Annotated in this window: 51 protein-coding genes; 48 read left to right on the forward strand and 3 right to left on the reverse strand. The window is 46.3% G+C overall.

Translation table 11 applies throughout. From position 1 onward, the window contains the following. The 11 genes from ACZOWY_RS10065 to ACZOWY_RS10115 form a co-directional block, all read left to right on the forward strand. A partial coding sequence (locus ACZOWY_RS10065) for a hypothetical protein (protein WP_484396845.1) occupies positions 1–332 on the forward strand: 332 nt, incomplete at its 5' end. A gap of 551 nt (positions 333–883) precedes the next feature. Then, the gene (locus ACZOWY_RS10070; RefSeq protein ID WP_484396849.1) at positions 884–1036 is read left to right on the forward strand and encodes a hypothetical protein; all 153 of its coding nucleotides are present in this window, start codon (positions 884–886) and stop codon (positions 1034–1036) included. Between the two features lie 18 nt (positions 1037–1054). Further along, positions 1055–1288, forward strand: a complete 234-nt coding sequence (locus ACZOWY_RS10075) for a hypothetical protein (RefSeq protein ID WP_484396853.1) — start codon at positions 1055–1057, stop codon at positions 1286–1288. A 139-nt stretch (positions 1289–1427) separates the two neighbouring features. After that, positions 1428–1835, forward strand: coding sequence for a single-stranded DNA-binding protein (locus ACZOWY_RS10080; RefSeq protein ID WP_484396858.1), 408 nt, complete (start codon positions 1428–1430; stop codon positions 1833–1835). A 3-nt stretch (positions 1836–1838) separates the two neighbouring features. Further along, a complete protein-coding gene (locus ACZOWY_RS10085; protein ID WP_484396863.1) occupies positions 1839–3224 on the forward strand; it encodes an AAA family ATPase in 1386 nt (461 codons plus the stop codon). Positions 3225–3559: 335 nt separating this feature from the next. Then, the gene (locus ACZOWY_RS10090; protein WP_484396868.1) at positions 3560–3976 is read left to right on the forward strand and encodes a hypothetical protein; all 417 of its coding nucleotides are present in this window, start codon (positions 3560–3562) and stop codon (positions 3974–3976) included. 83 nt (positions 3977–4059) lie between these two features. Next, positions 4060–4995, forward strand: coding sequence for a M48 family metalloprotease (locus ACZOWY_RS10095; RefSeq protein WP_484396873.1), 936 nt, complete (start codon positions 4060–4062; stop codon positions 4993–4995). Positions 4996–5090: 95 nt separating this feature from the next. Continuing rightward, positions 5091–5621: a metallophosphoesterase gene (locus ACZOWY_RS10100; RefSeq protein ID WP_484396878.1), complete on the forward strand. Its 531-nt coding sequence runs from the start codon at positions 5091–5093 to the stop codon at positions 5619–5621. A gap of 227 nt (positions 5622–5848) precedes the next feature. Further along, positions 5849–6250, forward strand: a complete 402-nt coding sequence (locus tag ACZOWY_RS10105; protein ID WP_484396883.1) for a (deoxy)nucleoside triphosphate pyrophosphohydrolase — start codon at positions 5849–5851, stop codon at positions 6248–6250. Positions 6251–6264: 14 nt separating this feature from the next. Further along, on the forward strand, positions 6265–7485 hold the full coding sequence (locus ACZOWY_RS10110) for a DUF2130 domain-containing protein (protein WP_484396888.1): 1221 nt from the start codon (positions 6265–6267) through the stop codon (positions 7483–7485). A 342-nt stretch (positions 7486–7827) separates the two neighbouring features. Then, the gene (locus ACZOWY_RS10115) at positions 7828–9237 is read left to right on the forward strand and encodes an anion permease (RefSeq protein WP_484396892.1); all 1410 of its coding nucleotides are present in this window, start codon (positions 7828–7830) and stop codon (positions 9235–9237) included. 373 nt (positions 9238–9610) lie between these two features. On the opposite strand, the gene ACZOWY_RS10120 is transcribed toward ACZOWY_RS10115, so the two are convergent. Then, entirely contained in the window at positions 9611–11080 is a 1470-nt protein-coding gene (locus tag ACZOWY_RS10120; RefSeq protein ID WP_484396897.1) for a sodium:solute symporter family protein, read from the reverse strand. A 40-nt stretch (positions 11081–11120) separates the two neighbouring features. Then, a complete protein-coding gene (locus tag ACZOWY_RS10125) occupies positions 11121–11933 on the reverse strand; it encodes a carbon-nitrogen hydrolase family protein (protein WP_484396901.1) in 813 nt (270 codons plus the stop codon). Positions 11934–12224: 291 nt separating this feature from the next. On the opposite strand from ACZOWY_RS10125, the gene ACZOWY_RS10130 reads away from it, so the two are divergent. From ACZOWY_RS10130 to ACZOWY_RS10300, 35 genes are all read left to right on the forward strand, one after another. Next, positions 12225–13913, forward strand: coding sequence for a histidine kinase (locus tag ACZOWY_RS10130; RefSeq protein ID WP_484396905.1), 1689 nt, complete (start codon positions 12225–12227; stop codon positions 13911–13913). Beyond that, positions 13910–14641, forward strand: a complete 732-nt coding sequence (locus ACZOWY_RS10135) for a LytR/AlgR family response regulator transcription factor (protein WP_484396910.1) — start codon at positions 13910–13912, stop codon at positions 14639–14641. The genes ACZOWY_RS10130 and ACZOWY_RS10135 overlap by 4 nt, the downstream gene beginning before the upstream one ends. Before the next feature lie 139 nt (positions 14642–14780). Beyond that, positions 14781–15083, forward strand: coding sequence for a hypothetical protein (locus tag ACZOWY_RS10140; RefSeq protein WP_484396914.1), 303 nt, complete (start codon positions 14781–14783; stop codon positions 15081–15083). Between the two features lie 193 nt (positions 15084–15276). Then, positions 15277–17907 (forward strand): cation-translocating P-type ATPase, encoded by a 2631-nt coding sequence (locus tag ACZOWY_RS10145; RefSeq protein ID WP_484396920.1) that lies wholly within the window; start codon positions 15277–15279, stop codon positions 17905–17907. Between the two features lie 170 nt (positions 17908–18077). Then, the gene (locus ACZOWY_RS10150; protein ID WP_484396925.1) at positions 18078–18497 is read left to right on the forward strand and encodes an SH3 domain-containing protein; all 420 of its coding nucleotides are present in this window, start codon (positions 18078–18080) and stop codon (positions 18495–18497) included. Between the two features lie 213 nt (positions 18498–18710). Beyond that, positions 18711–19451, forward strand: a complete 741-nt coding sequence (locus ACZOWY_RS10155) for an NAD-dependent protein deacylase (protein ID WP_484397078.1) — start codon at positions 18711–18713, stop codon at positions 19449–19451. A gap of 115 nt (positions 19452–19566) precedes the next feature. Then, positions 19567–20040, forward strand: a complete 474-nt coding sequence (locus tag ACZOWY_RS10160; RefSeq protein WP_484396930.1) for a nucleotidyltransferase domain-containing protein — start codon at positions 19567–19569, stop codon at positions 20038–20040. After that, positions 20040–20891: a PfkB family carbohydrate kinase gene (locus tag ACZOWY_RS10165; protein ID WP_484396936.1), complete on the forward strand. Its 852-nt coding sequence runs from the start codon at positions 20040–20042 to the stop codon at positions 20889–20891. Before ACZOWY_RS10160 ends, ACZOWY_RS10165 begins: the two co-directional genes overlap by 1 nt. 75 nt (positions 20892–20966) lie before the next feature. Beyond that, positions 20967–21560, forward strand: coding sequence for a nucleoside deaminase (locus tag ACZOWY_RS10170; RefSeq protein ID WP_484396942.1), 594 nt, complete (start codon positions 20967–20969; stop codon positions 21558–21560). Between the two features lie 82 nt (positions 21561–21642). Further along, positions 21643–22257 carry a hypothetical protein gene (locus tag ACZOWY_RS10175; RefSeq protein ID WP_484396947.1) on the forward strand — a complete coding sequence of 205 codons (615 nt, stop codon included), beginning with the start codon at positions 21643–21645 and terminating at the stop codon, positions 22255–22257. 119 nt (positions 22258–22376) lie between these two features. Continuing rightward, positions 22377–22724, forward strand: coding sequence for a DUF4234 domain-containing protein (locus tag ACZOWY_RS10180; RefSeq protein ID WP_484396952.1), 348 nt, complete (start codon positions 22377–22379; stop codon positions 22722–22724). A gap of 83 nt (positions 22725–22807) precedes the next feature. Beyond that, positions 22808–23224 carry a hypothetical protein gene (locus ACZOWY_RS10185; RefSeq protein WP_484396957.1) on the forward strand — a complete coding sequence of 139 codons (417 nt, stop codon included), beginning with the start codon at positions 22808–22810 and terminating at the stop codon, positions 23222–23224. Between the two features lie 17 nt (positions 23225–23241). Further along, positions 23242–25239 (forward strand): carboxylesterase family protein, encoded by a 1998-nt coding sequence (locus tag ACZOWY_RS10190; protein WP_484396962.1) that lies wholly within the window; start codon positions 23242–23244, stop codon positions 25237–25239. A 3-nt stretch (positions 25240–25242) separates the two neighbouring features. Then, positions 25243–25464: a hypothetical protein gene (locus ACZOWY_RS10195; RefSeq protein WP_484396965.1), complete on the forward strand. Its 222-nt coding sequence runs from the start codon at positions 25243–25245 to the stop codon at positions 25462–25464. Between the two features lie 187 nt (positions 25465–25651). Next, the gene (locus ACZOWY_RS10200) at positions 25652–25912 is read left to right on the forward strand and encodes a DUF4160 domain-containing protein (RefSeq protein WP_484396971.1); all 261 of its coding nucleotides are present in this window, start codon (positions 25652–25654) and stop codon (positions 25910–25912) included. A gap of 19 nt (positions 25913–25931) precedes the next feature. Further along, positions 25932–26219: a DUF2442 domain-containing protein gene (locus ACZOWY_RS10205; protein ID WP_484396976.1), complete on the forward strand. Its 288-nt coding sequence runs from the start codon at positions 25932–25934 to the stop codon at positions 26217–26219. A 120-nt stretch (positions 26220–26339) separates the two neighbouring features. Further along, the gene (locus tag ACZOWY_RS10210; RefSeq protein WP_484396981.1) at positions 26340–26990 is read left to right on the forward strand and encodes a CatA-like O-acetyltransferase, family 3; all 651 of its coding nucleotides are present in this window, start codon (positions 26340–26342) and stop codon (positions 26988–26990) included. A gap of 103 nt (positions 26991–27093) precedes the next feature. Further along, on the forward strand, positions 27094–27705 hold the full coding sequence (locus ACZOWY_RS10215) for a hypothetical protein (RefSeq protein ID WP_484396984.1): 612 nt from the start codon (positions 27094–27096) through the stop codon (positions 27703–27705). Positions 27706–27826: 121 nt separating this feature from the next. Then, positions 27827–28762: a hypothetical protein gene (locus tag ACZOWY_RS10220; RefSeq protein WP_484396989.1), complete on the forward strand. Its 936-nt coding sequence runs from the start codon at positions 27827–27829 to the stop codon at positions 28760–28762. A gap of 171 nt (positions 28763–28933) precedes the next feature. Next, positions 28934–29692: an HAD family hydrolase gene (locus ACZOWY_RS10225; protein WP_484396993.1), complete on the forward strand. Its 759-nt coding sequence runs from the start codon at positions 28934–28936 to the stop codon at positions 29690–29692. A 3-nt stretch (positions 29693–29695) separates the two neighbouring features. Next, positions 29696–30034 carry a hypothetical protein gene (locus ACZOWY_RS10230; RefSeq protein WP_484396998.1) on the forward strand — a complete coding sequence of 113 codons (339 nt, stop codon included), beginning with the start codon at positions 29696–29698 and terminating at the stop codon, positions 30032–30034. 36 nt (positions 30035–30070) lie between these two features. Beyond that, complete coding sequence (locus ACZOWY_RS10235; RefSeq protein WP_484397003.1) at positions 30071–30352, forward strand: DUF4143 domain-containing protein; 282 nt, start codon at positions 30071–30073, stop codon at positions 30350–30352. Positions 30353–30404: 52 nt separating this feature from the next. Next, positions 30405–30572, forward strand: coding sequence for a hypothetical protein (locus ACZOWY_RS10240; RefSeq protein ID WP_484397007.1), 168 nt, complete (start codon positions 30405–30407; stop codon positions 30570–30572). A 2-nt stretch (positions 30573–30574) separates the two neighbouring features. Further along, positions 30575–30706, forward strand: coding sequence for a hypothetical protein (locus ACZOWY_RS10245; RefSeq protein ID WP_484397010.1), 132 nt, complete (start codon positions 30575–30577; stop codon positions 30704–30706). Between the two features lie 333 nt (positions 30707–31039). Further along, positions 31040–32407: an MATE family efflux transporter gene (locus ACZOWY_RS10250; protein ID WP_484397015.1), complete on the forward strand. Its 1368-nt coding sequence runs from the start codon at positions 31040–31042 to the stop codon at positions 32405–32407. Between the two features lie 72 nt (positions 32408–32479). Next, positions 32480–33118: a TetR/AcrR family transcriptional regulator gene (locus ACZOWY_RS10255; protein WP_484397020.1), complete on the forward strand. Its 639-nt coding sequence runs from the start codon at positions 32480–32482 to the stop codon at positions 33116–33118. A gap of 375 nt (positions 33119–33493) precedes the next feature. Further along, complete coding sequence (locus ACZOWY_RS10260) at positions 33494–34486, forward strand: aldo/keto reductase (RefSeq protein WP_484397026.1); 993 nt, start codon at positions 33494–33496, stop codon at positions 34484–34486. A gap of 23 nt (positions 34487–34509) precedes the next feature. After that, positions 34510–34800 (forward strand): maltose acetyltransferase domain-containing protein, encoded by a 291-nt coding sequence (locus ACZOWY_RS10265; RefSeq protein ID WP_484397031.1) that lies wholly within the window; start codon positions 34510–34512, stop codon positions 34798–34800. Beyond that, positions 34785–35351 carry a flavodoxin gene (locus ACZOWY_RS10270; RefSeq protein WP_484397035.1) on the forward strand — a complete coding sequence of 189 codons (567 nt, stop codon included), beginning with the start codon at positions 34785–34787 and terminating at the stop codon, positions 35349–35351. The genes ACZOWY_RS10265 and ACZOWY_RS10270 overlap by 16 nt, the downstream gene beginning before the upstream one ends. Positions 35352–35626: 275 nt before the next feature. Continuing rightward, positions 35627–35899 (forward strand): type II toxin-antitoxin system Phd/YefM family antitoxin, encoded by a 273-nt coding sequence (locus ACZOWY_RS10275; protein WP_484397040.1) that lies wholly within the window; start codon positions 35627–35629, stop codon positions 35897–35899. Then, positions 35892–36143, forward strand: a complete 252-nt coding sequence (locus ACZOWY_RS10280; RefSeq protein ID WP_484397046.1) for a Txe/YoeB family addiction module toxin — start codon at positions 35892–35894, stop codon at positions 36141–36143. Before ACZOWY_RS10275 ends, ACZOWY_RS10280 begins: the two co-directional genes overlap by 8 nt. A 59-nt stretch (positions 36144–36202) precedes the next feature. Next, positions 36203–36988: a 5'-methylthioadenosine/adenosylhomocysteine nucleosidase gene (locus ACZOWY_RS10285; RefSeq protein ID WP_484397049.1), complete on the forward strand. Its 786-nt coding sequence runs from the start codon at positions 36203–36205 to the stop codon at positions 36986–36988. A gap of 504 nt (positions 36989–37492) precedes the next feature. Next, entirely contained in the window at positions 37493–37990 is a 498-nt protein-coding gene (locus tag ACZOWY_RS10290; RefSeq protein WP_484397054.1) for a zinc ribbon domain-containing protein, read from the forward strand. Positions 37991–38066: 76 nt separating this feature from the next. After that, positions 38067–38861: an MBL fold metallo-hydrolase gene (locus ACZOWY_RS10295; protein WP_484397058.1), complete on the forward strand. Its 795-nt coding sequence runs from the start codon at positions 38067–38069 to the stop codon at positions 38859–38861. A 102-nt stretch (positions 38862–38963) separates the two neighbouring features. After that, a complete protein-coding gene (locus ACZOWY_RS10300; RefSeq protein ID WP_484397062.1) occupies positions 38964–39362 on the forward strand; it encodes a NifB/NifX family molybdenum-iron cluster-binding protein in 399 nt (132 codons plus the stop codon). A gap of 443 nt (positions 39363–39805) precedes the next feature. Here ACZOWY_RS10300 and ACZOWY_RS10305 read toward each other — a convergent pair whose 3' ends face one another. After that, the gene (locus ACZOWY_RS10305; protein WP_484397066.1) at positions 39806–41086 is read right to left on the reverse strand and encodes an ADP-ribosyltransferase-containing protein; all 1281 of its coding nucleotides are present in this window, start codon (positions 41084–41086) and stop codon (positions 39806–39808) included. 294 nt (positions 41087–41380) lie between these two features. Here ACZOWY_RS10305 and ACZOWY_RS10310 point away from each other — a divergent pair, with 294 nt between their 5' ends. Beyond that, entirely contained in the window at positions 41381–42577 is a 1197-nt protein-coding gene (locus ACZOWY_RS10310; RefSeq protein WP_484397070.1) for an ATP-binding protein, read from the forward strand. Positions 42578–42987: 410 nt separating this feature from the next. Beyond that, entirely contained in the window at positions 42988–43350 is a 363-nt protein-coding gene (locus tag ACZOWY_RS10315) for a hypothetical protein (RefSeq protein ID WP_484397074.1), read from the forward strand. Positions 43351–43522 lie beyond the last annotated feature (172 nt).

The following is a 43522-nucleotide window of genomic DNA, read 5'->3' on the forward strand; positions in this document are numbered from 1 at the left end:
TTAATGAAACAAGCATACAATCTCCAGTGGATGGTTTTACTTTGGATAATTTTAAGCAGCATGTAACCATCGTAAATATGCATGATCCGTTATCTTTTACACGTTTGGATGGTATTAGATTGGATGAACCCGATGATAACGAACAGCATCAGAAGTTATTTATCCAAGCAAAAGAGTATTTGAAGAAATTGGTTGAAGGTTTAAATGAGTCAAACGGGCTAAATATAAGTTTCAGCATTAGGAACACATGCAAACAGAATTGCTGTTGTAAGGAAAATTATAAAATAATGAATGATAATGATTTTTATAAATTTTACGGTTTTGAAGAATAGGTTGATGTTTGTTAGCACGTGGTTCTTTTGAACGGATTAATTCTATTCGCTGACAATACAATTACTAGTAGTTCAGTTGTAGATCAAAAACAATTTGTAGTGATATGGTATTGACAAACTCTTAACTTTATATTATTATTAACCAAACAGAATAAACGCAACACAATTCAGCTTGACAGTTAAACTGATTACAATCATTATTATTATCCGAGGCTATCCGCAATCGGAGGTCTTTCCACAACGGAGGTGCGTTATGAAAAAAAGAATCTTGTAAAGCAAAGGTATAAGCGGTTTTATATCTTTGCTTTTTGTTTTCCTAAAAATTAGATTTTTGTAAACTTGTTCTATGTGTTTGAAGCACATATAAAGTCAATCGATTCATCAACAGACAAGATAGTTGCTTATTATCCGAGGCATAAAAAATGCCATTACCAGCAATCACGTTTGGAACACGGAAAAGAAGTAAAACAAAACGCTTCTGAAGCAATGTATCGCCAGGGTTGGTGAATGATTGCTGCAGAAGCGTTTTTGTTTTGAAAGGATGGGCGAAAATGGACATGGGAAAATATTTGAATGATGTATTGAAAGTAGTAAATGGCGATCTCGGGGAACTGGTAGAAATCGGATATCTGACCGAAGAAGAAGCAGGCAGTCCTGAAATAGTAAACTATTATTGCAACAGAAATAGATATAACAACAGATGAAGGGAGATAAGTAAAATAATGGTTAAAACTTTAATGAATAAAAACGGTGGTATGCAATTTGAAATTATATCACTTTTCCCGGAAAGTGTGGAGACGGCAAGCTTTGTTTTAAAAAAGAAAAAAGAAAGACATCAGAAAATTTATCAAGGAAAGTCTCAAATATATGAACCACATGATCCGTATTTTAAAGGAAAGCTTTCTAAGAGGAATGGGCGTTTGGATCCATACTGTATTCCTGATGAAGTTGCTTGATATCAAAAATTGTTTAACAAACACTTTTCTTGTACATTAATGGTCTTTTTGAATTGTGATTGCGAGAAAATTTGAAAATAATTTACCATAATTAATAATGACCCTTTACGGGAAATGATGAACAGGAGGCATAAGAGTTATGAATAGAATTATTTTAACTGGTCGTTTGACGAAGAATCCGGAAGTGCGCTATACCGCAAATCAAAAAGTGGTATGCTCCTTTATCCTGGCGGTGGATAGGCCGTTTGTAAATCAGCAGGGATTGCGCGAAACTGATTTTATCCCCGTAGTATTGTGGGGTAAAACTGCAGAACTGGTTGGAAACAGCTGTGCCAAAGGCCATCGGTTGTGCGTTGAGGGACGTGTTCAAGTCCGCACTTATGAGAATAAAGATAAAAGAACAGTATGGATTACAGAGGTAATTGGAGATCGTATCGAATTTCTCGAACGCAAGTCAGAAATTGCAGCTTCTTCAGAGGCTCAAATGCAGACTGCTATTTCCGATATGGGGAAAGAAGTACCTTTTGATGAAGAGGTTCCGTTTTAAAAAGTGAATATTGTTTCTTTACAGATTTTGGTTGTTAAGACTGAAAAGGAGATTCAAATGCACAACAAGTACTGTAATGCTAAATTAATAAAGAAAAAACTGGACAATTTTGTTATGGGTCAGGAACAGGGGACGCGGGCTATCGCAATGGCTTTTGCGCAACACTTTCTACGAATTGAGGCAAGTGAATATTACAGTGGTCGTAAGATTACAAAGGATAATGTTCTGTTGGTCGGGCCAACCGGTTGCGGAAAAACAGAAACGTTTCGCGTTTTAAAATCTATGGCAGAAGAGTTTGGCGTTCCTGTATGTCTGTTCAATGCGCTTGATTTTGCACCCACCGATTCCTGGAAAGGTTCAAAATGTTTAGCCTCAATTTTTACCGAGGTTTTCCGGCAAGCAGCTGAAGTATATTTTGAAAAGTTTGATACTGAAAAGGACGTGGAAAAGCAAAAAGAAAGTATTACCAAGATTGCTAACAACGCCATTATCGTGCTGGATGAGATTGACAAATTGAGGATTCGTGGGGAAGGGAATAACAGGCATTTTTTAACAGAGTATCAGTCGGTTTTGCTCAAAATGGTTGAAGGCAACACATATGAAGTAGATGACATTACTTTAAAAGATTTACGCAAGGAAACCGCAGAAAAAGATGACGGACAGAAGGACAATGAAGAGGATGTGGAAATCAATAGCAATGAGGTTGACACAACCAATATGATGTTCGTTTTTATGGGGGCATTTGACGGTATTGAAGAAATTACGCGAGGCCGGTTAGAAGAAGAGAGGCTAAACAAGGAAGAAAAAAACTTGCCCGCACGCACCATGTATCAGGATACGCAGTTGGGGTTCTTGACAGTTCCTCAGCTGGCAAAGAAGGAAGAGCCAGTGGAATACACATATGAGCAGCTCATCCCTACACAGGAAGATATCATTCAATTTGGGTTTATGCGTGAACTGGTTGGCAGAATTTCAGTCCGTACCGTATATAAACCGCTGAAAGAAGATGTGTTGTTTGATATTTTACTCCATTGCGAGACGTCAGCATACCGGGAGTACCAGCAACGCTTTGTCGTGAATGGTCATAAACTGCTTTGTAACCGTGATGCGCTGAAAGAAATTTCGCGAATTGCGGTAGAGCGTGGAACCGGGGCACGGGGACTACGGAACATTTTTAGTGAATTGTTGCAGGATACAATGTTTGAACTTTCAGGTGAACCGTGTCATCATTGTTTGTTGCGCGGAAAGGAGATGCGGGCACACAAGCCGCCGTTGTTGCATAAAGTGGACAGGTTCGCAAAGATACGTTTACGAATTGAGAGAGAAAGAAATAAAAAATTAGCTGAAATAGCAAGAATAAGGGCTGCAATAAGCGGCAGGAGGAAATGAAAAGAAAATTGTTTTAGTGAAGTTCTATTAATGGAAAATATTTTGTAACAGGAGATGACCATGAATAAATTAGGAAATCCTTTACCTGAAATTGAGTTACATGCAGATCAAAAACAAGGTTGCAAACGCCCGCGAGCCGGTAGGCGACGGAGCAAAGTTGCGCGACGGCACTGGACGATTTGGGCCAGCCGGGAAGAGATGGCTCATGTGAAAGAATATTTGTTTCGGAACAGACAGAACGATCCGGAATAGAAGAATAAGTTTAATAATGAAAAACCAAAAATATTACATTTAGTTCATCTTTACGTAAATGAAAAGATAGGAGGCATAGAAAAGTGGAATATAAATTTACTGAACTGGATTGCGAGAAAGCAAGAGATATCCGGATTATCACACACAAAAAATCTGCCGATGGTACAGCAGGTTTAAAACAGACAGTGTTTCTGGCCGGTAACGGATTATTTCGTTTTGACGGGCAGAGGAACGGTCATGAGCTAACATGGGTTCGGCTGCTTCCATCTATCAAGATTTGGGTGCTCTGTGCAATGATAAGCGACATGTTGAATTTAAACAGAGAAAGTGATGACAGGGAAACCGAATGGGAAATTTTGGCACATGATGATTACGGGAACCGGTTTGTGGCAAATGGGTTTTCAATTTCTAATGTGATTGCACCTAAATACGATCCTTCCAATTACCTTCGCGAAGCTACCGGTCTGCAGGAAATGTGGCTGCTGGATGGAAAAAGGTAAGGGCATCCAGTTATATTGAAAATGTTTCGGGAAATAACAATCAATAAAACACTCAAAAACCAAACGATAAGGAGAGCACTGTCATGTTAACTTTGATTAAAACATTATTTATTGTAGCGTTATGCTTTGTGAGCAATATGGCTTTGCTGTTGCTTTTTTGGGCAACGGCATGGTACTGTACGCCGGATTTTTTCTGGGATAGGGTTAAGGAAGCGCTGGTGATTCTTCAGGTTCCGTCTACCCCGGAAAATATAGTGATCAGCCTTTCGCTTTTTACCGTGATCGTTCCCTGTTTCTTTTATCGCACGGAACCGATGCAGGCGCTTACGTTTTGGATGATGGGAGCAAGAAAAGCAAAGGATAAGGATTTGATAAAAATTAAAGAAGCCATGCAGGTTGTTTGTCAACAGGAAGGTACGAGTATAGATAAATACAAATTATATGTACATAAAGATGAAAAGGCCCTGAATGCATGTGCCTTTGGGAGTAAGCGTATCATGGTGACGGCTCCCTTGCTTGCGTCTGTAAATACCAGACAGCTTGCAGGCATACTGGCTCATGAGGCGGGACACATTCGCCATGGAGACACAAGGATCTTGAGTTTTACTGCTTGCATGTCCTTTTTTGGCGAAATGTCTGTAAACATCCTCGGAGGTATCATGTATGTACTGTCATGGTTTACCTGGATTCCCATTTTGAACTTAGGAATAGCTGCATTCGATTTTGTGGAAAGTACTCTTATTATGCTGATAACTTATCTGGTCATTAAACCCGTTGATTTTATAGTGCTTTTCTTTTTCCGCCGGGATGAATACAACGCAGACCGTTATGCCTGTGAACTCGGGCTGAGTACTGAAATATATGAAGGTTTGTCAATAATCACTCGGGATGATTGGAAGTTAGGATTCTTTGACAGCCTTTGGTCTACCCATCCTGCTGCAAAGAAACGTTTAGCCCGCATTCAGAAATATATTGAAAATGAAAAGCTTATAACGATGCAAGATGACAAACGTGTTTAAGAGAATAATTTACGAAGTATTTGTGTTATAATTAATGAAATGGAAAACGACGAACTTGGCGTATAGTTGACAGAATATGATGAGGGTTATTGAATATGATCTACTTTACTTCTGATTTGCATTTTTATCATGAAAAAATCATTCATCACTGCAACAGACCGTTCCGGGATGCGCAGGAGATGAACGAAAAAATAATTAATAATTGGAATAACGTAGTGCTGCCTGACGATGAAGTGTATATTTTAGGCGACGTGACCATGAAAGGGCCGGAGCAGGCCTTTGCAGTGTTGTCCCGTTTATCCGGGAAAAAATATTTGGTGAAAGGCAACCACGATTATTTTGTGGATAATGTTGACTGGCAACAGTATTCTTGGGTGTTCCAATGGGTGAAAGACTACTACGAATTAGTTTGGCACAATCACAAATTTGTATTGTTCCATTACCCTATTGTAGAGTGGGCGGACTTTTATAAAGGCGCTATCCATCTGCACGGACATCAGCATAACCAAAAAGTTTATAACCATCAGCAGGTGCAGGCGAAACTGCGGTGCTATGATGTGGGCGTGGATGCCAACGATTTTACGCCAGTGAGCATAGAAAGAATAGCAGCATGTTTTGAGGGTTGAAAGATGGTTGCATAAAACGATAAGGGGCCGTACGGGCCATTTTAGAGGATGGAACAAATATGTAAAATTTCTATAACTGCCAAAAAAATCAAGTTATAGAAATTTTGTCGTTGAAAATCCCAAAATGAGTTGATATAATTAAGTCTTAAAAAACACAAGTGTGCTGAAATTGCTTGGAACAGGTATCGTTTAATCTTGCAATTAATAAATATTAAAAGTGTGATATAATGAACACAATACATGTTGTGGCCGCGGTAATCTGCGACTCATTTGATAAAAAACAAAAAATCTTTGCCACGGCAAAAGGCTACGGAGAATTTAAAGGCAAGTGGGAATTCCCCGGCGGTAAGGTGGAAACCGGTGAAACGCCGCAACAGGCTCTTGTAAGGGAAATTCAGGAAGAGCTGGCAACGAAGGTCCGGGTGGGCAATCTGATTACTACTGTTGAATACGATTACCCGGCGTTTCACTTATCCATGGACTGTTTCTGGTGCGAAGTGAAGCAGGGCGAACTGAAGCTGCTGGAGGCTGAAGATGCAAAGTGGCTGACAAAGGAGAAGCTTTACAGTGTGAAATGGCTGCCGGCGGATATGACATTGATTGCGGAAATAGAAAAGCAGATGAAATAGCAGGAGGAATTCAAATGGCAGAAATTACCTGTCCGAAATGTCATGCGACTTTTACTATCAGTGAAGAAGAATATAAATCGATTAGGGCACAGCTGCGCGACCAGGAATTCGTGGCGGCACTGCATGAACGGGAAAGAGATTTTGAGCAGCGTAAACAGGATGCAGTGAAAATTGCAGAAGCGTCAATTATTGCAAGAGCGCAGCGTAAAATTGCGGAAAAAGAAACAGAAATTACAAAACTGAAAGCCCAGATTAATTCAAAAGAAACAGAGCAAGAGCTGGCTATCAAAAATGCTGTTGCTGAAAAAGCCGATGAGCTCAATCAAAAAGTGATTGAAATCGAGCAGCTGAAAGGCCAGATAGACAGCAAAATCAAAGAAGCAGAACTGGCGCAAAACAATCTGAAAGCAAGCTATGAGCAGCAACTCAAATTCAAAGATGAGGAGATTGAGCGCTACAAAGATTTCAAGGCAAAGCAGTCCACGAAAATGATTGGCGAGAGCCTGGAAGTGTTCTGCAAAAATGAATTTGACAAAATGCGTCCCGTAGGATTCCAGAACGCAACTTTTGAGAAGGACAATAAAATTAGCGAAACGGGCAGCAAAGGCGATTTCATTTTCCGGGAAACCGAAGAAGGCGTGGAATTCATTTCCATTATGTTTGAAATGAAAAACGAGATGGACACCACTGCCGCCAAACATAAAAATGAGGACTTTTTCAAAGAACTGGACAAGGACCGCCGGGAAAAGAAATGTGAATACGCCGTTCTGGTGACGCTGTTGGAACCGGAAAACGACCTGTATAACAACGGCATCGTAGACGTATCATATAAATACGAAAAAATGTACGTGGTACGGCCCCAGTTCTTTATCCCCATCATCACCCTGCTGCGGAATGCGGCCCGCAATTCGCTGCAGTACCGGAAGGAACTGGTGGCGGCGCAGAACCAGAACATTGATATCACAAATTTTGAAACGAAGCTGAACAGCTTCAAGGATAAATTTGACCGTGACTGCAGGCTGGCGGATAAAAATTTCGAAGACGCCATCAGCGATATTGACAAAACCATTAAAAACCTGGAAAAAATAAAAAAAGAACTGCAATTGACTGTCAGCCATCTGAAGCTTGCCGACAATAAACTGCAGGACATCACAATTAAAAAACTGGTGCGCGGCAATCCTACCATGGCTGCCAAATTCGCGGAACTGAAAACGGAAAAAGCGGAAGAAGAATAGATATATTGCAGAAAAAGTTATTCATATGAATCATAAAGCTGTCGAAACAATTTTCGGCAGCTTTTTATCATTGTAAGAGGAAACCCGTTCCAGGCTTTTCCGGTACTTTTTTGATTATTCTTTGTATGCAAAATGAGTTTTTTGAAAATTAGGTAAAAAACCGTTAAAACTATACAAAAAATGACCGAAAATATAAAAATTGTACAATAAATATAAAATAGTCTTTGCTGATTATGAATTTACAGTTATAATAGGGGTAAAGGATTCAGAAGCGTACTCTTTGATATCGGCGCTCCGGAAATTTCCTTGCAAGTATTATGGAATAAAAGGAGGATCGTAATCATGTTGAAGTCAAATTTTCAAAAGGGTATGTTCACCGTGCTGGTGGGTATCCTGATCTGGTTCTGCCCGATGCCGGCAGGGTTGAAACCTGAAGCATGGCATATGTTTGCCATTTTTGTGGCGACCATCATCGGCTTTATCCTGCATCCCATTCCAATTGGCGGCGTTGCGCTGATTGCGGTAGGTCTTACCGGGTTCCTGAAAGTACTGAAACCTGGCGAGGCCCTGTCGGGCTTCGGTAATGCAACAATCTGGCTGATCGTCGGTGCGTACATGTTTGCCAAAGGCTTCATCAAAACAGGCCTGGGCCGCCGTATCGCATATGTCATCATGTCAAAGATCGCTACAAGCTCCCTGAAGCTTGGCTACTCCCTGGCAATCACCGACTTTATCGTTTCGCCGGCCACCCCGTCCAACACGGCCCGCGGCGGCGGCATCCTGTACCCGATCGTGCGTTCTCTCTGCACTGCGTTCCAGTCGGAACCGGACGACGGCACCCGGAAGAGGATCGGTAATTACCTGATGCTCTCCACCTTCGAATGCGACTGCATCACTTCCTCCCTGTTCCTGACCTCTGTGGCCCCGAACCTGCTGGTTGCCAAGCTGGCTAAAGACGTAACCGGCCTGGATATCACCTGGGGCACTTATGCATTGGCCACCATTCTCCCCGGCATTATCGCTTTGATCATCACCCCGTATCTGGTTTATAAACTGGCGACTCCGGAACTGACCCAGACGCCGGAAGCTCCGCAGCTGGCCAGAGACGAACTGGAAAAGATGGGTCCTATGAGCGGCGCGGAAACCACCGTGCTGATTGCGTTCATCGCAGCGCTTGTTATGTGGGCTACCACTTCCTTCACCGGTCTGAACGCGACCATGATCGCCCTGGTCTGCATCGGCTTCATGCTGGTGCGGGGCGCGCTGGAATGGAACGATATCATCACCGAAAAAGGCGCGTGGGATACCCTGGTCTGGATGGGCGGCCTGATGAGCCTGGCTACCGGCCTGGCCAAACTGGGCTTCATTAAATGGATGGCCGGCGGCATCGCGGGCAGCCTGAAAGGCATCGACCCCATGACCACACTGCTCATCCTGTGTCTCATCAACATGTATGTCCATTACGCTTTCGCGTCCCTGTCCGCACACGTCAGCGCGGTTTACGCCGCGTTCCTGGCCGTGGCAGTAGCTGCAGGCGCCCCGCCGATGCTTTCCGCTATCGCACTGGGCGTGGAAACCGGTATCATGGGCTGCTTAACCCATTATGCCACCGGTCCTTCCCCCATCTACTTCGGCTCCGGTTACATCACCCAGCCGGAATGGTGGAAAGTCGGCTTCATCTGCTCCATCCTGTTCCTGATCTGCTTCCTGGGCATCGGTTCCATGTGGTGGAAGGTTATCGGCCTCTGGTAAGAAGTACAGACAGAGTGTACTATCGTAACACAGGCAACATCCCGGTAACAATGAAAATAGTTCAGAAAGCGTAAAAGCTACAGAAAACGTTACATCATAAGAAGAGCGGCTCCGTCCCGGGGCCGCTTTTTATAGGAGATTGTGTCAATAGTTTTTCGCAGATTAAAATTTCCACTCGGTGGTCGGCAGTTACCCGACTTATAGGATTATTACTTTCATTAAAAAAGCATCTGCCATATTGCAGGCAGATGCTTTTTTGAATTTTTAATACCACTTTTTCAGGAGAACATAGGAAAGTACAACGGTAAATATGCTGATGCCCAGCCAGACCGTTAGCATCGGATTATGCCACAACATAGCAGATCACCCTCCTTTATTTCTGGGCCTGTGCTTCCGGCAGGTCGCTCTTCCAGAGGCTGCCCAGCACAAACATAACTACGAAGCTGACTAATACACCCCAGGCACCGGCAGCCATAACGCTGCGCTCAATGTGGGCGATGAGGTACAGGTAGAAGTAAACGCCTTCGCCGACGATAGCGCCGATGATGGCAGCTTTGGAGTTGGCGATCTTCGGCAGGAACAGGGCGAAAATCAGGGGAGCCAGGGTTGCCGCGGATACACCGGAGATACCGATCCAGACCATAACGCCCATGAACGGAGGCGGATTGAAGACCAGATACAGTGAAATCGCGCCGATAATGGCCGGCAGGATTTTTGTCATGCCGTAAGCAACTCGTTCCGCCTTTTCTTCTTCCATGTTAATGATTCCGTGTTTCACAAGGGTCTTCAGGAACAGGTCGTTACTGATGCAGGTGGTAATAACCAGAATCAGGCCGCAGGCAGTGGACATCAGCGCTGCGACGATGGCTACCGACAGGATGGTACTGATAACCGGGTGGAACAGTTTTACATATTCGATAACCGCGTTATCCGCAACCTTAAGGGACGGATTGATTGCCCGCATGTACAGGCCGCCGAACATAACCAGCAGGCAGCAGAAGGAAGCGAAGATCCAGGTCCAGATCATCTTGGACATGTCTTTCGGGTTCTTTAACGCCATGATCTTGTTCAGCAACTGTGGCTGGCCCGCAAAGGCGAACTCGATGAACATGACGCCGAAGATGGTGGCGTAGCTGTACATGTGCAGCGCGCCGGGATTGGTTACGGTAACGAAGTAAGGGTTCTGGGCCGCAAGGATGTCGGACACTTCCGTCAGGCCGCCCTTGAAGAGCATCAGGCCGGAAACGAATACGAACACGCCTGCGAAAATCATCAGGCACATCTGCCCGATACTGGTGTAAACGTCGGCGAAGAGGCCGCCTACGGTTACATATAACACGGTGATGATGGTGACGCCGATGATGGCCGTGGTGTAATCCAGGCCTTCAATCATTCCCGAAAGCAGCGAACCGCCTGCGGAGAACTGGCCGGCGATGTAGAATATCTGGATAATGAAAACAATGGAACACAAACCTCTCAGTATGTCGCTGTTGTAACGTTTTGCCAGCCAGTCCGCCATGGAGATGGACTTCAGTTCCACGTTACTGTTCCGGACACCTTTGGCCAGCAAGATGAAGCCAAGGGTGGAAGCACAGAAGATGGCAAGGAAGATCCACATGCCGGTGGAGCCCCAGGCATAACAGAAACCTACATAACCCATAAATGTCGCGGCGGAGAAAAACGAGGCCGCGAACGCAAGTCCCAGGGGAATCGGGCCCATGGATTCACCGGCTACCGCGAAATCGCTTAAGCCTTTGATCTTTTTGGCGCCCAGGAAGCCAACGTATATTACAAAGCACACATAGAGTGCCAGACCGCATATCATCCATGTATTCAGTGACATGGTATTTCCTCCTTTACTGCGTATTTTTTAGTGCTTTATGTCAAATCTTTTCCCATTCGGATTTTACCAGTGCCTTGTTCAGGTCGCGCAGGTACGGAACGGTGCGTCTTGCCTCGGCGCATTTATCGATGTCGATCTCCGCTACGAGGACTGCGTCTTCATCCCGGCCGGCTTCGCAGAGAACCTCTCCGTTCGGTGCCACGATGCGGGAATGGCCGCCCAGGAATACGGTGTTGTCGTCCACGCCGGCCCGGTTCACGGCGATTACATAGATGCCGTTTTCCAGCGCCCGGGCTTTGGACTGGATATCCCATACGTAGTAACGGGCGCGGCCGAAGGCTGCCGGATAAATGATTACGTTGGCGCCTTTCAAAACCATCAGGCGGGAGATATCGGGGAACCCGATTTCATAGCAGATCTGCATGCCGATATGCAGGTCGCCGTAACGGATGGGGGCGGGAACTTTGCTGCCGTTCTGGAAACGGAGCTCTTCGTTGTCCCAGAGATGTACTTTGTCGTAGGTGCCCATTACGCCGTCTTCATTTACGGTGAGGGCGGTGTCGGTGATGATGCCCTTGTTGGGAGTGGTTGCCAGAATGCATCCGGAAACCAGGATCTGGTATTTTTTAGCCTGGGCGATCATCCAATGGGTTGTACGGCCGTCCGGAATATCTTCTGCCAGTTCCACATCCTGTTTTGGTATCCAGTAAGCCGTATTAAACAACTCAGGGAAGATGACCCATTTCGCTCCTTTTTCTACTGCTTCTTTCAATAATGCTTCGGCTTTGGCAAGATTCGCGTCCACATTAGCAAGTTCACAGTTCATCTGGATTGCAGCTACTTTGATTTTCATACTATCGCCTCCTCGTTGCTTATAATAGTTTGTACGAACACCTTCCTGTAGGATCCGCTAAAACACTGTTTGGTGTTTTGTCAATTCTATATTAACATCTTTTAAGGTGTTTTTTTCAATTTGCCCCTTTTGTTGACAAATAAACAGGTTTTTGTGCGGTATATGGAATTAAAATACTTGCGTAAAAAACAGCCAGACGATATGATAGTTTTAAGAAAACGTTGTCCTTTGCCGATGTTTGCTGAGATCTTGGCATTCCGGCGTAGGTGTTCGACTTCCCGGTTAAAATAAGTGATTGTAAACGGTGATAGTATGGCCTGGTATGTTATACTGACAAATCTGTGCGCCCGGATCTTCGTGGTCCTGATTCTGTTTTCGATTTTGTGCCGCACGGCGATTCTCAGGGAAACCATTAACACACTGCACGAGAAGGTCCGGAGCAAGGTAAAGCTTGTGTTGTTCTTTTCCTTCTTCGGCGCGTTGGATTTCTTTTGTGGCACGCTGCTGCCGACTGTTGTGGTAAACAACCACAGCACCTACGTGATCTCCGCCGGACTGATCGGCGGGCCGGCAGCCGGTGTGGCAACGGCCTGTATCCTTTCTCTGTTTTCCGTCGCGCTGATTAAACCTCCCGTAGTGCTTTCCATCGTTCTGACGGTTGCGGAGGGCCTGATTGCAGGCATGTTATCCAAATGGCTGCAAAAACAGAATTATAATTTTGTTCACGCGGGGGCGATTGCGTACGCCTTAACTTCTATTTATATTGCGTTTTTGGCTGTGTTCCCTTCGGGCGTTCTTCCGGACCCTTTTACGCTGGAAGATCTGGTTTTTCCTCTCCTTTTCAGCGTAACCGTGGGCACGGGTTCCTTTATTGGCCTTTTGGAAGATTTTTACAACCAGCAGGAAAAATTCGAAGGTATCAGCGCGAAAATTGCGTTAAAAATCACGAACAGCGCCCTTTCCTTTTTACAGAACGGCCTGGATAAAAAAAGCGCCTCAGAGACCGTCGATATTATTATCAGGGATTCGGAAACCTTCGACTTTGTAGCCATTACCTCCATGGATGAAATTCTGGGCTTTACGTCGTACCGTACCGAAGCGCCGTTTGTAGATTTTTTAAAAAACGATTTCGCAAAGCTGTTTAAAAGTGATTTCACCATTCCTACTGAAAAACTGGATGTAATCCGGGCCTGTCTGACGGTGCCGCTCTATGACGATAAACGGAAATATGGTTATCTTTGCGCCGGCCATATTATGGAAAACAGGGTCTCGCCGATGGAAGAAACGCTGATCAACGGTATCGGGACCATGATTTCGACACAGTTGGCGTTCCATATCATCAAAGAAAAAGCGGATCTGCTGCAGCAGGCGGAAATCAAGGCGCTGCAGTCACAGATTAATCCGCATTTTCTGTTTAACGCCCTGAGCACGATCAGTTATTACTGCACGCAGCAGCCCCAGACTGCGAAAACGTTGATCAACGATCTGGCTAATTATTACCGCAAAAACCTGGCGGACGCGGATACCATGATCACCATCAGGGAAGAACTCCAGCACATCGGCGCGTATATCCATCTGGAACAGGCGCGTTTCAGGGAGCGCCTCCAGGTGGATTATGAACTGAACACGGAAAATTCGTTCATGCTGCCGGCGCTGATCCTGCAGCCCCTTGTGGAGAATGCCATCAAGCACGGTCTCTATCCGAAAATTTCCGGTGGAAAAATTACCATACGGATCGATGAGAAACCTTCCTATTTCCGTATCACTGTTATTGACGACGGTATGGGGATCGCCAGGGAAAAACTGGCAACCATACTGGATGATTCCGTGCCCAAGAAATCCATCGGTCTGTCCAATGTCAACAAACGACTGAACACATTATACGGCAGTAAAAACAGACTGCGTATAAGCAGCCGCGTAAATAAAGGAACCATAGTTTCCATGAGAATCCCGGTCCAGGAGGCGATCAGTACGCAATGATCAGAATAATAGTAGTAGATGATGAATTCCCGACCAGGCAGGAACTGGCATCCCTCCTTCTGAATATCAAGGATGTGGAAATCGTCGCGGAATGCTCTCTGGGGCAGGAAGCGCTGGATTTCCTGCAGAAGGATACGGCAGACCTGATTTATCTGGATATTGAGATGCCCCAGATTAACGGGATCGAGACAGCAAAAATCATTAAATCGACCATCAAGAGCCCGCCTGAAATCGTGTTCGCCACAGGGTTCGACCAGTTCGCGGTCACGGCGTTTGAGCTGAATGCCCTGGATTATATTCTTAAACCGTATACGCAGGAGCGGATTCTTGCATCAATTATGCGTTACCGGAATCTGAAACGGCAGCTTTCAGAGAAGAAATCTTCGTCGGAATACCTGAAGTTCCCCATCTGGCACAATGAAAAAATGATCCTGCTGAATGCGGAAACGGAAATCAGCCTGATCAAATCTGAACAGCAGCGCATTCTGGTATTTTCGGAGAAGGGTGTCTTTGAGATCAATACGCCGTTAAAAGAACTGGAACAAAAACTTAAGGGCCACGGATTTCTCCGTACCCATAAATGTTATATTGTGAATATCAACAAAGTCAGGGAAGTGGTTCCGTGGTTTAACGATACGTTCGTGCTGACGCTGGAAAACTGTTCCCAGAAAGATATTCCTGTTTCGCGACATTACATACAGGAATTCAAAAAATATGTAAATCTTTAACTCATACCATCGTAATTCGCTGTTTTGCTTGAAACATTTTTTCGTAAATGGTATTATTTAATTGTTGAAAAGAAATACTTTCCGACAGTTTATGATACCGACGGATCCGGACCGGACTTCGTCAGAAAAGAGGGATAACATGAAATACGTAGAAATTAAAGCCATCGAGATTAATTCCATGGATGATGACGTGCTGCAGGACAGCATCATCTTTGGCGTGGACGAAACGATTACAAAGCCGGAAGAAGTGCCTGCCGTATTACGTAAAATCCTCAAAAAAAACTACAACATTGCTTCGTTCGGCCAGGAAGTCAACAAAGATCCGATTCTGTTCGGCAAGGAAATGGACGAAATCGAAGAAAAATACCTGAACGAATACGGAATTTACACTCTTGACATCCAGGAAATCAAAGTCAACTGGGAAAACGGCATGACGATCTGAAAAGGGTAAACATTTTTGCGTTTTGAACGAGCAGCCATTCTTGCAGGTCTTTTCTGCCAGTCTGACTTTACTATAAGTTAATAATTTAATTCCTGTTTGTTCCGACAGCCGTAGATTTTTCTGCGGCTGTTTTGCTATAATTAAAAGAGAATTCCATTTGCATACTATACGTTACAGACAGGAGCGAAAAGAAATGAACAGGAAAGGTTTGACCACCGCGGAAGCCCTGGAGAGGGCGAAGAAGGGAAAGAACGTACTCACCCAGGGAAAGAAGAAAAGCCTGCTTTCGGTGATTGCGGAGCAGTTTGCGTCACCGCTGTTGCTTTTGCTGGTGGTTGCGTCGGTCATTTCCATCATGACCGGGGAAATCGTGGACGGCATCATTATCATCGTGGTGGTGCTGGCCAACGTGATCATCGGCACCGTGCAGGAACTTTCGGCGGAGAAATCCGTGGAGGCCCTGCGGCAGATCAATGCGTCCACGGCGGTGGTGATCCGGGACGGCGTGGAGACGGAGATCCCCGCGTCGGAACTGGTGGTGGACGATTACGTGATCCTGGAAGCGGGGCGCGTGGTGCCTGCGGACCTTGCCCTGGTGCAGACCAGTTCCCTGAAGGTGAATGAATCGGCCCTGACGGGCGAAAGCGTTGCGGTGGAGAAGGACTGCAGCGAAACCAGCGACGAGAAGACGCCCCTCGGCGACCGCAAGGACAAGGCCTTCATGTCCACCCTGGTGGAATACGGCCGCGGCGAGGGCGTGGTGGAAAAGATCGGCGACCATACCGAGATCGGCAAGATTTCCGGCATGCTGCACCAGATCGAGAAACAGGAGACGCCGCTGCAGAAGAATCTGGACAGCATCTCCAAGGTGCTGGGCATCGCGGGCGTGGTGCTGTGTATTGTGATGTTCGCCTGCCAGATTTTTATTTACCGCACCCCTGTCATTGAAACCCTGATGATTTCCATCGCCTTTGCCGTGGCGGTCATCCCGGAAGGGCTGGCCACCGTGGTCACGCTGGTGCTTACGGCGGGCATCCAGGAGATGAGCAAACGCAACGCCATCGTGAAGCAGATCCATGCGGTAGAAACGTTGGGCGCGGTGAATGTAATCTGTTCCGATAAGACGGGTACCCTGACCCAGAACCGGATGACGGTGGTGAAGTGGTATCTGGCGGGCGAGGCGATGGAACCGGAAGAACTGCCGGCGGACAGCAAAGTCTTTGCCCGACTGCTGGAAGGCTTTCTCGCCTGCAACGACGCGAAATATTCCGAAGAGACCGGCGAGGAGATCGGCGATCCCACGGAAACCGCGTTCATCAAGTACGCGAAAGATAAAAAGCTGGGCTATTACGATATCATGCGTGATATCACCCGCTTTGATGAGATTCCTTTTGATTCCGGCCGGAAGATGATGACCACCCTGGACCGGGTGGAACGGGATGGCGAAATTAAAAATATTTCCTACACGAAGGGCGCCATTGATTCCGTCATCGTCCGCTGCGACCGCATCCTGGACGAGGACGGCATACGGGAGATCACCAACGAGGACGTGGTCCTTGCCACCCAGGCGGCGGACATCATGAGTTCCGAAGCGCTCCGGGTGCTGGCCCTGGCCTACCGGGAAGGGGATAGCGTTCCTCAGGAAAAAGACATGATCTTCGTAGGGCTGGGCGCCATGATCGACCCGCCCAAGGAAGGCGTGAAGGAAACCGTGGACGAGTGTCATCACGCGGGCATCGACGTGGCCATGATCACGGGCGACCATAAGATCACGGCCTTTGCCATCGCCAAGGAGCTGGATATCGCCACGGATATTTCCCAGAGCATTTCCGGCGCGGAGATCGACGAGATGGATCCCGAAGAGTTTAAGAAGAACGTGCTGGATTACCGTGTGTTCGCCCGGGTATCGCCGGAGAACAAGGTGCAGATCGTGCAGGCGTTCCAGTCTCACGGCAAGATCTGCTCCATGACAGGTGACGGCGTCAATGACGCGCCTTCCCTGAAAGCGGCGGACATCGGCGTGGCCATGGGCATCGGCGGCACGGAAGTGGCCAAGGACGCGGCGGAGATGATCCTGGTGGACGACAATTTCATCACCATTAAGAACGCGGTGATGGAAGGCCGGAACCTGTTCAACAATATTAAGAAATCAGTCGTGTATCTGCTGCGGTCCAACTTCGGCGAAGTGGTACTGATGGCGTCGGCCATCTTTGCGGGCCTGTCTTCGCCCCTTTCCACGATTCAGATTTTGTGGGTGAACCTGCTGACGGATACGGCGCCCTCTCTGGCCCTGGGCATGGACGTGGGTTCGGACGCCGTCATGAATGAAAAGCCCAGGGATGTTAAGGCCGGCATCTTGAACCGGAGCGATTACCTGAACATCGTGATCCAGGGCCTGATCAGCGGCGGCGTGACCCTGCTGGCCTTCCTGCTTCCCGTGATCATGCAGTACGGGACGGGCAACATCCTGGCGAATCTGGAAGGAAACGAAGAGCTGTTGAAGCTGTGCCGGACGTATTGTTTCAGTACCCTGGCCATCAACGAGATGCTGATGGCGTACGTCTGCAAGACCAAGGGCAGTCTGGCCTTTGCCACGAAAGAATCCTGGAACAACAAGGCCCTCAATATCATCACGGCCGTGGGCATCCTGCTGCAGATCGGCATCCTGGTGGTTCCCCCCATGCGCGCCCTGCTGAAGCTGGCGCCTGTGGGAACGGTTGACATCGCGCTGATCCTCTTCATCGCGGTGACCGGCGTCCTGATCAACGCGGCGATTACCCTGGCGAAAGAGAGACTGGATATTAAGCGGGAGAGAAATCTGTAGGAGATTCGCATATCTGCCTGATATGAGAAAGCGGCCCGATATTAAGCGGGAAAGAAATCTGTAAGGGGATGGATTGCGGTCCGGAATATTCCGGAATGCGCGGGCCCCTGCCTGATTGAAAAGACAGCTCCGGACGGACCGGTTACGTAAGTTTTTTGGGGTGTGATTGTATGAAGAAAATGCTTTCCGTTCTGTTGGTATCCTGTATTTCTGTTTTGCTGATTGCGGGCTGCGGCAGTGACCCCGGCCCCAAAGGGGCGCCTCCGGAAAAATCCGGCGCGAAACAGACAGAAATCAAAACGAATGCCCCGTCGCCGGCGCAGACTCCCCGCGCAAATACCGGGGAGGCGCAGTCAGGCAGTACGTCGGATACATTTGTAAGTTATGAGGGAAAAGAAATCAGGGGCACCATCAGCGGAACGGACGCTGTGATCATGGGAAAACCGGGCGCGGACGCCAGGGCGATTGGCGTACTTAACAATAATGAACCGGTATATGTGACCGGCAAACAGGGAGAATGGTTCCAAATCCGCCGGATTGAAACGGTCCAGCGCGGCTGGGTGCATGGAAAGTTCCTGCGCCTGCAGTAGCCGCTTCCGGGGAAGAAAGTTCATCGTAGTTTCAGTTAATATTGCAACAGCCGTGGAATTAATTTTCCACGGCTGTTTTGTTATTCCGTGGCTGTTTTGTTATAATGAACGTAAGATAATAATGCGTGGTTTTTTTGACAGATACGAAGAACCAGAAGACGGGGCGGTTTGTAAAAAGAGTGATGTAACGTTTGATCCGGAGAAGTGATGACGATGAATAATACAGAAGCGCTTACACAATTTCTCAGAGAGAGTAAAAATGTCGTGTTCTTCGGCGGCGCCGGGATGTCCACGGAGTCCGGGGTGCCGGATTTCCGCAGCGCGAACGGGATCTACAGCCGGAGGCTCCACCAGGAGTTCCGTCCGGAGGAGATGGCTTCCCACAGTTTCTTTGTGAACCATACGGAAGCGTTCTTCGAGTTCTACAGGGAACACCGGATTTTCCGGAACATCCGGCCCAACGCGGGGCATATCGCGCTGGCGGAACTGGAACGGCGCGGCATTCTGAAAGCTGTCGTCACGCAGAATATTGACGGGCTGCATCAGCTGGCGGGTTCAAAAACCGTGTATGAGCTGCACGGTTCCATTCTCCGGTGGCCGTGCCTGCAGTGCGGCAGGGTGTATCCGGTGGAGTATGTGCTGCAGGAAGAGAACAAGCCGATCCCCTATTGCGAAGACTGCGGCGGCATCGTCCGGCCGGGCGTGGTTCTTTACGAGGAAGGCCTGGATTCCGGAGTGGTGCATAACGCGGTCCGCGCCATCCGGGAAGCGGATACGCTGATCATCGGCGGCACGTCGCTGGTGGTTTATCCGGCCGCGGGACTGATCGATTATTTCCGGGGACGCCATCTGGTTCTGATCAACAAGACCGAAACGAAAGCGGACGCCAGAGCAGAGCTTGTCATACGCGACGCTATCGGGAAGGTGCTGTCGGCGGCAGTGGCAGCGATTTGAAAGAGGTTCTGATGCATTTTGCATTTTCATGAAATACGTTTATGTAAAGATTGCATATTTTTATTGACAATGATGTGCAAAATTTGCATAATATAAGCGGAGAGGAAGTGCAAACATGACTGCTTTAAAAGAAATGAGAATAACTAAAAAATTAACGCAGCAAGAAGCGGCCCGGCGGCTTGGCATTTCGCTGCGTTCTTATATTATGTATGAAAACGATACTGAAAAGGAAAAAACAATCAAGTACAGGTTTTTGCTGCAGGAGCTGCAGAAGATGGATACCGTGGACGAAGAACGCGGTATTCTTACGACAGAACAAATTAGAAAGTGTTGTAAAGAAGTTTTAGAAGCTTATCAGGTAGAGTACTGTTATCTTTTTGGTTCTTATGCCAAGGGAAAGGCAACAGAGCAGAGCGATGTCGATTTACTGATTTCAACGAAGGAGACGGGGCTCCGCTTCTACGAGATTGCAGAACGGTTGCGGGAAAGTTTGCATAAGAAAGTGGATTTGCTGGATATGAAACAGCTTGTGAATAATGAAACGCTGATTCATGAGATGCTTAAGGATGGTATAAAAGTTTATGGATAATGTCAAAGGTATCTAAAATGGACGGTCTGAAACTGCAAACAAGTCCCCGGGGATATTTTGTGGGCTTGACGACGATGGATTATGTGTTTTATGTCGATTCCCATCCCCGGAAGAATTCCAAAGTAAAAACGAATCATTTTACGAGGCTTGTGGGCGGGCCGGCGGCGAACGCGGCCATAACCTATTCGCTGCTGGGCGGAAACGCCACGTTGGTCACCTGCCTCGGCAACACGGCGGAATCGGACGTGATAAAAGAAACGCTGGAAAAATCTGGCGTGAACGTTGTCAATTGTACGGAGGATGATGCCATGCCTGCCGTGGCGGCCATCGCGGTGGACCGGAACGGCGACCGGCAGATTTTCAGCGGGCAGAACCAATATAAAACAATAAAAGTCCCTGCGCTGGAAGAACCGGCTTTCTGTCTGTTTGATCTGAACCAGCAGGAGCTTTCGTTAGACGTTCTTCATAACTGTAATTGCGAAGTTGTAGTGGATGCGGGTTCCTGGAAAGGAGAAACCCTTGCGTTTCTTAAAAAAGCGAGTGTCATAATTTCTTCCGAAGAGTTCAGGGATCCTTCGGGTCGCGATATTTTTTCCATCGAAGAGTGCACGAATGCCCAAAAGGCCATGACAAGGGGCGAAAAACCGTTGCGTCTGGCTGACGGTGAGATTCCCGTAGCGTCCGTGACCTGCGTGGACAGCCTGGCGGCCGGGGATATTTTCCACGGGGCGTTTTGTTTTGCCTATTATCATAAGCAGTATGATTTCAGGGCGGCTCTTACGTTTGCGTCAAAAATCGCCACCGAAAGCGTAAAATATGCAGGATCCTGGGCATGGGCGAAGAAAGTTTGAATTTGAAAGAGTTGTTGAGTTGAGTCGGAAAGAGTAGTTGGACCATTTTCAGTGACACGAAAGTGAGTGATAAAAATGGCTGACAATATTTCACGTGAAACATTTTCCGCTTCTGCGGTGGCAGCGTCCGGGATCGTTTCCAACGAAACGCCTGACAAAAATAAAATTGCGGAAGCAAGCCGCATTATCGCGGCGCTGCAGCATGAACTGGAGGAGCTGGCGGAGCTAGGCAGCGGTCCCTTTGCCGCGGCAATCTATGACGCGGAGGGGAACCTTGTGGTAAAAATGCCTAACACGGTTACTCTGGACAATTGTTCCCATAATCATGCGGAGATGAACGTGATTAAAGCGGCGGAGGAAAAGCTGGGCACCTATGACCTTTCCCCGTTTCATTTGAAATTGTATTCAACCTCTGAGCCTTGTCTGATGTGCATGGGCGGCATTATGTGGTCAGGCATAAAGGAAGTGTATTACGGCGTGCCTACCGAATCCGTGGAAGAGATCACGGGGTTTGATGAAGGCTATAAACCCGGATGGGTGGAAGAGTTTAAGAAACGGGGCATCGTTGTGTACGGCAACATTGAGCGGGAGCTGGGCGAGCAGGTGCTGCGGAACTATGTGGCGAAAGGCAAAATAATATATAAGCCGGCCCGGCAGGATGAGCAGTGACGGATCCGGTTTGAAAAGAAAATGCGCAGTTGCTTGCAAATTGAAAGCAACTGACCCCGGTTTTTTGCGGAGGTGACAAACGATGAACGCAGGCAGATTTTTACTTAAAAAGGTAACGGGTTTAATTTTCGCGGCAGTATTCTTTGCGTCGTGTCTCTGCGTGGGATTTGCGGCGGAGGCAGGCGATGAACCGAAGAACTGGTATGATAAGGACGGTTTGTTCCACGAGCAATATAGCTCCTACATCTATGCCAAAGACGAGAATGGCCTGCTCTCCAGACAGGTTGAGGTTGTGATGCATACCTGGTATGACAGGGAAGGGAACCAGCATGAAATAACCATATCTCCTGAGGGAAAAAGAGAAAATACGGTTACGGCGGCGACGTCGGCAAAGTCCCGGACCCGGTATTGGTATGACGAGAAGGGTATTTTTCACAAAGAATATACATTTTTCACGGCCAAGGGTGATAAAGATGTCGAGCATATATGGTATGATAAGGACGGGAAACAGTACGGTAAGGAATACGGGTATGTCATCATTAACGGACAAACTCTTTACCGGGAGAGCGTCACGACCTACGATGCGAAAGGCTGGCGGCATATCAATATTTTCTGGATTTATCCGGATAAAAGCCGGCGCGACAAGCATATCTGGTTTGACGGCAGGGGCGTGCGCCACGAAGAGTGGAAGAAATAATAAGGTAAGGCTGCGTGTAATACGGCGGAATGGGTTGCGGGAACTACATAAATGAGTGCCTTTGCGGCAAAGATGGAACGGGTTATAAAAAAACGTAACAACTGAGGGGAGAAATAATTATGGTTAAGAAAAGAAGTATTGTGTTCGCGGTGATCTTTTCTTTCGTCACCTTCGGGTTATACGGACTGTACTGGATCTACAAGATCACCAATGAGATGAACACCCTGTTGTATAAGAAGGATGCCATGGGCGGCATGATGGTTCTGATTTTAACATTGATCACCTGCGGACTTTACGGCTTTATCTGGGCCTACCGGCTGGGGGAGAACGTGGATAATCTGAAGCGGAACCCCGGCGGCAATTCGGGTATTTTGTATCTGATTGTGTACATTCTGGGCTTCGGCCTGGTGGATCTTGTGCTGGCCCAGGATGCCATCAATACGTATCTGGACGGCCAAGGGGCATAAAAATATAAATAACGGGGAATCTCCCCGCTCCCGATGCGAATCGGATTGTGGTGTTTTTTCATTGGAAAAAACAGGAGGAACTCATGTACATAGGAAGAGTTTTAAAAGTTCTGGTCCTGGCGGTGTCGGTTTTTGCGGCCGGCGCCCTGTATCTGCCGGGCGTATCTCTGGCTGCGGATGTGTGGTGCTGTTCCCATGACGGCCGGTCATTTTATCTGGATTCGGACAGCATTAACGCGGCAAATCTTCCGAAGGGAATGGATTACCAGGTATCGGTGAAAGCGGTTCGTGAAAGCGACGGTTCCCTGGAACGGACTGTCGTTTACGGTTTCGAGTCCCAAAACGACAGCATGGTAGGGGCGTTCTATGAAAAATCCACAGACCTGTGGGAGTATTCCCCTTCCAAAAACGAAAGGCCGGTTTTGAAAGCCGTCTGGGAAACGATGAAGCCATATATGAAGCAAAAGCATATCAATTACAGCGATTCCTGGAAGTGGTAATGAAATGCCGGTGAATCATGAAAAAACTATTTACGGTTGATGATTTTATGATCGCCTTCGTCGCGGCGGCCGGCTATGGATTAGGCTTTGAAATTCCGAAGCTGCTGGGCTGGCCGGACTGGCAGTGCCTGGCAGTCTGCCTTGTGGTGGGTTTTGTGCTGGAAGAGGTGATAAGCAGAATCATCTTCAGCAAGGCCATACAGAAAAAACAAGCGTACCGGTATATGGCTTTTGTCCTGTTCATCTTCATCTTTCTGACGGTTCAGTATGCCGCCACGGCATGGCTGGGCGTATCCATGCTCGGACATTTGCTGGTACAGTACAGGAGCGTCATCCTCGTCCCACTTTTGGGATTTGCGTTCACCAGGGCGGTCCGCTGGTACCGTGTACGGAAAGTCCGCAGGCAATACGGAGACGGGAGCAACGGCTTTGTGTTTGACGAAGCGCTGAAAACCGTCGACCTGGACGAAGTGAACCGGCAGAACCAACCGGTCCGCGGCGCGTATGACACTGCCTGCGCGGTAAAAACAAAAACCGGTGTCTATGTCGGCGTCAAAATGAAGAACATCGTTTACTATTCGGGAATTCCCTATGCGAAGCCTCCTGTGGGGGAACGCAGGTGGAAAGCGCCCGAACCGCTGCCGGCATCGTCGGCTGTTTTTGAGGCGAATCACCTGGGCGCGTCTGCGGTTCAGGTGGATCACGAGGGTTCGATTTTAAAGCATCACAGACAAAGCGAGGACTGCCTGACGCTGAATATTTGCGTGGGCAGTAAAAAAACGGACCGGAAAAAGCCGGTCATCGTGTTGTTCCACCACGGCGATTTTGCCTACGGCGGGTCTGCCGATCCCCTGATGGACGGTACCAATTTGATCCGTACCTGCCCGGATGTTGTGGGCGTCAGCTTTAATTACCGCCTGGGTCTTTTCGGCTTTATTGATTTTTCGGAGATTCCCGGCGGGGAGGCGTATCCCGATGCCTTAAATCTCGGTCTGCTTGACCAGATTGCGGCGTTGCGATGGATCAAAGAAAACATTGCGGCTTTCGGAGGCGATCCCGACCGGATTACCGTGATGGGCTTTGAGTCCGGGGCCATCTCCATCAGTCTGCTGGCGGCCTGCGAACAGGCGAAAGGCCTGTTCCGGAAAGCGTTTGTGTTTCACGGCAATCCCCAGGCGGCGAACCATACGCCGGAAATGTCCAGGCTTTTGGCGAAGAAACTGTTGCAGGAAACTTCGACAACGACGATGGAAGAACTTCTGCAGCTTTCCACGGAACAGTTGAAGGAAGCGTCGCAAAAACTTCTGATGGGCCTGTTTTTGTCCGGGCCGACCCGTGACGGCAAACTGATTCCCGAAGATGTGTATGAGGCGTACCGGAACGGAACTGCTGCTGGCGTCGAATTCCTGATCGGCGTTGCCAGCAATGAAAGACAGATTTACAAATCGTTTGTCGGCAATCAGGCTTACGGGGATTTCATAGCAAACGAGCTGAACGTCATTTTGCGCTACCTTGACGCGGTCAGCCCGACCGACGCGCAGGCCATAAGAGACTATGTCCGGGAACAGGCGGCCACGGTTCCCGCGGCAGAAGCAAAAGCGAAAGCGGTCGAGCAATGCAGTGCGCTGGGTGTATATGCCAGCGCAAAAAAACTGGCGGAAGGCGGGAATAACGTTTACCTGCTGTATTGGGACGTAAAACCGCTGATCGAGAACCTGGGATCGGGCACGGTGGACGTGGCGTCGGCGTTTCTGGGCAACAGCGACGGAGCGCAGCTGTACGGCAATGTACTGCAGGGGGATATATCCGAGACGCTCAAACGTTTTTTAATTAAATTTTTGAGCGGGGACGCAATGTATTTTTACAATAATGAGATTAAAGGAATCAGCGCCATCGACTGGGAACGATTCCCCAAGGCTCTCATTGTTTCCGATAACGGATTTCGCTGCGGACCGGTTGAAGACAGGCTGACAGAGATTACGGGTTTGCTGAGGTTTATAAAACTTCGTGTATAATTGTTGGGCGCTTTTTGTAAAGAAAACGTGCCGGAGGCGTACAGCGCTGAGAATTATGATATCGGGCCGGATGTCGATTTTGCTGCAATGCCGGAGTTGCATCCCGTGCTGAAAGCAACAGATTGTAAAAGCATGGTAGCCCGTATGAACTGGCTTGTTGATAATTATTGGGAAAATGCTGACGCCCGGCTGTATCTGAAAAAACGGCAGGAATATTGCTTTTGAAGTCTATGGTCAAAGATATCAAGTACAGCCGCGTACTGGCGCTCAATCAGACGCTTATTGAGTTATAGAAGGTTCACGCTAACAGGCCAATATTAAAGAGAACAGGCGTTGGTATTCCATTCTATAACTGTTTCGTGTATAATGAAAGCAAAAGGAAAAGAAAAGCGGGAAAATTTGGAGGTGACAAATGCCAGAGATATCATTGTTTTTTGGAATCAGAGTTACTATGTACTATGAAGATCATCAGCCGCCGCATTTTCACGCAACCTATAACGGACAAAAAGTACTTATTGATATTTTGAAAGGCCGGGTGCTACGAGGCGCATTCCCGGCAAGACAATTAAAGTTTGTTTTAGCGTGGTGTGAAATACATCAAGATGAACTGATGCAGGATTGGGAACTGGCAAAAGATAATCTCCCATTAAACAAGATTGCGCCGTTGGTGTGAGTAATCGGAGGAAGCCGCGATGATGGACTATACACCAGACATTGTGCAGGTTGTACCTCATGAAGATTACACGGTTTCCGTGTATTTTTGTGACGGGAAGATTGTATTGTACGATGTAAAGCCAAAACTGAATCAAGGAGTATTCCAAAAACTTAAAGACAAATCGTTGTTTATGAATCATTGCCGAATTATGAATGATACATTAGCCTGGGATGTGACGGGTACTAACGATACAGCGAAATGTATTGACATCGACCCGGATTATTTGTATGAACTGGATTGTGCTGAGGATTATATTGCTGGTTAGAGGTAAAGTTGCATTCATAATTTTCAAAACAGCCGCGATTGTGCGGCTGTTTTGCTGAGAGGGAACTGACGAAGAGATAGAGTTTACACTGCCAAATCGTGATTTGTGAGGATGATGCAAATGACCTATAAAGTAATTGACAAAGAGACGTACTATAGAAAAGATGTGTTCCGTCACTTTTCAGAAGATTGCAAGTGTTCGACTTCCATGACAGCGAGAATTGACGTCACTGAACTTGTTCACTATTCAAAAGAGGCGGGGACAAAGTTCTACATCAATTTTCTCTATATCCTGTCAAAAGTTCTCAATTCCCGCGAGGATTACAAAATGGGTTATCTCTGGCAGACGGAAGAACTAATCAGCTATGATGTGATCAATCCAACGCAGTATATTTTCCATGAAGACACGGAAACTTTCACACTGGTTTACACGGAATACCAAGAGGACTATAACGCGTTTTATACTAACGCTCTTCAGGATATGGAAAAGGCAAAGAACACACGGGAATACGGACTGGACATGGAAAACCATCCGAACTGGTTTGATGCATCCTGTATTCCGTGGATCTCCTATGATTCTCTTCATATTGAATTACCAGACGGGCATTTGTTTTTCGCGCCAATTGTAAACTGGGGTAAGTATCGCAGGGAAGACGGGAGGCTGTTAATGCCGGTAACTGTACGCCTGAATCATGCGATAGCAGATGGGCATTTAGTTGCCAATGTTTTTCGCTTGTTGCAGCTTGAGATTAAATCTTTTGTACAGAAATAGGAATACAAATTAGCTTTTCTTTAACAACCGTAGAATTTATTTTCTGCGGTTGTTTTGTTATAATAATGATAGTGATACAAATCGAAGTTTGCAGGTGAATGATATGTATGAGCTGAAAATTGATGAACTCGGTAAAATTTTAGAGAAAGAAGAACCGGAAGGCGTGGATTTCTTTCTTATGGCGGATGAAAGGCCATACAATGGAACAGAATCACACAGGGCCGCCATTCTTTTTGCAGTGCATATGATAAATGAAAAGGAAAAGCAGACCATAAAAAAAGCGGAAGAACTTTTCGGGAAAGAGTATGCGGACCGGCTGCATCTGTTTACCTGTGACAGCAGCAAAGCAGAAGCAAAACGCCTCGACCCCGAGGCGCTCCTTTTTGTTCCGGAAGTACTGCGCGAAGGCTGTTACGGAAATAAGAAATACGACAGTGACTGGGTTCCCAACGATGAAAACTGTGGTAAAGAGATTCCGTACTGGTATGCGTTTCTGGAACCGCCTCATGGGACGAAATACGGGCCGGAAGACCTCCGGCGGATCAATGCCGTCCTGTTTCCGGACGGTGCGGAAGGCCTGGAAGCGTACGAATGGACAACCGACTGGTCGGATATTTTTGATGACGGACATGAATGGTGGGGCGCGTCGTGCTGGAGCGTATACGACAGCCACAGGAACCGGTTTGTCGTGTTGCTGGCTTCGGCAACAGACTGAGAAAATTCCAATTTAACTAAATCAATGCTGACAGATCAATGGCAGAAGCATTTCAGAAAAAATCTGTAGACGGTCATACGATACTTTTAGAAGGTGGAACAAACTGTTATAAGGGGTATTTATGTTTGCAGAAGGATTTCCTAAAGAATTCAATCAGGCATATTTGCATGCGATTTCAGCAATAAGCAGGAAGACAGTTAATAATGTTCCTTGCGGCATATTGGATGAATACAATTCCGATCAGGAAATCTATTATCTGACTGACGGAAGTAAAATAAGATTTCCGTACAGAATTTGTTTTGAAGATGATGATAATGCTTATAAAAAGTTAGACGGATTAGAAAAAAATATATACGATTGTATTTTTACAAGACACTGTGACGGTCATATTAGGGAAAAGCATCTTAGAAATCTGTTGACTGCCGGAATGAATGAGTGGTTTATGCCGTACATACTGAGATTGTCTTCTGAATATGTGGTTGAAATAATAGAGATTATATACGAGACAATAAGGGATAAAGATAACAGGCAAATACAGGACTTCTGTCGCAATAATCCAATTCTGCTGAAACGCGCCTATACAAGAATGAAAAGCTATTGGGAATGTTATCACAAAACTCAGTATCCGGAGTTTGAACAGTATGTTGGGAAAAAACTGTTTGAAGAATGCTATTTTCCGGCAAGAATCTTTGAACAGCCCGGAATTACGGAGGAGCAGAAGGCAGATGTTTTTGGAGAGTTGGATTACAGTGGTGATACCGTAACGTATACTTACATGGGAAAAACGTACCGCCTGACTTCCTATCCATATGAACCGTGTCTGTATCTCTGGGAGAATGACACACGCGTATGCACACTGCATAACGCATATAATACCTGGCACCTGAAAGAAGTATTTTCCGCTGGAAAAACGGTAAGCACAAACTACGGAAAAGATTACGATAAGGAATTCGATGAAGTGGGTTTCTGCAGGGTTTTGGCGGCAGCGCTTGACAGCGGACGGGACGATATGGATCTCTTCTATGCCGCAAAACTTGCAAAAGGAAAATCCAATTAAATTCATAATTTCTTTAACAACCGTAGAATTTATTTACTGCGGTTGTTTTGTTATAATGAATAAAGAAGAACCGGAAGACGTGGATTTTTTCTATAATTTCTAATGACTATTTTTTCCGGATTGTCGTAAGATACGAAAACGATCATTATTTTGGGCGGTGAGGTGAGAATTGTGGAAGGTATTAAGAGTAAACTGTTGGCCTGTGCGCTGGCTGCAACGGTAAGCTTTGGAGTTGCCGGTGATGTTGATGCGGCCACTCGCGCTGAGATCGGCCAGATTAGCGTGAACAAAAGGGGAAGCAATTTCAAGTGCTGGAACAAGGAAGCCGCGTCCTATCAGACGCTTACGAAATATGTTAAGGAGATTACAAAGAAAAACAGTAAGAGCTATATCCCGGTGGAAGACCGCGTAGCGGTTTTTGATATGGATGGCACCATCCTCTGCGAGACTGCGCCTTACTATTTGTCCCAGATGCTGATTTTGGACCGTACCCTGCATGATAAAAGTTACACGCCCTCAACGGAGGACAGGCAATTCGCGTTGGATTTGGATGCATGGCTTAAAAACAGGAAGGCAGGCAACAAACCGGGCAGCAGCTCTCCGCATTTTGCCTCGGTCTTTTCCGGGCTGACGGATCCGGAATACACGGCCTGTGTAGAAAAATTTATGGCTAAACCCGTGGAAGGGCTTGGAAATCTTGCCTGGGGGGAAGCGTTTTACCTTCCGATGGTCGAAGTGATAAAATATCTGCAGGCGAACCAGTTCCAGGTTTACATTGTTTCCGGCTCGGAACGGCAGCTGGTGCGGATACTGGTCTGCGATATGCTGGCCATTCCGGAAGCGAACGCCATTGGTACGGATAATGCAATCCTGGCAGCGCACCAGGGCGATACCGATGGACTGAAGTATGTGTATCGCAAGGACGATTAACTGGTGCGTGGAAAGTATCAGGGCAAAAACCTGCAAATGAATAAGGTGGTAGCCATTGCCAGAGAAATCGGCAAGCAGCCCGTGCTGGCTTTTGGAAATTCCCGTGATGATGCCAGTATGCTTAACTATGCAATTAATGGAAACAAATATAAAAGCGCCGCGTTCTTTGTGCTGTGCGACGACTTGCAACGGGAACTCGGCAATTTGGAAAAAGCCGACAAATGCAGAAAGCTCGCGGCCGAATATGGCTGGAATGTTGTTTCCATGCGGGATGATTTCAAGACAATCTATGGTGATAACGTGATGCGCCTCGACCTCAGACAGGAGAGAAAAATAAAGTAAATCAATTATCTTATTGTGGGCGGTATGCCGGAAAGCGTGGCGTCCTGGCTCAAATACAAAGACCCGGCGAAGATTGCACGGATACAGAAGGAACTGATTGAGGTCTACGAAAACGATTTTTCCAAACACAACGGTAAGGTCAACAGCGGACGAATCCTGATGGTGTTTCGCAGCATTGCTTCGCAGCTGGCAAAAGCAAATGAAAAGTTTATGTACGGCGTTGTGCGCGAAGGCGCCCGAGCCCGTGAGTTTGAAGAAGCAATAGAGTGGCTTGTATCGGCCGGTATGCTGGTGCGCGTTTACAACGTATCTTTCTAAAAATAATGGAGAAATTGATTTTGTACTTCAGTATGGAACAGAAATTATCCCTGTGGAAGCCAAGGGCGGGGAAGATAAATCCGCGCCGGCCTTTAAGCGATACATTGCCGAACGCAGTCCGGACCATGCCATCCGTTTTTTCAAACGAGGCTACCGGCAGGATGGGAATATCACCAATGTTCCGCTGTATCTTGCGGGGAAAACGAGAGCATTGCTGTAAACATGGTAGGAAACTCCATGATTCTTTCCGAGCCTGACGATACGCATCTCACGTTGTTTAATCCGGATGAGGAACTGCTGCGTTTAATCAGGTCCCTTTCCCTGGGGGAAGGGTTGTTTGTCTGGAAACCGTAAAGACAGATTGTGGGCAAAAAAATCCAATGAATGAGGGGAAGGATGTTCGGCAGTCGACACGAAAATACAAAATGTTGAGCCTGTACCGAGCCATTTATAACAATCCGGCAAATTCCTGTTTTCATTCGCGATTGCAGCAGCAGAGCACAAACCAAAAATCTATATTCCGAAATTAAACAGAAAAAAACCGGAGTTACGTTAAAAACTCCGTTTTTTTTTGCGAAAAAATAAATTCCAACTTGTGATTTAACTGTGATTGTGATATGATGGTTGCGTATTAGTTCCAACTTGGTATTTATTTTTTTTGAAATGGTTTGCTTAATCGGGGGATTTATGAGCGTTTATGATAAACTTTTTAAAACGGCGGATGAGCAGAAGTATTTCCGCATAGCGCTGCCTGCGGCAGTGGAATGTGTTTTTATGAGTTTTCTGGCTTCCGCGGATTTGATCATGGTAGGGTCGCTGGGCGCGGTATCCATTGCTGCCGTCAGTATTTTTGCCCAGCCACGGATGGTACTTCTCTGTTTTGCCCGTTCCATTGCGTCCGCCGTTACGTTGCTGACCGCGAGGAAAGCCGGGGCAAAGGATGTGGCGGGCGTCTCAGAACTGTTGCGCAAGTCGCTGTTCCTCGCCGGTATTTTTATGGGACTGCTTCACATCCTGTTTTATTTCCTGCTGGAAAAAATCTTATTGCTGATGGGCGCAGGAAGCGATTATCTTCCCCAGGCACTGCTGTACAGCCGCATTGCTATCTTTTCGGTATATGTTACGTCCATGACTTCGGTACTGCAGGCAGTCCAGCTTGGCTTTGGGGAAACGGGCGCGATTATGCGCACAAACGTGGCCGGCAATATTGTCAATGTCATTGTGAATGCCCTGCTGATTTTCGGTGTAGGCCCATTCCCTAAAATGGGCGTTGTGGGCGCGGCCATCGGTACGGTGACGGGAACGTTGTTTACGCTGTGCGCCACGGTTTATGTTATGAATTATAACAAGTACTTTTCCCAGGGCGGCAGCATGATCCCGGACAGAAAGTATTTTAAGGAATTCTTGCCAATTTTTGGCAGCATGATCAGCGAGCAGGGCTTTGAACGCCTTGGCATGGTACTTTTCACCCGGATGGCGGCGGGCCTTGGTACGGTTCCCTTTGCAGTGCACAGCATCTGCATGAGCGTGGTGGACTATTATTGGGATTTTGCCACCGGGCTGGGGAAGGCGAGCATGGTGCTGGCAGGGCAGAGCTGCGGCGCGAAGAATGAACGGGACTGGCATATTTTCCGCAAGATAGGCATCAGGTGGGGCCTAATTTTTTCGACGGTCAGCTTTGTGTTTATTTTCCTGCTCCGTAAGCCGATTTTTATGGTTTATTCAAACGATCCGGCAGCGCTGGCAATGAGCGGGATCATTATGTTCGTGGTTGCCATCGTGGGTTATTCGGAAGCGCAGGGGCTGGTGTGCGCCGGTATTTTGCGGGGCAGCGGGAAGACGGCCGTTGTTGCGCTGTATTCTTTTGTATCCATTGCGGTCCTGCGCCCGTTGTTGACGGCTTTCTTCCTGTATGTAATGGGGCTGGGACTGCCGGGGGCCTGGCTTGCCCTGCTGCTGGACCAGTCCATTCGCGCGGGCTGCGCTACGTTTCTGGTCCGGCGCATGCAGCCCCAAATCGGGCATCATATGGAAAAATTGGGCAATGCGGCCTGAGTATGATATATTTTAATCAGGAATAACCGAAAATTTTTATATAAATACAAATGCAGACAGGATGTGGCAGCGATGGATTTTATCAGAGCGCGAAGCGGGGAACAGAAAAAAATAAGGATAGAACAGATAACAAACGCAGCGGCGGAACTATATGCGGAAATCGGCTACGACAAAGTGACATTTTCGGAGATCGGGCGCAAGCTGAATTTTACGCGCCGCAATCTGTATCATTATTTTCGCTGTAAGGAAGATATCTTCCTTACACTTTTGCTGCAGGATATTGAGAACATGGTGGAAGATGCGGAAAAAACGTTTACGGAACCGGTCACGGATCAGGAAAAATTCTGTATTACCTGGGCCGGGATGCTGCTTCGCCATCAGCGGATGCTCGCCTTGTTCGGCATCGTGAATACTGTCATTTTGAAAGATGCTTCTTCCGATGTGCATCGCGATTTCCGTATAGAGATGAACCGCTCGTTTAACAGGCTGAAGGCGGTGGTACAGCGTATCTTTCCCCGGTTTACGGAAGAAGAGGCATATCAGTTTGTTGAGTACGAAAACAGCTATGCGATGACATTGTATCCGGCCAGCCTGGAATATAAAGAATTCCACCATATCGAAATATTCCCTGACGCCGGCTTTGGCACAAGGGATTTTACATCCCAGTTTGTTACGTTTTTACGGCGGCTTCTGAAAGGGTTTCGGGAGTAATTTATTTTCTGCCTCAGGGTTGGCATTCTTACTCGACTGTAATTGATGATACAAATCAAGAAGAGATTTAATGAAAACAGGCTGTATAAGCTGAAGGTAGATAAGATCTGAATGTAAAAATTGAAGCGTTGGAAGCGATATCAGCCGCCAAGTAAAAATCCGATTTAAACCGGGTTTTGTGAGGATCTGAAATATGTACAGAATAGAAAGTGACACCTTTCCCTTATTATTGATAGAAAATTTCTATCAATAATAAGATAATACAATTGGACTTTTTGCACATTCGTCTTTTATAATCATTACAGAGAAAGAGAAGACGGCATCAGCCGGTCACAAAAAACCTGATTTAAGAATGCTCAAAAGGAGGCATACACAATGCAGTATGTAAAATTCGGCAACACAGGGATGGATGTTTCCCGTATTTGTCTGGGGATGATGAGCTTTGGCAAACCCGGAAAAGAAAACGGTGTTTTTCCCTGGGCTAAGACGTATGAAGACGGCAAGGATATTTTCAAAAAAGCAATTGATCTGGGTATCAACTATTTCGATACAGCCAATGTTTATCAAATGGGTTCCAGCGAAGAAATCACCGGACGTTTCATCCGGGATTTCGGCCTGAACCGGGATGAAATCGTGGTAGCAACGAAAGTTAACTTTGAAATGCGCCCGGGCCGTCCTAACGGTGGCGGCCTGTCCCGTAAAAATATCATGACAGAAATCGACCACAGCCTGGAACGTCTGGGCTTGGATTATGTGGATGTGTATCAGATCCACCGTCTGGATTCTAACACCCCCATGGAAGAAATCATGGAAGCGCTGCACGACGTGGTAAAGAGCGGCAAAGCCCGTTACATCGGCGCGTCTACCATTTTTGCCTGGCAACTGGAACGCCTGCAGGGTATTGCGGAACGGAACCACTGGACGAAATTCGTTTCTCTGCAGCCACAGTACAACCTGATTTATCGGGAAGAGGAACGGGAAATCATGCCTTTGTGTCAGGACAGAAAGATGGCGGTGGTTCCCTGGAGCCCGCTGGCCGGCGGTCGCTGCGCCCATCCCTGGGGAACGGAGACGGAACGGAACAAGATTGATGAGGTTTCCCCTATGGTATGGAACGCTACAAATGATGTAGATAAAGTGGTGGTGGACAATCTGGAAAAAATCGCGAAAGCACACGGTCGTACCATGGCCCAGGAAGCACTGGCGTGGATGTTGTCCAAACCTTTCATCACTGCGCCGATTGTGGGAACAACCAGTGTTCAGCATGTGGTGGAAGCGGTATCCGCTCTCGACATTAAACTGGACGAAGAAGAAATCAAAGCATTGGAAGCGCCTTATGTGCTGCACATTAAAACGGGAGCATTCTGATCATAGAAAGAAGGTAAAGAGTTATGAGCGTATTTGCAGATTTGCGTAACGGAAAAGCCTATGATATACGGGATTCCAAATACCGTCAGGAAGTCTGGACAGAAATCATGCGTTGTCGACATTTGTGTCATACGATCAATGCTGCGGATCCTTACGAAACAGGACGGATCACGGAACTGGAAAAAGAACTGTTTAACGGGAAACTGCCGGAAGGGTCTTTCAGTGAAAATTTCGAACAGAGATCCTTGCGTTTTTGCGAAAAGGAATTAGAGACGCGGAAGAAAGGAGCATATTCATCATGGCTAAAGTTTTAATTGCGTATTACTCACGTAAAGGGCAGAATTACTGGAACGGCAGCATTAAAAATCTGGCGAAAGGCAACACAGAAGTCGTTGCTGAAATGATTAAAAAGGCTGTTGGAGGGGATTTGTTTGAAATTGAAACGGTAAAGGAATATCCTGTGGATTACACCGAATGTACAGAGGTGGCAAAAGAAGAATTGAGGGGCAAGGTCCGACCGGAACTGAAAGCGTATCCGGAAAGCATGGATGAATATGATGTTATCTTTTTAGGTTATCCCTGCTGGTGGGGCACCATGCCTATGGGCGTGTACACCTTCCTGGAACACTTTAATTTTGCCGGCAAAAAAATCGTACCTTTTTGTACCCACGAAGGTAGCCGCATGGGTGGCAGCGTGAACCAGATTAAAAAGACGGCTCCCGGCGCAATTGTATTGGAGGGGCTTCCCATCCACGGGGCAGAAGCGGCACAGTCTGAGGGCGAGGTCTCGGCCTGGGCGAAAAAATCCCTGTCTACGGAAGCGGGCGAGGCAGGATTCTTAAAGCGTACGCTGCATTTGGGTTAATTAAAGCGTAGTCGCCATACCAAATTCATAATTTCTTTAACAACCGTAGAATTTATTTTCTGCGGCTGTTTTGTTATAATGATGGCAGTGAAGCAAATCGGTGTTTTTATTAGGTTTTGCAGGATAAGGATTATTAAGTAGACAACTTCGTATTTGTCGTGCTACATTGCAAACCTGACACGTTTGTCGCGTGTCAGGTTTTATATTTTGCCAGAGGGCTCTTTACATATTGGCAAATATATTGTACAATAAACAGGACAAAAGGAGGCGGGAATATGCTGGCTGTTAATTATTCAACGTTACGAAACAATCTGAAAGCGTATTGTGATAAAGCGACAGACGAATCTGAAACGGTGATTGTGACACGGAAAAATGAAAAAAATGTTGTTATTATGAGTTTGGAAAAATACAACAATCTGCGGGAAAATCTGTTCCTGATGCAAAACCGGAAAAACTATCAGCACATTTTGCAAGGGATTGAGGAGCTGGAACAAGGTCAGACAGTCACTAAAGTGGCAGAAGATCTGGAGGAGTTTTTAATTGAATAGAACTTTTTCCAGACAGGGGTGGAATGATTTTGTGGAGTGGGTGAATGAGGACCGCAAAGTTGCCCGGAGGATTATTTTGCTGCTGAATGATATTGAACGCAACGGTAATGAAGGTCTGGGTAAGCCGGAAGCGTTGCGCAACCGCTTATCCGGTTACTGGAGCAGGCGGATAACGGAAAAGGATCGTTTGATTTATCGCTTTGATGAGAACACGATTTATATAGCAGCTTGTAAAGGGCATTAACTTAGCAAAGTTAAATTCCAGTTAAAATATTCTGTTGCAAGTTCTATTTGGAGGGAAAAATGAAAAAACGAATCAAAACCGTGGTTCTTCTGATTGTTGCGCTTCTTCTCGTATCTGTGCTTACAGGCTTCGCAGGAAATCGTGAAAAAACCATCAAAACCGGGATTATTGGCGCGGTTGATATGGAGGTAGACTCCTTAAAAAGGGAGGTCAGAAACGCAAAGACAACACGCATTGCGGGTATGGAGTTTTGCGAGGGATCGTTGGACGGTGCGGATGTTGTTATTGTAAAATGCGGTATGGGAAAGGTTAACGCCGGAACATGCGCCCAGCTTCTTATCAACGTCTTTGGAACAAAACGCATTATCAATACCGGAGTAGCCGGTTCCCTGGATGCCTCAATCAATATCGGAGATATTGTTGTATCCAAGGATGTGGTGCAACATGATTTTGACCTGACCCCATTGGGCTATGCTCCCGGTGAGCTGGAGGGCATTGGTTCACCGTCTTTACCTGCGGACGCAACCATGCGCAAAAGCGCAGTGAAGGCTGTCAGGAAGTGTGCGCCGGAAGTCAGCGTTTTCGAAGGCCGTGTCTGTACCGGCGATCAGTTCATCTCGACTACAGAGCAGAAAAATGCCATTGTTGCAAAATTTGGCGGTCTCTGTTGTGAGATGGAGGGCGGAGCGATTGCACAGATTTGCCACCAGAACAAAATACCTTTTGTTATCATACGGGCAATCTCCGATAAAGCGGACGGCTCTGCGAAAATGGACTACGCTACATTTGAGAAGGACGCGGCAATCCGATGCGCAGCCGTCACCCGTTACATGATTTCCCGCTAAAAGCTGATCAATGAAAAAACGTATTCGCAAATTATGAAGCTGTAGTCGAAAAAATGCTGTAGAAAACGGATTGACAAATTGCAGTTTTTCTTACAGCCGTAGATTTTTCCGCAGTTGTTTTGTTATAATGATGGCAGTGATACAAACCGGTGTTTTTATCAGGTACAGGGGATATTTATGTTTACTGAAGGATTTCCTAAAGAACTAAATAACGCCTGTTTACATACGGTTTCCAAAATAAGTAATAAGACGGTTAATAATGTTTCGTGCGGAATATCGGACGAATATAATTCTGTTAAAACGTGCTTATACAAGAATGGCAAGCTATTGGGCATGCTATTATAAATATCGGTATCCTGAGTTTAAGTATTATGTTGGGCGAAAACTATTTGAAGAATGCTTTTCTCCCCAAACGGACTTCAATAAATTATAAAGGGCATTTATGATGATTTGGTAAATCGCGATTTGGAGGCAAGTGATGAAAATGGATAAGGAGGTGTATGTATGCCTGTTTTCAACTTTAACTCAGACACAGAACCTTCCGGAAATAAGGGGAGTTTTACTTATCCGGTAAGCGTTCCGGTAGATGGTCTGCCGTTTGTAAAACTTCATGTTACCGGTCTGGTTGCGTATGAGATAACGGATCAAATGAGGAATAACGCGTTTGGCGCAAGAATTCCCCAGACGTTGTATCTGGCGCTGAAAGAAGTATTCCAAAAAGGTGTGCCCGGTGCAGATCCCCGGGAGATTCCGGCGCATGAAGCAGACCTTTTTAACATGCTGCGGCAAGGCACTCTTTCCCCTATGATTGAGAGTCTGGGTATCCGGCCTGTCGCTGTAAAAATTAACAGCGTCAGCACGGAGTCCGTGATGGGGTCGTTCATGGAGCCCCGGCAAATGGCCCAGGCTCAGCAGGCCGGTACAGGACCATGGTCCTGCCCGAACTGCGGAGCGCAGAACAAAGGCCGCTTCTGTGAGTACTGCGGAAGTCCAAAACCGTAAAATTCCGGCTTTTCTAATAACCGCAGATTTTCTCCGGCCTTTTTGATATAGTGTAAAAAACAATGGGAGGTGGCTTATGGAAATCAAACAGATTCGCAATGCAACAATTCGCGTTTTATATGCAGGTAAGACTTTTTTGATAGATCCCTGGCTTTTGGAAAAAGGACAGATGGGATGTTTTCTGGATATTCCGGGCAATCCGTTTCATGTTCCGGATACAGCTAAAGAAGGGGTACCGATGCCGATGTGCGCGCTGCCTGAACCGGCAGAAGAAATACTGAAAGACGTAGACTTTTATATTGTAACGCACATTCATCCTGACCATATTGATATGGCGCCGGATGGCACGGTAGGAAGAATGTTGGATAAAACGGTGCCTGTTTTGGTGCAGAATGAAACAGATGGCAGGGTGTTCCGTGAATCCGGCTTTGAACAGGTCCTTGTTTTAGGGGAAACAGCGTACGCCTGCGGTGATGTTTCGATTACCCGGACACCGGCTTTGCATGGCGTGATAGAACCCTGCGGAGAAGCCTGCGGCGTTATATTTCAGGCAAAACAGGAAAAGACGCTGTATGTTGCAGGGGATACGATCTGGACGACAGAAATCAAAAAGACACTGCAGACTTTTACGCCGGATGTGGTGGTATTAAATGCCTGCGCTGCAGAATTGGTTGGTTTTGGACGGTTAATCATGAATGACGAAGATGTGGAAGCTGTTGCCCGGACCGTACCGGACGCGCAGATTGTCATCAGCCATATGGACACGGTGGCGCATGCGTCCATAACCCGTTATACAATGCGCGGCCTGCTGGAAAAGCGCGGCGTGGACTATCTGATGCCTGAAGACGGGGAGACGCTGACGTTTAACTGAACAGATTCCGGTTTTTCCAACAGCCGTAGATTTTTCTGCGGTTGCTGCGAATGCGAACCGGTTATACCTGGCCAAAAAATACTTGAAAAAAGGAGCAATGCTATGAGAATCGCAGTTACCTACAAAGATGGAGAAGTATTTCAGCATTTCGGTCATTCTGAACAGTTCAAACTCTACGATGTTGAAGATGGTAAAATCACGAAAGAGCAGGTGGTAGAAACAAACGGCAGCGGTCACGGAGCTCTGGCCGGATTCCTTCAGGCTGCCAAGGTTGATGCCCTGATATGTGGCGGTATCGGAATGGGCGCGCAAATGGCGCTCGCGGATGCCGGAATCAGGTTCTACGCCGGTGTCCGGGGACAGGCAGATGCTGCTGCCAGGGCGCTGGCAGAAGGGACGCTCGATTATGATCCGGATGCCCGCTGCGATCATCATGGTCATCACCACGACGGAGATTGTGGTCACGACCATTGTGCGGATCATCATTGCCACGGGAACTAAAAAGGGGCATTCTGCAAAATGAAATCATGCAGTTATAATAACAAATGCGTGATTATCTGACAGTCGTGGATTTTTCCACGGCTGTTTTGTTTTAGTCCGACAAATTCGGATTTTTATTAGGTATACGATAGGGCGAAAATGGAGTATCGTATAACATAAAGCAAGACAGAGGGAATAACCTGGTTTATTATAACCATCATGTTTATACAGAAGAAGAATACAACAAAAAGGAAGAAGCTCATTTTAAGGCCCGCGGTATCCGCCAGTTACAGGGCGGACCAGAATCCTTAAAACGAACTTCTTCCGAAAACAGTATAGCAGAAAATGAAGGAAAAATCAATACCTTAAATCAATCTGCGTTCCATGGCACTGGCGCAAGGTTTGACCGGTTCAGCACTGACTTTATGGGAACCGGTGAAGGTGCGCAGGCGCATGGTTGGGGTTTATACTTTGCGGCAGATAGACAGGTTGCGGGTATACGATAGGGCGAAAATGGAGTATCGTATAACTCCATCTGTCCAATCAGGTAGTCCTTTATCTCCCAGCGGCGCACCGGTCCCCCACTGTCTGTAGTACTCCTCATCCCAGATTTTACGTTCTGCCGCATTCCTTGTGTCAAAAGGTTTGCGGATATTTAAAAATACCGGATATGTTTGTGGTTGTGTTGCTTCATCATATCTGTTTCTGATAGCAGAGGCACCTGGTGTTTGGTACTTGTTAGCATACCATTCCATGGGCGTAAAATATGCCTGTCGTCCTTTTTGGAATTCTCCAAAGCCGCCATAAGGCGTTCCATGATACACCACCAGCGGTTCCCCATTTTCATCGACTATTTTGGAACTATTGACATTCCATACATCTTCGGCTAAAATAGAGACAAGGGATTGGTGACGCTGGCCAGGCTCTGTTGCATTCGTATCTTTACGGATCACAGCTGGGAGGTCATCAATCTTTTTTATTGTTGTAAATTCATGATCGTAATATTTTTTCCCTTGGGCATCTTCATTAACGACCATGATAATAATAAATCTTTGACCATTGTACTCAATGGCATTAGCTAAAACATGAGACGTTTTACCATCTTCTAATTGCCGAATTCCAACCTTTTCTGCGCTTTGCAATATTTTTTCAATATATGGTAAAACAATAGAATTTGCCCTACCATGACCATGATGCAAACTATTTCTGATAGAATTGTTAGAAAAATCAACATCCCCGATTTTTGTTCCCGTAATTGTTTCAGGAATGTACGCACGAATAAATTGAATCAGTTTATTTTGTGCGCCTTTTTTATTGTTGGCATAATTAGTAACTAACTTTTTCCAGTTTTCATCAGCCTTTTGTATAACTACCGTTCCAGCGTCATCGACCTTAATCATTTCACCATTTGTTAATTTTTCTTTAACAATCGGTGCTTCCCAATTCCCGAACCAATTCTTAAAAGCAGGCGTACGAACAGTAACCCACTGGTCTTCCGTAAGATTGGTTGGTTCTCCATTTGGTGCCTTCATCCATTGGTCTGAACCAATATACAGTTTTCTGACTTTTTCTTTCTGTCTCTCAAATTCTGCCGGCGACACCTGGAACATCTGCGCCGCTTGTAACAGATTCCCTTTTCCAAAAGAATTTGTGTTTTGTGAAAAATCCACATTTAATATTCCATTTTCTAAATAATTGTTGCCTTCATTATCCTTGACATCTTTTAATAAATCGGCTACAATCATTTCAGAAGAATCAGAGTAACTACCCCCATGAGAAACCTCTTGTGAGGACTTTTGGGATCGTCCCTCTGGTTCTTTTTCTTTTGCAAAAGATTCATCATAGGTATACGATAGGGCGAAAATGGAGTATCGTATAACCGAAACCGGCTAAAATAAGATTATATCGTATTTTAGCCAGGGATAATTTAAAGCATTTAATGACTATTATTTTCTTTATTCTTTCGTTATAGGCGGAAAAACTCTTTCTTTTTTGAAACTTTTTTGGTATAATATAGAAAAACTTGTGAGGTGATGCCTGTGAACCTGCGTCCAGACTACATCAACGCTATTGCTCCTTTTATGGATAAACGCCTCGTCAAAATATTGGCCGGCGTGCGCCGGTGCGGGAAAACAACCATTCTCTCCATGATTGAACGGGAACTGAAAAACAGAAACATCGCCCCGGACCATATCATTTCACGCAATTACAGCAATATCGCGTATGACGACTACACCGCTAAAAAGATGTATTCAGACCTAAAGGCCGCCATGAACGGCAAAGGGCGTTATTATCTGTTGCTTGATGAGCTTCAGGAAGTCGAAGGCTGGGAAAAGGTTGTCAATACCTTGCTGGAAAACGAAAATGTCGATATCTATGTCACCGGTTCCAATTCCAAATTGATGTCCAGCGAAATTTCAACATACCTTACAGGCCGATATGTCTCTATCCCCGTATTCACCTTGTCTTTCAAAGAATATTTACAATTCAAAGGCAAGAACGAAGATGAGGCAAGAACGCTGTTCGATGATTACTTGTTATATGGAGGCTTCCCTATTGTCGCCATCAGCAACTTTGATACGGCTGCCGCCTACCAGGTAGTTGACGGAATTTATGCGACCGTCATTACGAGAGATATTTCAAAACGTCATAAACTACGTAATAAAGATCTGTTTGACCGGGTCGTAAAATACATCGTGGAAAATGTCGGCAAGACTTTTTCCGCCAATTCCATACGGAACTTCCTTAAAAGTGAACACCGTTCCGTTTCTATCGAATCTGTTTACAATTATATCAAATGGCTATCAGAGGCATTTATCATCTATCCCTGTCAGCGCTACGATCTACAGGGAAAATCCGTGCTGAAAACTCAGGAAAAGTATTATCTGTCCGATATCTCTCTAAAGTACAGCCAGATGGGCTTTAATCGCAAGATGGTCTCTTCCCTTCTTGAAAACATCGTGTATCTGGAACTGCGCCGCCGGGGATACGACATCTACATAGGAAAGCAAGCAGCCAAAGAAATTGACTTCGTTGCCATACGAAGGAACGAGCGTATATACATCCAGGTCTGCGACCAGTTTCCTGAAGACTCCTCCCGCGAAACGGACAACCTGATAAATATCAAAGATCATTATCATAAATACGTTGTCTGCCGGGATCCGCTGGCCCTCGGTAATGACAATGGCATCAACATCGTCCATATCGCCGACTTCCTGTTGACAGACAACTGGTAAAATAACGAATGAAAAAGTATATTTTGCCTCCTGACAACCTTCTACGTTTTGCCCCGCTTTTTTTACCAACAATTTTCACTTTTCAGGTATACGATAGGGCGAAAATGGAGTATCGTATAACTCTAAAACGGTTATTGATTCTATCTGCGATTTGTACTATATTAATAATAGACAAATCGGCAGAGGCCGAGGACCGTTTTACGGCAGACTTTGGTAAGATACCTGCCGGTTTTTCTATTTTTAATAACTAATCAGTATATCTATATTTTACAAGGCGGTTGTTGATAATAATCACTTTTGAACTCACAAATTGCAGTTTGTCTTACAGCCGTAGATTTTTCTGTAGCTGTTTTGGTATAATAAAGTGAGTCGATGATAATCTTACAAATCAGAATTTTTGAGAGATTGCTATGGATATTATAAAGACAGTGAATTACTATCGAAAACTAGATAAAAACAGTCTTTGTTCCTGTGATTATTGCAGAAACTATTGCTTAGGGATTAAGAAAACATATCCTATACTGTCAGATTATTTAACAGGGATGGGAGTCGATATTGAAAAACCATTTGAAACAATGCCTCTCGACCCATATGAAGGAATTATTGAATATATTGCTGTCCAATATATAGTCATGGGAAATCACTCTGATTTTAAAGCCGCAGTTGTTTCTGGTGTTGATATCGACATGGCTGATTCGCATCCTGTGACTGGTATAGAGGAGGAACATTTTGTAATCGAAATATCGCCTATAAAGTTGAAATGGGCTATATAGACAAATTCATATTTTCTTTAACAGCCGTGGATTTTTCTGCGGCTGTTTTGTTATAATGATGGCAGTGATACAAATCTTGCTAATGTTTGTCAAGAGTTTTTTCGAAAAATCTTGCTAATGTTTGTCAAGAGTTTTTTCGAAAAATCGGAACTTTTGAAAGCTAAAAAAAAGG

This window comes from Succiniclasticum sp., from assembly GCF_056977735.1.

Excerpts from the sequence above, each read along its gene's own strand:
- ACZOWY_RS10070 (WP_484396849.1), top strand. The coding sequence starts at position 884 with ATGGACATGGGAAAATATTTGAATGATGTATTGAAAGTAGTAAATGGC.
- ACZOWY_RS10075 (WP_484396853.1), top strand. The coding sequence starts at position 1,055 with ATGGTTAAAACTTTAATGAATAAAAACGGTGGTATGCAATTTGAAATT.
- ACZOWY_RS10080 (WP_484396858.1), top strand. The coding sequence starts at position 1,428 with ATGAATAGAATTATTTTAACTGGTCGTTTGACGAAGAATCCGGAAGTG.
- ACZOWY_RS10095 (WP_484396873.1), top strand. The coding sequence starts at position 4,060 with ATGTTAACTTTGATTAAAACATTATTTATTGTAGCGTTATGCTTTGTG.
- ACZOWY_RS10100 (WP_484396878.1), top strand. The coding sequence starts at position 5,091 with ATGATCTACTTTACTTCTGATTTGCATTTTTATCATGAAAAAATCATT.
- ACZOWY_RS10105 (WP_484396883.1), top strand. The coding sequence starts at position 5,849 with ATGAACACAATACATGTTGTGGCCGCGGTAATCTGCGACTCATTTGAT.
- ACZOWY_RS10110 (WP_484396888.1), top strand. The coding sequence starts at position 6,265 with ATGGCAGAAATTACCTGTCCGAAATGTCATGCGACTTTTACTATCAGT.
- ACZOWY_RS10115 (WP_484396892.1), top strand. The coding sequence starts at position 7,828 with ATGTTGAAGTCAAATTTTCAAAAGGGTATGTTCACCGTGCTGGTGGGT.
- ACZOWY_RS10120 (WP_484396897.1), bottom strand. The coding sequence starts at position 11,080 with ATGTCACTGAATACATGGATGATATGCGGTCTGGCACTCTATGTGTGC.
- ACZOWY_RS10125 (WP_484396901.1), bottom strand. The coding sequence starts at position 11,933 with ATGAAAATCAAAGTAGCTGCAATCCAGATGAACTGTGAACTTGCTAAT.
- ACZOWY_RS10135 (WP_484396910.1), top strand. The coding sequence starts at position 13,910 with ATGATCAGAATAATAGTAGTAGATGATGAATTCCCGACCAGGCAGGAA.
- ACZOWY_RS10140 (WP_484396914.1), top strand. The coding sequence starts at position 14,781 with ATGAAATACGTAGAAATTAAAGCCATCGAGATTAATTCCATGGATGAT.
- ACZOWY_RS10145 (WP_484396920.1), top strand. The coding sequence starts at position 15,277 with ATGAACAGGAAAGGTTTGACCACCGCGGAAGCCCTGGAGAGGGCGAAG.
- ACZOWY_RS10150 (WP_484396925.1), top strand. The coding sequence starts at position 18,078 with ATGAAGAAAATGCTTTCCGTTCTGTTGGTATCCTGTATTTCTGTTTTG.
- ACZOWY_RS10155 (WP_484397078.1), top strand. The coding sequence starts at position 18,711 with ATGAATAATACAGAAGCGCTTACACAATTTCTCAGAGAGAGTAAAAAT.
- ACZOWY_RS10160 (WP_484396930.1), top strand. The coding sequence starts at position 19,567 with ATGACTGCTTTAAAAGAAATGAGAATAACTAAAAAATTAACGCAGCAA.
- ACZOWY_RS10165 (WP_484396936.1), top strand. The coding sequence starts at position 20,040 with ATGTCAAAGGTATCTAAAATGGACGGTCTGAAACTGCAAACAAGTCCC.
- ACZOWY_RS10170 (WP_484396942.1), top strand. The coding sequence starts at position 20,967 with ATGGCTGACAATATTTCACGTGAAACATTTTCCGCTTCTGCGGTGGCA.
- ACZOWY_RS10175 (WP_484396947.1), top strand. The coding sequence starts at position 21,643 with ATGAACGCAGGCAGATTTTTACTTAAAAAGGTAACGGGTTTAATTTTC.
- ACZOWY_RS10180 (WP_484396952.1), top strand. The coding sequence starts at position 22,377 with ATGGTTAAGAAAAGAAGTATTGTGTTCGCGGTGATCTTTTCTTTCGTC.
- ACZOWY_RS10185 (WP_484396957.1), top strand. The coding sequence starts at position 22,808 with ATGTACATAGGAAGAGTTTTAAAAGTTCTGGTCCTGGCGGTGTCGGTT.
- ACZOWY_RS10190 (WP_484396962.1), top strand. The coding sequence starts at position 23,242 with ATGAAAAAACTATTTACGGTTGATGATTTTATGATCGCCTTCGTCGCG.
- ACZOWY_RS10200 (WP_484396971.1), top strand. The coding sequence starts at position 25,652 with ATGCCAGAGATATCATTGTTTTTTGGAATCAGAGTTACTATGTACTAT.
- ACZOWY_RS10205 (WP_484396976.1), top strand. The coding sequence starts at position 25,932 with ATGATGGACTATACACCAGACATTGTGCAGGTTGTACCTCATGAAGAT.
- ACZOWY_RS10210 (WP_484396981.1), top strand. The coding sequence starts at position 26,340 with ATGACCTATAAAGTAATTGACAAAGAGACGTACTATAGAAAAGATGTG.
- ACZOWY_RS10215 (WP_484396984.1), top strand. The coding sequence starts at position 27,094 with ATGTATGAGCTGAAAATTGATGAACTCGGTAAAATTTTAGAGAAAGAA.
- ACZOWY_RS10220 (WP_484396989.1), top strand. The coding sequence starts at position 27,827 with ATGTTTGCAGAAGGATTTCCTAAAGAATTCAATCAGGCATATTTGCAT.
- ACZOWY_RS10245 (WP_484397010.1), top strand. The coding sequence starts at position 30,575 with ATGGTAGGAAACTCCATGATTCTTTCCGAGCCTGACGATACGCATCTC.
- ACZOWY_RS10250 (WP_484397015.1), top strand. The coding sequence starts at position 31,040 with ATGAGCGTTTATGATAAACTTTTTAAAACGGCGGATGAGCAGAAGTAT.
- ACZOWY_RS10255 (WP_484397020.1), top strand. The coding sequence starts at position 32,480 with ATGGATTTTATCAGAGCGCGAAGCGGGGAACAGAAAAAAATAAGGATA.
- ACZOWY_RS10260 (WP_484397026.1), top strand. The coding sequence starts at position 33,494 with ATGCAGTATGTAAAATTCGGCAACACAGGGATGGATGTTTCCCGTATT.
- ACZOWY_RS10265 (WP_484397031.1), top strand. The coding sequence starts at position 34,510 with ATGAGCGTATTTGCAGATTTGCGTAACGGAAAAGCCTATGATATACGG.
- ACZOWY_RS10270 (WP_484397035.1), top strand. The coding sequence starts at position 34,785 with ATGGCTAAAGTTTTAATTGCGTATTACTCACGTAAAGGGCAGAATTAC.
- ACZOWY_RS10275 (WP_484397040.1), top strand. The coding sequence starts at position 35,627 with ATGCTGGCTGTTAATTATTCAACGTTACGAAACAATCTGAAAGCGTAT.
- ACZOWY_RS10285 (WP_484397049.1), top strand. The coding sequence starts at position 36,203 with ATGAAAAAACGAATCAAAACCGTGGTTCTTCTGATTGTTGCGCTTCTT.
- ACZOWY_RS10290 (WP_484397054.1), top strand. The coding sequence starts at position 37,493 with ATGCCTGTTTTCAACTTTAACTCAGACACAGAACCTTCCGGAAATAAG.
- ACZOWY_RS10295 (WP_484397058.1), top strand. The coding sequence starts at position 38,067 with ATGGAAATCAAACAGATTCGCAATGCAACAATTCGCGTTTTATATGCA.
- ACZOWY_RS10300 (WP_484397062.1), top strand. The coding sequence starts at position 38,964 with ATGAGAATCGCAGTTACCTACAAAGATGGAGAAGTATTTCAGCATTTC.
- ACZOWY_RS10305 (WP_484397066.1), bottom strand. The coding sequence starts at position 41,086 with ATGATTGTAGCCGATTTATTAAAAGATGTCAAGGATAATGAAGGCAAC.
- ACZOWY_RS10315 (WP_484397074.1), top strand. The coding sequence starts at position 42,988 with ATGGATATTATAAAGACAGTGAATTACTATCGAAAACTAGATAAAAAC.